This is a genomic window from Rathayibacter sp. VKM Ac-2879 (assembly GCF_015351245.1).
GTDB lineage: Bacteria > Actinomycetota > Actinomycetes > Actinomycetales > Microbacteriaceae > Rathayibacter.
On sequence record NZ_JADKSO010000001.1, the window covers coordinates 835691 to 890668 of the forward strand.

Here is a 54978-nt window from a genome sequence, read left to right on the forward strand (position 1 = left end):
CGCCGGGCTGGCTCGAGACGGTGACGTCCTCGGGACGGACACCGAGCGTGACCACTTTCTGCGAGGTCTTCGCGAGCGCCTCCCGGGCGATCGGGAGGACGGTGTCGCCGAACTTCACACCGCCGTCGGTGACATCGGCGGGGAACAGGTTCATCGCGGGCGAGCCGATGAAGCCGGCGACGAACACGTTGTTCGGGTTCTCGTAGAGGTCGCGCGGCGTACCGACCTGCTGGAGCAGGCCGTCCTTGAGCACCGCGATACGGTCGCCCATGGTGAGCGCCTCGGTCTGGTCGTGGGTGACATAGACCGTGGTGATGCCCAGACGACGCTGGAGCGTGCCGATCTGCGTGCGGGTCTGGACGCGGAGCTTGGCGTCGAGGTTCGAGAGCGGCTCGTCCATGAGGAACACCTGGGGCTTGCGGACGATGGCGCGACCCATCGCGACGCGCTGCCGCTGACCGCCGGAGAGGGCCTTCGGCTTGCGGTTGAGGTAGGGCTCGAGGTCGAGCATCTTCGCGGCCTCGAGGACCCGCGCGGCCCGCTCGTCCTTGTTGATGCCGGCGATCTTGAGCGCGAAGCCCATGTTCTCAGCCACGGACATGTGCGGGTACAGCGCGTAATTCTGGAAGACCATCGCGATGTCGCGGTCCTTCGGCGGCACATCGGTGACGTTGCGGTCGCCGATGAGGATGCGCCCCTCGTTGACCTCTTCAAGGCCGGCGAGCATACGCAGGGAGGTCGACTTGCCGCAGCCGGAGGGGCCGACGAGGACGAGGAACTCGCCGTCTCCGACCTCGAGGTTGAGCTTGTCGACGGAGGCACGCGTGGCCCCGGGGTAGACGCGGGATGCGTGATCGTAAGTGACGGACGCCATGGTTCTTTCTCCTTCACCGGCAGGTACGTGCCGGACGATCCGAGTGAATGGAAGTGATGGTCATCATCGTGTGGGCGACAGCGACCAACCGTCCCATTATGCCACGCACCTCCCTCCGGGCTCCGGCCGCGACCCGAGGGTGAGGAGCGGCCCGCCTGCGCCTAACCGTCGTTTGGAGGTTTCCCAGGGCTCGCGCGTAGGATTCCGGCGAGTCGCGCCCCGGCGACGCACACTTTCCCCCTCTCTTTATTCGGAGCGTCCTTGTCATGACCAACGGCGGAGCCAATGACCGTCTCTCCAAGAATCAGCGTCGAGAGGCCGCCCGAGAGAAGGCGCGGCGACTCCGCGAGCAGCAGAAGCGCCGCGATCGCGCGGGTCGCATCGCCCTCCAGGGCGGGCTCGCCCTGCTGGTGATCGCGGTCGTCGCGGTGATCGCCTTCGCCGTCACCTCGAGCATCCGCCCGGCGGGACCCGGTCCCGCGAACATGGCCAGCGACGGCGTCGTGATCGGCGAGAACATGGTCGCGCAGACCGCGCCCGCCGTGGCCGCCGACAGCACGCCGACCCCGAGCGCCCTCGACACCACGAAGGGGACGGTCGACATCCGCGTGTACCTCGACTACCTCTGCCCGTACTGCGGCGAGTTCGAGAAGACCAACGGCAACCAGATCAAGGAGTGGGTGACGAGCGGTGCGGCCACGGTCGAGATCCACCCGATCTCCATCCTCACGACCCGCTCGAACGGCACCAAGTACTCGGAGCGGTCGGCGAACGCCGCTGCGTGCGTGGCGGATTCCGCGCCGAACTCGTTCTTCGACTTCAATGCGCTGCTCTTCGCCAACCAGCCGGCAGAGGGGACCAACGGCCTCTTGGACGACCAGCTCAAGCAGTACGCGGCGCAGGCGGGCGTCCAGGACACGGCGAAGGTCGACAGCTGCATCAGCGACGGGTCCTTCGTGAGCTGGGTGCGCGCGGCCACGGAGCGCGCCACCACGGGACCGCTGCCCGGCACGGACGTCCCGGCGGTGACGGGAACGCCCACGGTCCTCGTGAACGGCAAGGCCTACTCCGGCTCGCTTACCGACGCCGACGCGTTCAGCTCGTTCGTGCTCTCGGCCGCCGCTGACACCTACTCCTCGGGCTCGCCGACGCCGACGCCCAGCAGCTGACCTCGTCAGGGGCTGCTCGATGCCGCCCCGAACGCAGAGAACGCCCCGGACTCCAGTGGTCCGGGGCGTTCGTCGTCGCGGCGGGGAGGTGCCGGCGCATCAGTCTGCGAAGAAGAGGGAGCCGACGACGGGACTTGAACCCGTAACCGCCCGATTACAAGTCGGGTGCGCTACCAATTGCGCCACGTCGGCCTGTGCGTCGCCGCACTCGGTCAGCCTATCGTGGGCGTCGGAACGGCTCCGCCCGTGGGCCGACCGAGCATCAGGGCTCGAGGACGCTCAGGTGCCGGTGGGCCGGCGTCGGGCGTTTCGGACCGCCGATCTTGCCGTCGGGACGACCGACGTACAGCCAACCGAGCAGCTCTTCGCCCTTCTCGAGCCGGTGCGCCTTACGCACGGCCTTGGCGCGCGTGTAGGACCCCGTGCGCCAGAAGACGCCCCAGCCCGCCTCGTCGAGGAGAAGACTCAGCAGGTGGGCCACCCCGGAGGCGACCGCCTCCTGCTCCCAGGCCGGCACGCTCGACTTCTTCACGCTCACCACGACAGCGAGCAGGAGGGAGGCGCGGTGCGTCTTCTCGATGTACTTGCGCGGGTCCTTCTTCGACCCGGAGGCGGCAGCGAAACTGCGTCCGATCCGGTCGCGAGCCGCGCCCCGGATCTCGATCACGCGCCAGGGCCGGAGGGAGCTGTGGTCGGCGAGACGCGAGGCGGCGGAGACGTAGTTCGCGATCTCTTCGTGGCTGGGCGCCTCCGCGGTGACTTTCGAGCGTGAACGGCGGGCGAGGACGGCTTCGAGGACGGGGGACGGCGAGGCCGCCGCGTGGGCGCTCACTCGCCGTCGGCCTGGAAGCTCAGGGCGATCGAGTTCATGCAGTAGCGGTCGCCCGTAGGCGTGCCGAAGCCGTCGGGGAAGACGTGACCCAGGTGCGAGCCGCAGTTGGCGCAGCGGACCTCGGTGCGCACCATGCCGAGGGTGCTGTCCTCGATGAGCTGGACGGCGTCGGGGTTCACCGACTCGTAGAAGCTCGGCCAGCCGCAGCCTGAGTCGAACTTGGTGCCGCTCTTGAACAGCTCGGCGTTGCAGGCCGCGCACGTGTAGAGGCCGGAGCGGTGCTCGTCGAGCAGCTCGCCGGTCCACGGTCGCTCAGTGGCGGCCTCGCGCAGGACCGCGTACTGCTCGCGGTCGAGCTCCTCGCGCCACTCGGCGTCTGTCTTGTTCACGGAATACGACGACATGGGTCTCCCTAGGAATCCTGGCCAGTTTACGGGGGAGCGGCCTCCCGCCTCTGTGTGCTTAAACTCCTCTCCGTGCAGCCACATTCCGTCCTCTCCCGGTCGTGGGGAGAACTCTCGACGGTCGACGTCTACTCCTTCGCTCGCCTGCGCTCCGAGGTGTTCCTCCGAGAACAGAAGGTCGACGACCTCGAGTTCGACGGCCGGGATCTGGAGCCGACGGCCCGACACTGGTGGGTCGCCGACGAGCAGGGCATGGCCGCCTACCTCCGCACACTGGTCGACGAGCGACCCGAGCACCTCGACGCCCGCCGTGTCGTGGGGAGGGTCGTCACCCGCGTCGATCGCCGCGGCGAAGGCTTGGCGCACCTGCTGCTGCAGGCGGTGCTCGCCCGGTACGGCGGCGAGGCCCTGTTGCTGCACGCGCAGGTCCGCGTGGCAGGGCTCTACGAGCGCTCGGGTTTCGTGGCATTCGGCGACGAGTACGTCGAGGCGGGAATCCCTCACGTGAGCATGTACCGGAGCGCCTCCACAGCCTCCGATGCCGCGCTGCCTACCCTCAGGGGATGAGCACGACGACCGACACCGAGCGGGGCAGCGACACACCTCTCTCCGAGCGGGACCGCCGCGTCCTCGACTTCGAGCGGGAGTGGACGGCGCGCAACAGAGACAAGGACGACGCCATCCGTGCCCAGTTCGGCCTGTCGACGGCCCGCTACTATCAGGTGCTCAGCGCAGTGCTCGCCTCACCGGCCGCCCTCGCGCACGATCCGATGCTCGTCTCACGCCTGCGGCGCATCCGCGACGGTCGCGCCGGCGCCCGCGCTGCGCGGCGCCTCGGGCGCCTCGACGAGACGACACCCTCGAGCCCCCCAACGGAAGGCCGGCCGCACCCGCGATGACGAACACGCACCCGAGAGACCGCTTCGACGAGCTTTCGGCGATCGAGGGTCGCGTCGGCGCCCATCGGCGCCCACCTGCCCGCTACTCCCGCCTCATCGCCTTCGCCTGGGCGGCGCTCGCGACGGGGGTGATCGTCCTCCTGGGCTTCATCGGGCTGCTGGTCATCGACGATCGGGTCGAGTTCAACGACGTGTTCACCCCTCCCTCGAGCGCGCCCGAGACGTCGCAGTCGGCCACGGTCGCGCCCACCGTCGACCCCGCGGCGAGCGTGGCCGTGCTCAACGGCACGGCAACCGTCGGGCTCGCGGCCCGTGCGGGCGACGTCCTCACCGCCGCGGGCTGGACGGTGCCCACCGTGACCAACGCCAACACCGAGGACGAGGCCGTCACCACGATCTACTACTCGGACTCGTCGCTCGAAGGGGCGGCGCGAGGACTCGCACAGACCCTCGGAGTCGGCACGCTCTCGCAGACGCAGGACTTCGTCGAGACGGGTCCGTTGGTCGTCGTTCTGGGAGCCGACTTCCCGACCGGATAGACGGCTCGTCGTCGTGGGGGTGGCCGAGAGGGGCCCTCTGTTTCGGCAAGGTTTCGTCCGTGTTGAATCCCGGGCAACTCTGCCCGCTGGAGGCCGTCCTGGCCGTTCTGGCGCCCGTCTGCTCGCATAGGATTCCGAACCAGGCACTAGCACATCGCTCGTGCCGCGGGCAGCACAGCACTGGGGAGTACAGACATGGCGAACGGAACCGTCAAGTGGTTCAACGCTGAGAAGGGCTACGGCTTCATCACGGTCGACGGCGGCGGGCAGGACGTGTTCGTCCACTACTCCGCCATCGACATGACGGGCTACAAGGTCCTCGAGGAGGGGCAGCAGGTCGCGTTCGAGGTCGGCACCGGTTCCAAGGGGCCGCAGGCCGAATCGGTGCGTCCGGTCTAGACCTCGACAGCCTTCGGGAGCCGTCGTCCGCCTCGTGCGGACGGCGGCTCCTTCTGTTGCGCGAGGGTCGTTCGTCGCTTGCACTCGTCACCGGTGAGTGCCAGAATCGCTCTTGGCACTCGCTCCAGTCGAGTGCCAGCACAGAAACTTCACGACGTCCGGGAGGGACGAGAAACACACATGGCCAAGATCATTGCTTTTGACGAAGAAGCCCGCCGCGGCCTCGAGCGTGGACTCAACACTCTGGCCGACGCGGTCAAGGTGACCCTCGGCCCGCGTGGCCGCAACGTCGTCCTCGAGAAGAAGTGGGGCGCCCCCACCATCACGAACGACGGCGTCTCGATCGCCAAGGAGATCGAGCTCGACGAGCCGTACGAGAAGATCGGCGCCGAGCTGGTCAAGGAGGTCGCCAAGAAGACCGACGACGTCGCCGGAGACGGCACCACCACCGCCACCGTCCTCGCCCAGGCACTCGTCCGCGAGGGCCTGCGCAACGTCGCGGCCGGCGCCGACCCGATCAGCCTCAAGAAGGGCATCGAGAAGGCCGTCAAGGCCGTCACCGCCGAGCTCATCGCCGGCGCGAAGGCCATCGAGACCAAGGAGGAGATCGCGGCGACCGCCTCCATCTCTGCCGCGGACCCCGAGATCGGCGCGATCATCGCCGAGGCCATCGACAAGGTCGGCAAGGAGGGTGTCGTCACCGTCGAGGAGTCGAACACCTTCGGCACTGAGCTCGAGCTCACTGAGGGCATGCGCTTCGACAAGGGCTACCTGTCGCAGTACTTCGTGACCGACCCCGACCGCCAGGAGGCGGTCTTCGAGGACCCCTACATCCTCATCGTCAACTCGAAGGTCTCGAACATCAAGGACCTCCTCCCCATCGTCGACAAGGTGATCCAGGCGGGCAAGCAGCTGCTCATCATCGCCGAGGACGTCGACGGCGAGGCTCTGGCGACCCTGGTCGTCAACAAGATCCGCGGCATCTTCAAGTCGGTCGCCGTCAAGGCCCCCGGCTTCGGCGACCGCCGCAAGGCGCAGCTCCAGGACATCGCGATCCTCACCGGCGGTCAGGTCATCTCTGAGGAGGTCGGTCTCAAGCTCGAGAACGTCACCCTCGACCTGCTCGGCTCGGCTCGCAAGGTCGTCATCACCAAGGACGAGACCACGATCGTCGACGGTGCCGGCGACGCCGAGGCCATCGCCGGTCGCGTTGCGCAGATCCGCGGCGAGATTGAGAACACCGACAGCGACTACGACCGCGAGAAGCTCCAGGAGCGCCTCGCGAAGCTCGCCGGTGGCGTCGCCGTCATCAAGGCGGGCGCGGCAACGGAGGTCGAGCTCAAGGAGCGCAAGCACCGCATCGAGGACGCCGTTCGCAACGCGAAGGCCGCCGTCGAGGAGGGCATCGTCGCCGGTGGTGGTGTCGCACTCATCCAGGCCGGCAAGCTCGCGTTCGAGAAGCTCCAGCTCACCGGTGACGAGGCGACCGGAGCGAACATCGTCAAGGTTGCGATCGACGCGCCGCTCAAGCAGATCGCGCTCAATGCCGGTCTCGAGCCCGGTGTCGTCGCTGCCAAGGTCCGCGAGCTCCCGACTGGCCACGGCCTGAACGCCGCGACCGGAGAGTACGTCGACCTTATTGCCGCGGGCATCATCGACCCCGTCAAGGTCACGCGCTCCGCTCTGCAGAACGCGGCGTCGATCGCCGGCCTCTTCCTCACGACCGAGGCCGTCGTCGCCGACAAGCCCGAGAAGAACCCGGTCGCCGGCGGTGGCGACCCCACGGGTGGCATGGACTTCTAAGTCCCGCTCCCCCAGACGGAAAGGCGGCTCCCCTGCGGGGAGCCGCCTTTCCGTCGTCTGGGGGGCGTGAGCACCGGTCGCGTCCCTTGCGAGCCGAAGCGCCGAGCGCCCGCGAGCCTCCCGGGGCGCGAAGAGGACTGTCAGACGGAGGCGGGAGACGTCTCGCCGTGGGGGCCGACTGTGAGCAGCGGGAGGGCGACGCGGAACGTCGCGCCGCCTCCAGGAGTTTCGACGACATCGACGCGGCCCTTGTGCGCGCTCACGATCGAGGAGACGATCGCGAGTCCGAGCCCGCTGCCTCCGGTCTCGCGCGTGCGAGACGTGTCGGCCCGCCAGAAGCGCTGGAAGATCTTCTCCCGGATCTGCGGCGGGATGCCGTCCCCGTGGTCGATCACTTCGAGCAGGGCGAGGCGACGCGAACGGTCGACCGCGACTCCGATCTCGATAGGGGTGTCGTCAGGTGTGTAGCGGACAGCGTTGCCGATCAGGTTCGTCAACACCTGGCGGATCTTGTTCTCCTCGGCCATGACCATCGCCGGCACGCCGGGCTCCTCAGGTGCGGAGGCGGCGGTGCCCGCTGCGATCTCCTCGGCCTTCACCCGACGCGGGCGTCGACGGAAACGCGACAAGCGGGCACCAGCCGCCGCGATCGGCCCGGTCAGACCGGGGGAGAGCTCCATGGTCTGGGTGGCGGAGCCGCCGGGCTCGTCGGCCTCGAGCGCCGGAGTCTCGAGGGGAGTGTCGTCGCGCGTCTCGACGCCGAAGTCACGGTCGGGCCAGGACGCCATGGCGTCCATCGCAGCGTCGCGCGCCAGCGGCATCAGGTCGACAGGAGCGAGAGCGAGCGGCTTGGTCTCGTCGAGACGGGCGAGCTCGAGGAGATCCTCGACGAGACCGCCCATGCGGATCGCCTCCTTCTCGATGCGCTCCATCGCTTGGCCGACCGCCTCCGGCGTCTGCAGCGCGCCCATCCGGTAGAGCTCTGCGTAGCCGCGCACCGAGACAAGCGGCGTGCGCAGCTCGTGGCTGGCGTCGCCGACGAACCGGCGCATCTGCTCGATCGTGCGCGCGCGGTCGCGGAACGCCGTGTCGATCCTCCCCAGCATCGCGTTGAGCGAGCGGTTCAGGCGGCCGACCTCGGTGTTCGGCGTGGTTCCGCCGAGGCGTTGGCTGAAGTCGCCGTCCGCGATAGCGGCGGCCGTCTGCTCGACCTCACGGAGCGGAGCGAAGGTGGTCGTCACGAGCAACCGCGTGAGCAGGGCGCCGATCACGACGATCGCGACACCGAAGCCGAGGAAGATCGTGAGATACAGCGTCATGAAGACGTCGACGCTGCGGGTGGATGTTGCGAGCAACAGTGTCCGGACGTCGCTGCCGCGCGAGTAGACCGTCGAGACCATGCGGTACTCGACCCGGCCGTTGACGCTCATGACCGTCGTCACGCTGTCGGAGCGGTCGAGAGCCTGCTCGATGGTGAACGTCGAGGGGAAGTCGGGATCGCTAGGGCCGGTCGCATTCTTCGCTGCGAGTATGTCGCTGGAGTCGTAGATGGCTCCGTAGTACACCTCGGAGCCGGACATCGTGGAGCCGGCGTCGACGGCAAGATCGCTCGCGACCTTCTGGACCTGGTCCTTCAGTGTCGAGTCGAGTTGCGCGACGAGCTGGGGCTTCAGCATCGTCATGGTGCCGATGCCGGATATGAGCAGGCCGAGGGTCAACAGGAGGACCGTGACGGCGGTGATCTTGGTACGCAGTGAGATGGAGTTCCACCGCTCGGCCAGACCCTGGTGCATGGCGGTGGAACTCCCTCGGGATCGGCGGCGTTGCCTCCTCTTGGAGGCGGAGGCTGACGTCGAGGCGGCGGGGGATGGCCCCGTCGGTCGCGGAGGTCAGGCCTTCGCGACCTTCAACATGTATCCGAATCCTCGCTTGGTCTGGATGAGCGATTCCTCCGAATGCGTGTCGAGCTTACGGCGCAGGTAGGAGATGTAGGACTCGACGATGCCGGCATCGCCGTTGAAGTCGTACTCCCACACGTGGTCGAGGATCTGCGCCTTGCTCAGCACGCGGTTGGGATTGAGCATGAGGTAGCGCAGCAGCTTGAACTCGGTCGGGCTGAGCTCGACGGGCTCGTCGCCGACCAGCACCTCGTGGGTGTCCTGGTCCATGGTGAGCTCGCCGGCGCGGATGACCGCATCCTCCTCGGCGTGCATCGTGCGACGGAGAATCGCTTTGATGCGTGCGACGATCTCGTCGAGGCTGAACGGCTTGGTCACGTAGTCGTCGCCGCCGACGGTCAGGCCGGTGATCTTGTCCTCGGTGTCGTCCTTCGCCGTGAGGAAGAGGATCGGCGAGGTGTACCCGGCCGAACGGAGGCGCTTGGTCACGCCGAAGCCGTTCATGTCGGGCAGCATCACATCGAGGATGATGAGGTCCGGCTCCTCCTCGAGGACCGCCGAGATCGCCTGCGCTCCGTTGCCGACCGCGCGCACGGCGAAGCCGGCAAAGCGGAGGCTGGTGGTGAGCAGGTCGCGGATGTTGGGCTCGTCGTCGACGATGAGAATGCGGGGTCCGTCCATGCAGGACAGTATCTGGCCGTTGACTGTACGTAATCTGGGAGCGAAGTGGCCGCCTCCAGAGCGCTTGTGCCCAGCGCCGAGCGATCACCTCAGGAGGCGCGGCGCCGTCGCACCCCGACGATCAGCATCGCGATCATCATCAGGAACGCGATCGGCAGGCCGACGAGCGGAAGCGCGAAGACGAACTGCCAGAGCGGGCCGCTGTACTGGTGGACGCCCACTGTGGGAGCGAGCAGGATCGCGAGGAACGCGAGCACCGTGACGATGATGATGGCGACGAACATAAAGGCGAGGGTGCGCTCCGCGCGTGAGATGCCCGCCGGCTCCTGTGGCTTCACGGGTCAAGGATAGGGCCGGGCCGGTCGTCTAAACTGATGGCTGCTTCATTTTCAGGAGGGGTCCGCATGCCTACCGGCAAGGTCAAGTTCTACGACGAGGAAAAAGGCTTCGGCTTCATCAGCACGGATGACGGCCAGGAGGTCTTCCTGCACGCGTCTGCGCTGCCCTCGGGGACCACGGTCAAGGCGGGCTCGCGACTCGAGTTCGGCATCGCCGACGGCAAGCGCGGTGCCCAGGCCCTCTCGGCTCGCGTGATCGACGCGCCTCCGAGCATGGTCAAGCTCAACCGCAAGTCGGCCGACGACATGTCGGTCATCGTGGAGGACACGGTGAAGCTGCTCGACGGCATCGGCACCGGGCTCAAGCGAGGCCGCTATCCCGACAAGGCGCACGGCAAGACGATCGCTGCGCTGTTGCGCCGGGTTGCGGACGAGCTGGATGCCTGACGCCGACGAGCCGATCGGGGGCGCGATCCCCGAGCCGATCGAGGCCGCTGCCGAGCCTGGCATCGATCCGGAAGAGACGGAAAGGCCGGATGGCGAGCCTTTGGCGGCCGGGCGCCCCGAAACGTCCGACCCCGAGCCGAGCTTCGAGCTCGACGCGGTGCTCGCGGCGTCCGAAGATCGGGCGCGGGCGGCGCTCGCGGAGATCACGCCTGTCGAGACGATCGGCGAGTTCGTCGGCGCCCTCGCCCAGGGGCAGCACGTGGCGTCGTTGCAGTTCGCCAATCGGATGCGGGGCTATCCCGGCTGGCTGTGGACGGCCACCCTCTCGAGGATCGACGAGTCCGAAGACGTGACCGTGCTCGAGGTCGAGCTGCTCCCGGGCGAAGGCTCTGTGCTCGCGCCGGACTGGGTGCCCTGGTCGGTGCGGCTCGCGGACTACCGTGCCGCACAGGACGACGGCGACGAGGACGACGACGCGATCGACGAGGACGACGACGATGCGGTCGACGAAGACGCGGTCGACGAGCTTGGCGACGAGCCCGACGACGAGGACGAGCCCGAGGACGAGCCCGAGGACGAGTTCGAGGACGACTCGGGCGACGAGGGTTCGGACGAGGACGAGTCGGACGAGCTCGACGACCCGGAGGATGACGAGTCCGACGACGAGCCGGCGCGCACCGCGCCTCCTCGCCGCGCACGACGCCGCCGACGCTGACACGCGAGGGCGACGACCCTCTACTTGCGGTTGCGGCTGTAAAAGAGGCCGATCGTGCCGAGCACGAGCCCGATGACGACGGTCGAGAGCACGACCGACGGCACCTCGACTCCCGTCGTCGTTGCCACGAGGGCGATGACGAGGGCGAGCGCCCACGCGATGCAGCCGACCAAGAGAGCGGCCGCATCGTCGCTCGGAAAGGGCGGCGGGCTCGGCCGCCGCTCGTCCTCGTTCAGCCAGAGCCGCACGGGGGATCTCAGACGGCCAGTCGCTCGACGATGTAGTCGATGCACGCGAGCAGCGAACGCACGTCATCGGGCTCGATCGCGACGAACGTCGCCACGCGCAACTGGTTGCGACCGAGCTTGCGGTACGGCTCCGTGTCGACGATGCCGTTCGCGCGGAGGATCTTCGCCACGAGTGCCGCATCGATCGACGCGTCGAAGTCGACGGTCACGACGACCTGGGAGCGGTGCTCAGGTGCCTCTACGAACGGCGTGGCGATCGAGGAGGCCTCAGCCCAGTCATAGATCGCGGAGGAGGACTCGGCGGTGCGCGCCGACGCCCACGCCAGGCCACCCGAGGTGTCCATCCACTCCAGCTGCGACTCCATCAGAAGGAGGGTCGACAGCGCCGGCGTGTTCAGCGTCTGCTCAAGGCGCGAATTGTCGACCGCGTTGGCAAGGCTCAGGAACTCGGGAATGTAGCGGCCACTGGCCGCGATCCGCTCGACGCGCTCGAGTGCCGCGGGGGAGAAGATGCCGAACCACAGGCCGCCGTCCGACGCGAAGTTCTTCTGCGGGGCGAAGTAGTAGACATCCGATTCCGAGACATCGACGTCGATGCCTCCTGCGGCGCTCGTCGCATCGATGACGGTCAGCGCGCCGTCGTCGCCGTGGACACGCGCAACAGGAGCCATCACTCCGGTCGAGGTCTCGTTGTGCGGCCAGGCGTAGACATCGATGCCCTCGAGGATCTCGACCTCGCTGCGCGAGCCCGCGGGCGCCGTGACGACGTGCGGCGGCTCGAGGAACGGAGCGGACGCGGCCTTCGCGAACTTCTGCCCGAACTCGCCGAAGGTCAGGTTCTCGGCGCGACGCTCGATGAGCGAGAAGGCGGCTGCGTCCCAGAACGCGGTGGAGCCTCCATTGCCCAGGACGACCTCGTAGCCCTCGGGGAGACGGAAGAGGGTCGCGAGCTGCTCGCGCACGCGGGCGACGAGGTTCTTGACCGGCGCTTGCCGGTGGGAGGTTCCCAGGAGGTGGGCGCCCGCGGTGGCGAGGTGGGCGAGCTGGTCGTGGCGCACCTTGGACGGGCCGCAGCCGAACCGCCCGTCGTGGGGGAGAAGCTCGCGAGGAATGGTGAGGTCCGGCATGCGTTAATACTAGGGTTCCCGGCCCGCACACTCCTCCGAGCATCGGAGGTCCTGCCTCGTGCCGTAGCGCCGGTGCTGCGGCATGACCCCCAGTAAAGTGAAGCGCGCCGAGATGGGAAGGCTGAGATGACGGATCTGATCGACACCACCGAGATGTACCTGCGCACGATCCTGGAGCTCGAGGAGGAGAACATCATCCCCCTCCGGGCGCGCATCTCGGAGCGGCTCAGTCATTCCGGCCCCACCGTCTCGCAAACCGTGGGGCGCATGGAGCGCGACGGGCTCGTCGTCGTCTCCGGCGATCGCCATCTGGAGCTGACCACGGAGGGCAGACGCAAGGCGATCCACGTGATGCGCAAGCACCGCCTCGCCGAGCGGCTTCTCTACGACGTCATCAAGCTCGACTGGGAGTTCGTGCACGAGGAAGCGTGCCGCTGGGAGCATGTGATGAGCGAGCAGGTGGAGCGCCGCCTCCTCGAGATGCTCGACCACCCCACGGAGTCGCCCTACGGCAACCCGATTCCCGGCCTCGACGAGCTGGGCGATAGCCCGGCGTCGCGCTTCGCGGACGGGGTGATCAGCTTGCCGCGCTTCGTGGCGGGCTCGACAGTGCCGCGACGGGGAGTCGTGCGCCGTCTGGGTGAGCCTGCGCAGGTCGATCCCGAGCTGCTCCTTCAGCTCAAGCAGGCCGGCGTCGTCCCCGGCGCAGAGGGCGAGTTCTCGGCGCTCAATGGTTACGTGCTCGTCCGCATCGACGGCGTGGAGGCGGGCATCGAGCTGCCGACCGAGGTCGCTGCGCACATCTTCCTCGTGGTGTGAGGTGGCGTGAGCCCGCGCTCATAGCGCCTCCCGGTGACGGGGAGACGTGCGTGGGATCACTTCTGCATCTCGAAATGGTGACAAATCGGTAACGGTCGCTTACGCTCTGTGAAGCCCTGCAGCCGATCCTCGGCCGTCGGGCGCGGAGTCCGACGCCCCCACGCCCGTCTCGGACACCGTGGACACCGATGCTTTGCGCATAAGACGGGACAGCTACCTGGGCTGATGGGACGTCGGAGGTACCGCCCCTTGCCCCACAACGATTCGACTTCCCCGAACGACTCGACCGGTTCCCCCACCCGGTTCCGCTCCACCCACCTCGACGGTTCCTTCGAAGGTCGGCCGCCGGTGATCCGCGCTCGGATCCACGGCGACGCCCCCGTCTCGCGTCGTGCCGTCCCGAAGGCACCTGCCCGTCGCGTCGACGTCACCGACTTCGTGCCCTCACCGGCTGGCACGCCGCGCAAGCGCCGCGGCCGCATCGTGGGCAAGATGGCGATCGTCGGCTTCGCCGGCGCTCTCGTCGCCACGATGGCCCTCCCCGCGTATGCGTTCTCGCCCGGCAGCCAGGACGACGGGCTCTTCGCCGCCTCCCGTGCCGATCTCCTCCGGCAGGGTCAGGCGCAGAGCGTCGCCGTCGCAGGAGGAGTCGTGCAGGCCGCGATCGCCCGCGACGGCTTCTCGGCGGAGGCGGCTCCGGCGCCCGAGCCGGTCGCCGCGGTCGCAGAGCCGGTCGCCGACACGAGCACGGTCGAGGAGGCGCGCGCCGCGACGGCCGAGCAGTTCACGTCCTACTCCGGCGCCTCCGCGAGCCAGATCGCCGCCGCCGCCCCGACCACGGGGTACAGCCTCTCGGCCGTGTACAACACGGCGCTGCAGTACCAGGGCGTGCCGTACGTCTTCGGCGGAGCCGACCCGAGCGGCTTTGACTGCTCCGGCTTCGTCATGTACGTGTTCGCGCAGTACGGCATCTCGATGCCGCACTCGGCCGCAGGCCAGGGCGCGATGGGGACGCCCGTCTCACTCGCGGACGCGCAGCCGGGCGACCTCGTCATCATGGACGGGCATGACGGCTTCTATGCGGGCAACGGTTCTATCCTCCACGCACCGTATGAGGGCGCGAGCGTGCGAGTGCAGCCGCTGTGGACCCCGGACTACACGATCGTGCGTATCCCCGGCTGAGCCGTCCGCCGCTGCCCCAAGGTGGTGAGGAGCCCGCACCCCGAGTCTCGGGGGAGCGGGCTCTTCGCGCTCTCGGGCGCCATGCCTCCCCGCCGGCTCTGTGTGAACTGCGGATGACGATTTCGGCCGATTCTCTGGTGATCTGAGCCCGAAGGGTTAATCTGAACCTCAGTCCGCCCGCGTGGCGAGCGGAGCGATTCGTCGAGGGACGGAGTGCCGGGATGGCCGAGCGGAACGGGCGCCACTGCGTGGGGCTGCGTTCCCGCGCGCGGCGGACCGACTCGAGACGCGCGAGGATCCTCTCCGCCGCTGTGCACTCCTCCGACACGCGGATACGTCACCACGTCATCACGCGGCGTTGCGCCGTGGCCTCGAAGGGCGCCGTCATTCCGACGGCGCCCTTCTTCGTGGTCGCGACGCCTTCGTGTGGCGGCGTGCCCCAGCACGGAGGTTCCTGATGCGTACTCTGGTTCTCAACGCCGGCTATGAACCGCTCGCGGTCGTGTCGTTCAAGCGGGCGCTGGTCCTGCTGATGACCGAGAAGGCGACGGTCATCGCCGCCGACGACGAGAATCCGGTGCACGGCGCGACCGGCGACTACGTCCGTCCGTCGGTCATCGTGCTCACGCGGTACGTGCGGATCCCGAACGGGCGGAAGGTCCCGGTGTCGCGCCGTGGGGTGTTACGGCGCGACAATCACCGCTGCGGCTACTGCGGGCAGCATGCGAACACCATCGATCACATCCAGCCGAAGTCGCGCGGCGGCCGTGACACCTGGGAGAACCTCGTCGCCTGCTGCCAGCGCTGCAATAACGTCAAGAGCGACCGAACCCCGCTCGAGATGGGTTGGAGACTGCGCACGGTGCCGCGGATGCCGCGGGCCGGATCCTGGCTTGTACGGGGAGCGGAGCGCACGCAGCCTGAGTGGGACGGGTACCTCGCGCCGGCCGCCTGACAGTGCTTGCCGCGAGACGCCTCTCGAGTGCGTCTCGGTCACCGGATCGCGTGCCTCAGCGGGGAGGAGTCACTCGTTGTCGTTGCCGGTGCTGTCACTGGCATTGCCGGAGCGCGCGCCGCTCCAACTCCAGTTCGCCACGTCGGGGATGTCCTCACCATGCTCACGCGTGTACTCGCGGGCGCGGATGCGTGCGTCCTGCATCTCTTGCCGCACCCCCGCCGCGCGGGCACCGAGGCCAGGGGTTCGATCGATCACGTCGATCACGAGCGAGTAGCGGTCGAGCTCGTTGAGCATCACCATGTCGAAAGGAGTGGTCGTCGTCCCGTTCTCCCTGTAACCGTGCACGTGCAGCTTGCCGTGTCCGCTGCGCTTGTAGGTGAGGCGGTGGATCAGCCACGGATAGCCGTGATAGGCGAAGACGATCGGCCGGTCGGGGGTGAAGATCGCGTCGAACTCCCGATCGGACAGGCCGTGTGGATGCTCCGACTCGGACATCAGCCGCATCAGGTCGACGACATTGACGGTGCGGATGGCGAGCTCCGGGAGCGCCTCGCGCAGGATGCTCACCGCCGCGAGCGTCTCGAGGGTCGGCACGTCACCCGCGCAGGCGAGGACGACATCTGGCGACTCGCCCCTGCGCTCAGTGCTCGCCCACTCCAGGATGCCGAGGCCGCGCGTGCAGTGGGCGATAGCCTCCGGCATGGAGAGCCACTGTGGGGAGGGCTGCTTGCCCGCGACCACGACATTGACGTAGTCGACGCTGCGCAAGCAGTGGTCGTAGGTCGAGAGCAGCGTGTTCGCGTCGAAGGGCAGGTAGACGCGGACCACCTCGGGCTTCTTGTTGAGGACGTGGTCGATGAAACCGGGATCCTGATGGCTGAAGCCGTTGTGATCCTGGCGCCAGACGTGGCTCGAGAGCAGGTAGTTGAGGCTCGCGATCGGACGACGCCACTCGATGTCACGTGAGCCGTCGAGCCACTTGGCGTGCTGGTTGAACATCGAGTCGATGATGTGGATGAACGCCTCATAGCAGGTGAAGATTCCGTGGCGGCCCGTGAGGAGGTACCCCTCGAGCCAGCCCTGGCACTGGTGCTCCGAGAGCATTTCCATCACGCGTCCTGCGTGGGCGAGGTGGTCGTCGAGCGGGCTCACCTCCGCGTTCCACTGCTTGTCGGTCGCGGAGTAGAGGGATTGCAGGCGATTGCTCGCGACCTCGTCGGGGCCGAAGAGGCGGAAGGTGCTCGGATTGGCCCGGATGACGTCCGCGAGCCAGTCGCCGAGCACCTTCGTCGCCTCCGCGACCGAGCCACCCGGCTGCGCGACCTCGACTCCGTAGCGGCGGAAGTCGGGGAGGTCGAGAGTCTGACGCAGCAGCCCACCGTTCGCGTGCGGCGTGGCGCTCATCCGCAATGCGCCCTCGGGAGCGAGGGAGCGCACGCGATCCGCGACTCCGCCGCTCTCGGTGAAAAGCTCCTCGGGCCGGTAGGACCGCAGCCACTCCTCCAGGAGGCGGGTGTGCGCCTCCGTGTCGCGCGCGTTGGGCAGCGGGACCTGATGGGCGCGGTAGGTGCCCTCCACGTGGACGCCATCGATCTCGGCCGGGCACGTCCAGCCTTTCGGGGTCTTGAGGACGATCATCGGCCAAGCGGGACGACTGAGATCACCCTCGGCCGCGCGCTGCTTGATCGCGGCGATGCGGTCGAGGACCGTGTCGAGGACGTCGGCGAAGCGCTCGTGCACGCGCATCGGATCTTCGCCGTCGAAGCCGCCCTCGACGAAGAAGGGCTCGTGGCCGTAGCCGCGGAGGAGGCTCTCGAGCTCGTGCTGCGGGATGCGCGCCAGGACCGTCGGGTTGGCGATCTTGTAGCCGTTGAGGTGGAGGATCGGCAGGACGACGCCGTCGGTCGCGGGATTCACGAACTTGTTCGAGTGCCAGCTGGTGGCGAGCGGTCCGGTCTCGGCCTCGCCGTCGCCGACAACCGCGGCCACGAGCAGATCGGGGTTGTCGAATGCCGCTCCGTAGGCGTGGCTCAGCGCGTAGCCGAGCTCGCCGCCCTCGTGGATGCTGCCCGGAGTCTCGGGGGCGGCATGGCTGGGGATGCCTCCCGGGAAGCTGAACTGGCGGAACAGGCGGCGCAGCCCCTCCTCCGACTCGTCGATGTGGGAGTAGATCTCGCTGTAGGTGCCGTCGAGGTAGGCGTTGGCGACCATGCCGGGGCCGCCGTGGCCGGGCCCGGTGACGTAGAGGGTGGGCTGATGGCGCTCGCGGATCGTCCGGTTGAGGTGCGCGTAGATGAGGTTCAGCCCGGGAGTGGTGCCCCAGTGCCCGAGCAGCCGAGGCTTGATGTCGTCGCGGCTCAACGGGGTCGTGAGCAGCGGGTTGGCCAGCAGGTAGATCTGCCCGACCGCGAGGTAGTTGGCGGCGCGCCACCACGCATCGACGGTGTCGAGCGTGTCCCGGGTGAGTGCGGCATCCGCCGGCCGGGGGAGCCAGACGTGCTCGGGAGCGGGACGGAGCGAAGACGAGGAGGCCATATGCCCACGCTTGCAGGCCGGTGGAGGGGGTGAAAGGGCCTTGCGGCACGAGCGGGCCGCTGGGCCGGGTGGATGCGGGCGTTCGCCGGTCGCCGCTCAAGCGCGGGCCTCGAGGCCCGGCAGGTAGACTGTCTTGGCCAGCCTCTGTAGCTCAATGGAAGAGCGACTCCGTCCTAAGGAGCAGGTTGGGGGTTCGAGTCCCTCCAGGGGCACCAAAGTGTCGTTACTAAAACCCTTGCCAGAGAAAAATGCCGGATCGGCGCCGATCTCGGCCTCCAGGAAGCTGGTGAGGGTCCGAGCACCACTCCTACGAGTGGTGCTTTTTTCGTGTGCGGCGGGCTGCACGGCGGACGAGGTGATCGTGGCAAACGGTTCATTCAGTTCTGCGGTGATGGTCCCGTCGGCATGGACGAGAACGCGCGCGAGGAAGACCTGATTCAAGAGCCGTTTCAGGTGGTCGGGCGCCTCACCGTAGGCGTTGGCGCACTCCTCGGTCACGTCGAGAGCTAGCCGGATGGCGTGCTCGACATCGGCCACGTCCTGGGTAAGTCTCGTTTCGTCTCGTTCGGCAATCGTCCGCTCTCCGCGGATGCGATCCTGCTCCTTCTTGAACAGGTCGAGGGGGATCGCGTCTGCGTAGTGAGCTTGAAGAAGACGGAGCTGCTCGCGTTCGAGCCGCTCCCGGTCGGTCCTGATCTGTGCGCGCTGCCGCTCGGCGTCGCCGCGAGTGGCCACGAGCTCGTCGTGGAACAGTCGCTCGAGGTCTTGTCGGGCTATTCGGTCGAGCCGGAGACTCTTCTTGTACTCCTGGACGATATTCTCCTCCACGACGTGAATAAGGACCGCCTTCTGCGTGCAGTCGTTCCGTTTCGCCTGACGTGCTGAGCAGTAGAAGTAGGGGTAGATCTCCCCGGACTTCGACCGCGTCATCTGCACGATCAGGCGGTTGTGGCAGTTCCCGCAGTACACCGTGCTCTTGAGGTAGTGATCGTGTCGACGTCGGCGCTCGCCGGAGCGGCGCGCTTGCAGTGCGTCCTGCACCTTGTCCCACGTCTCCTGATCGATCAGGGGCTCGTGCTTGCCTGCGTAGGTCGCTCCGGCGAACGAGACGAGGCCGAGGTAGTACGGGTTGGTCAGAATCTTGTGGAGATCGGTATCGGTGAGGGCCCGCGAGGGAACTTGCGGGGTCCGACGCGTGGTGAGCCCGCGCTGAGCGAGTTCGAGCGCGAGCTGGGACAGGCTGACGTTGGGCTCCGTGTAGCGGTGGAAGGCCCAGGAGATGAGCGGAGCGCGGTCGGCGTCAGGGCGCACCGTGCGGCTCTCACGGCCGTCGCTGTCGAACTCGCGGACGTTAAGGTATCCGAGAGGTGCCCGTCCGGGTGTTCCGCCCTTCTGAACTTTCTGAGTCATTCCTTTGGTCACCTCGTGAGCGAGGTTGCGCGAGTAGAACTCGGCAATCGAGGACATGATGCCGTGGAGGAGCGCACCGGACGGGGACTGATCGATGCTCTCCGTGGCAGAGATCAGCGCCACGTTCGCAGCGGTCAGCTGCTTCATGATCTCGACGTCGTCCTCGCGATTGCGGGCGAGGCGATCGACCTTCGGCGGTGGATGTTGAGCGTGCTCCTCGTCCTCGCTGTCGGTGCAGCTCACGTGGCCGTGATGCGACTGAGCGTGGCTCTCTATCCGTCCTGGTCGCTTCCCGAAGATGAGCTGCGGATGCCGACGGTGGCGACGCGGGTGTCTCGCTTACTCTCGCGGATCAATCAGAAGAGGGCGCGGAGGGTTTTCGTCGATGTCGGCGAAGACCCTCCCGTGTTCTTCACCCCGCCTGGTCTGCAGTGCTGTTGCGGTTCACGAGTGCTGAGCGCGGTGTGGCGCTGGTTAGTCCAGGTCTTGTCGGGCACTGGAGAAGCGCCGCTCGAGCACGGCGCCGCTTTCTGTTCCGTCCAGGTAGGTGCGGAGCGCGCTGACGAGTCCGGTCATCTCGCTCGTGGTGAACATCGCCCTCGCACCGTCGTCCATACCTCGGTCGATGGCGCGGAGGCGAGGGACGAGGGTGGTTCCGTCTGTTGTGAGTTGGAGGGCGACGGCGCGACGGTCGTTAGCGTGGATGGAGCGTTCCACGAGGTCTCGTCTCACGAGGGTGTCGACGATCCGGCTCGGACTCGCGGTCTCGCAGACGATGAGCTCGCCGAGTTCCTTCAGGGTGATGGGACCGTACTCCGCGAGGACGAGGATGATCTCGAACTGGGAGGCGGTCAAGCCGATCTCAGCCAGTTGCCGGTTGAGGGCGCGGTTGCCTTCGCGCTGGGCGGCGAGCACCAGGTAACGCAGCTCGAACGGCGCGAGCGACGGCGCCGTGAGGGAGTGCGCTGGTGCTGGTGTGGTCATGTGCGATCCAGTCGTGACAGGGGCGGGGACGGACAGCTCCGCCTCATTTTGGCAGGTTCTCGCCGAGGGGCCAGCTTTCCTTTCGGCGGGCCCCGGAGTTGGCTGAAGGTCAGGTGCTGACGAGTTCGCTGTCGGACTGTCCGGATCTCGTCGGCGGCACGAGCGGGGGAGTGCTCTTGGTCGTGCCGGGCTGTCTGCCGAAGGCTCGTGGTCCGATGGCGCGGAGGATGCTGGGCATCACGATCATGCGGATGACGATCGCGTCGAGCGCGACGGCGATGGCGAGGCCGATCCCGATCTCGCGGACGATGCTGATCTGCGCGGTCATGAAGGAGAGGAAGACGGCGATCATGATCAGGGCAGCACTGTTGATCATGCTCCGGGTCCGGCGGGCGCCGCCGATCACGGCGTGCTCGTAGGGGGTGCCGGCCCGGTACATCTCGCGCATGCGGGACATGATGATGACCATGTAGTCCATGCTCAGCCCGAACATCACGGCGAACAGCAGAATCGGAGTGACGGAGTTCAGCGGGACATCCGAGATCGCCCCCTGGATCAGCGTGAGCGCTCCGACGCTTGCTCCTACGACGAGCAGGTTGAAGAGCAGTGCGAGGCCGGGGAGGAGCGCCGACCGCCAGGCGAACGCGAGTAGGGCGAACGTCAGAAGGAGCACGAGCGTTGCCACCAGCGGGATGCTGTCGATGATGGTGGCGTCGAAGTCCACACCTTGGGCTGTGGCACCGGTTACGGCCACTCGCGAGGCGGGGGCGAGTTCGGCGGGGAGATCCTGCCGGATGTCGTTCACGAGGTGGTGTGCGCTGACGGAGTCGGGGCCTTCCGTCGTTGTCGTCAGCAGGCGCGTGGTGATGACGCCATCGCGCTCGTTCCAGAGCTGCTCGAGGTCGGCGGGGGCATTCCCCTGTTCGAGGAGCGCGGTGAGCTGCTCGGTCGGCAGGCCGAGGTCGGTGACGGACGTGACAGCGTCCGCTCCAGGGCGGTCGGCGATCCAGCCGCTGGCGTCCTGGATCTGGGTCAGGGCCTCGGCCGTCTGTACTCCCGCGGGGAAGGTCAGGACGACGTCGACGGGGAAGAGCCCCTCTTGGCCGATCTGCTCGTCGAGCGTCTCGAGCCCTTGTCGTGCGGGGTCATCGGCGGGGAGGACGGTTGCGCTCGCGACGGGCGACTGCAATGACAGGCCGCTGACCGGGAGTGCACACGCGCCGAGGGCGAGGATTCCGATCGCGCCGACGAGTGCGGGACGCCGGATGACGGTCGTTCTCTCCGCCCGGTCGATCGTGGGTGCTTCATGGCGAAGGAAGGGTACGCGGAAGCGATCGATGCCGGGCCCGATGAGCGTGAGGGCGGCGGGCAGGACGAGCATCGTGACGAAGAGGGCGACGGCCGAGACGACGATGCCGCCGAGCGCGATGCTCGTGAGGGCCATCACCTGAGGGATCAGCAGCGCCGCGAGAGCCAGGATCACGGCGATCCCGCTGAACAGTACGGAGTGACCGGCGGTCGCCATCGTCGCCCGTACTGCGGCAGGGGTCGTCCTTCCAGCGGCGAGTTCCTCTCGGAATCGTTTGATGATGAAGAGGGAGTAGTCGACGGCGACTGCTAGTCCGATCATCGAGATGATGTTGGTGTAAAGGTTCGACACCTCCGTCACGCGCGTCAGCAGGTAGCCGATGCCCATCGCCATCACGAGTGATGATCCCGCGACGAGCAGGGGGAGGAACGTCGCAACGAGAGACCGGAAGACGAACAGGAGGACGACGATCAGGAGCGGGAACACGATGAGCTCTGCGCGCATCGCGTCAGCCTTCGAGTGCGCATTGAGTTGGAAGTCGAGAGCAGGCTGCCCGGTGACGTAGACGTCATCGGCGAGGGCAGCGCCGTCCAATTGCTCCTGCAGTCCGGGGACCAGGTTCTGAACGGATGTTCCACTTCCGCCGAAGCCGGCGATGACTGCCGCCGTCCGCCCGTCTGCGGACATCAAGCTCGGAGTGGAATCCGGTGTCGTCACAGTGCTCGCCCCTTCCGCATCGAGGACTCGGACCGTGTCCGAGAGCTGCTCCTCGCTCAGAGGCGAGTTGCTGTCGAGCACGACCACCAACTGATTCGGGGACTCCCCGAACCGTTCCTCGACGAGCTCCTGGGTGACGAGCGCTTCCGCTCGGGGATTCGTGAACCCGCCGCCGGAGAGCGCAGCGTCAAGACGAAGCGCCAGGATCCCGCCGATCACGAAGAGAACCAACCAGATTCCGATCACCACCCGCGGAAAGCGGATGGGCAGTTCGAGCAGCCGGCTCATGGGATCTCCTAGTCACTCGTCAACAGATAGATGATGTAACACGCATGCTACATCATGTGTACACCTGGTAACAAGAGGCGCTCGCCGGCCCTGCGGTCTTGACCGCTCGGCGCCGTGGTCATACTTTCAATGCGACAGCAGTAGATGCTGTCGCATGTATTGCGATAGCACACATTGGGGGGCCGGTTCTTGACCGGTTCACATCACGGGGAGTGGACGCCATGACTTTGAACATCGACACAACAGACTCGGTTCGCGAGCAGCTGCTCGAGTCGGCCGAGACTGCGATCGCAGCGATCGCGCGAGGGGAGATCGTCGTCGTCGTCGACGATGAGGACCGCGAGAACGAGGGTGATCTCGTGATGGCCGCGGACCACGTCACGCCGCAGGCGATCAACTTCATGATCACCCACGGTCGGGGGCTCGTCTGCCTCGCGGTGACGAAGGAACGCGCAGAGCAGCTCTCCCTGCCGCCGATGATCCTCCGTAATGAAGATCACATGGGAACCGCCTTCACGGTCAGCATCGATGCGACGCTGGCCCATGGGGTCACGACCGGTATCTCCGCGGCCGAGCGCGCGAAGACCATCACTGTCGCCATGTCGGGAGAGGCCGGAGATCTGCAGCGACCCGGACACATCTTCCCGTTGATCGCGCGGGAAGGTGGCGTCCTGGCCCGAGTAGGCCACACAGAGGCATCAGTCGACCTTGCCCGCGCTGCCGGATGCCGTCCTGCGGGAGTGATCGTCGAGATCATCGGACCGGACGGCGAGATGCTCCGACGCGACGGCCTGCAGGTGTTCGCCGCGCAGCACCAGCTAGTGATGACCAGCATCGAGCTCCTCCGTGAGCACCTCGCCGCGAAGGCCGCCTGAGATGCGAGGTGAGACGGCCGTCCGGAGGATCTCGCAGGCCTTCGTCGCAGGACGAGTGAAACGACACCTCGCGTCAGTCGAAGGTCTCGAATACCTCCCCATCGGACGCCCCTTCGTGCTGGCACCGAACCACCGCAGCTACTTCGATCACTTCGTGATGGAGATCCTCGTCGGCGCCGCGACCGGCCGTCCCGTCTGGTTCCTCACCAAACGCGAGAGCTTCGAGAAGACGCTGTCGCGACTCTGGACACTCGCCTGGTACGGGATCCCCGTCGACCGGGACACCCCGTCGCCGGACACCCTTCGAACCGTGCAGCGGATCCTCACCAGCGGCGACATCCTCTGCGTCTATCCCGAGGGCACGCGGAACGTCGACGCGGAGCTGCTGCCCTTCAAGAGCGGAGCGTTCCGATTCGCGCTCGCCGCTGACGTCCCCGTGATCCCGGTCGGAATGACCGGAACGGACGCCGTCCTGCCCAAGGGTCAGAAGCGGTTCCGCGCTGGTGGCAAGGTCCATCTCGCGTTCGGGCCACCCCTCGCCGTCGACAGGACCGTCGGGAAGCAGCGAGCGGCAGAAGCGATGTCCCTCCAAGCGCGCCAGTCGATCACCGACCTCATTCGGCAGGCCGAAGCGGACGCGATGTACGGTGCCCTCGCGTCCGCTCAGGCGGCCGCGGGCCGACTACTCGATCGACAGATCACCGATTCTCTCGACGAGCGCGGGCGTCTGGGGACCACAGATGGGAAGCGACTGCGGCTGCTCGCTTCCCTGCTCTCAGCCATGGAGACGCGACCGCATCACGTGAGAGTCCAGCAGGCGCGCCTGCTCGGGATCCGCCTCCTCACCCTCCCCAAAGCGGTACGCCCTCTCCCCGCGCGCGCCGTCCGCAACACCGTCGAGGCCGTCCTGCAGCACGACCCTCACCATCGAGACGCCAACTACCTCCTCGGGCGATGGCACCTCAGCATGCCCGCCGTCCTGGGAGGAAGCGCCTTGCAAGCGGCAGACGCGTTCCGGCGCAGCGCCGACAGTTCGCCCACGGTCGACACCCGCGCCCTCGCCGGCCTTGCGGAGGCATACTCCGCCCTCGGCCGCACTGAGGACATGATCCGTACGCTGCGCACCATCAGCGCGGCCAGCGCCGCCCCGCACTCCCGAGAACACGCGCGAATCGTCCGCGCACAGGGCCGCCTCGCCGCTCTCAGCGCGACCGGTGAGCCTCGGTCCGAGACGGTCGCGAGAAGCCGGCCATGAGCGCGAGAATCGCAGGCGACGGCCTTCTCGTGATCGAGGAGGTCATGGTGGCGTTCGATGACGTCACACGAATCCGTTGGCGCCGCGCCCCCACAGGATGGATGCTGCGCGACCCCTGGCCAGACGCCGACGAGCGACGAGCGGTGCAGACCCATCTCGACAGTGGAGGCACCCTGCTCGTCCTCACGAACGACGATCCCATTCGCGCCGAGGCGCTCGTAGACGAGCTGCCCACGAAGCACCGTGACCAGCAACCGACCTACGAACTCATCGAGGTGAGCGTGGATCACTTCGACTGGCTGCCCGACGACGTGCGAGCTCGGGGAGAAAAGTTCGTCGCCGAGCAGAAGCGTTACTGGGCAACCCGGCCCTCCCTGCTACGCCCTCCGATCGCGCTGGACAGCGTTGACCCGTTCTGGGACATCCGACTCCCCGGACACACCTTCTTCGCAGTCCTCGCACCTGGCACCACCAGCGGGCGCGTTCAGCGAGAGCTGCACCCGTTCCTCACGTACTTGCGCTCCTACGAGAGCGCCGAGGAGAGAGGACCCAGATGACCTTCGCTGCCACCCGCATCATCCCCGGATCGATCCCGACCGTGCTCGCGGTCCTTCGCGACGCGCGGACTCTCGCGACCTGGAACCCCGCCCTCGGCCCCCTCCGCCCAGCCGACCAGACCGTCGTGACAGGAAGACCGTACAAGACCGTCATCCGCGGCATCCTTCCCGCCGTCGTCGTCTTCACTCACGCCGACGATGCACTCGTCGAATACCGCATGCGCGGCGCCGGCGCCGAAGAGCGAGGCCGATGGCTCCTGGAACGCATCACAGACCAGGAGTCTCGAGTCACGCACACCTTCGAGCACACCGGTCCGTTGCTGTCGATGCTCCGACGCTCCTTCACACCCGTGGCCAACTGGCGCCTGGAGCGTTTAGAGGACGAGGTCCGCGCACTCGCCTACCGCTGACACCCCGCTCGTCCAAGGAACCACTCGATCCGGCGGCATTTACTCTTCACATTTAGAGCGTTATTCATAAGGTTGTTTACCGGCCGGTTCGGTAGAGTTCGAGTGTGGTGCCTATGTGGCCGGGGTCGGCGATCCAGTCTGTGTCGTTGAGGATCGGCTCCCAGCCGCACAGTGTGAGTGCGGCGCGGTCGTGTCTGGCGCCTGTGACGGGTTCGGATACGGCGAGTGAGCCGCCGGCGAGGTCGGCCGCGGTGTGCACGTTCACGCCTTGACGGTGTCGCTTCCCGGAGTGGTTCGATCGACCGGTCGGCGCGGTTCCGTGTCGGCACGTCGGTGCCGTCGACCAGGATCACGCGACGCTTCACTGCCTCGGCGAGCGAAACCCCGGAGAAGCAGCAGGCCTGTTCGATCAGCGGAACGATCCGTTTTCATTGCGCTCCTGGGAGAGCGCAATGCCGCCAGGGGCGGTTCATCCACGCGCCGACGTCATCGTCAAGCAATAGCAGAAAACCAGGTCGCCTCGAGGGTGGTGGGCAGCTGTGGCGCCGTGGTCTTCGACTGGTTCGAGCACGTCCTGCGGGGAGCCGCCGGCGTCGCTATGGGATGCCCCGCCTTGTGGGTGACTTGTACACGCAACGGCAAAGATGCGGAACGAAGGTGCCCATCAGTCTGTCGTTGACGAGCCGATGCTGGACTGCTGGTCGGCAACGACTATGGCGGCAGGCGAGCGAGCGGGGGCATAGGGCCGGGTACCCTGGGCGTATGACGACACCCACCGGCCCGCTCCCAAGCGATGGCACCTCTCGAGCAGTTCTGCCGGGTATGACCGAGTCGCAGGAGCGCTCGAACCGGGTGTTGACTATTGTCGGCTTCATTTTGGCGTTCATTGGCTTCTTAAACGTCGCGGGGTTGGTACTGTGCATGATCGCGCTCTTTCGCTCTCGGCGGGCAGGCCGAAGGAACGGTCTTGCTCTAGCCGGGATCGTCATCGCCTTGGTCGGAATCGCACTCATCGCGATGTTCCTGAGTGTCCTGGTGCCGGTACTGGTGGACGCCGCACAGACGTGTTCGCGCCTGGGGCAGGGTATCCACATCGTGGGTGACTCGACCTACACATGCACGCCGACATCGTTCTCGGTGAACACGAGGCATTAAAAGCAAGTCCGCTGCTGCTGTGGCTCAGCCTGACGCCGCACGAGGTCCGCGCGGGCTGGAAGCTCCCCACCCCACGGGCGGTGCTTCGTTAGGTGCTTCCTACTCGCCCAATTCGTACGGAGGGCGCCTGTTGTCGGCGTCGGCATCGGGAAAGATCTTCGACGGATCGCCTTTCGCGAGTTTGAACCCGGGGGTGCCGGTGAAGGGCTACCAGGATCTCAGCGTCGGCGACTACGTGTGCACCCAGGGCGCAAACACCTGACCGCACTGCGACATCAGGATTCAATCACTGACGCTTTCATGGAGCGACCAGACAGGGAACCCAAACCTCGGCGCGCTGTGGGGTGTCCAGGTGAAGGGCCAGATTGCGGCTGGCGCGGGCGATAGTGGTGGACCGGTAATTACTCTTGACGGCAACGGATTCCGTGCGGCGGGCATGATCCAGGGAACGCGGGGAAGCTCGGCAGCAGGCAACTGGTAGCTCGGTGGACAGTACTGCTACAACTACTCCCGGACCGGCTCGCAGACGTGCTCGTGCGATGTCGTCTTCACCTCGGTGCGCTCGGTTGCCGGCGTCTGGGGCGCCACGCTCCTGACCAGTAGCTAGGGAAGCTCCGACAGGTCAGTCTCCGGCAATGACGCAGTCGGGTTCCGATGCCGCCGCATCGGGCTCGGCTGTGTCGTTTGCTGACCTCACGCATCGCTCAGCGGTGATGTTAGTGCCATCCGCCGTTACCTGCAGCGCGGAGTCAACGGCGATAATGGTGGTGCTCTCTTGACCCATTAGGTCAGTCAGCCATTTCTCGTGCTCTTCCCTCTCGTCTAAGCAGGCCACATAGGTCATAGCTGGCCCGTATGCAATTGACCATGAATTTGCCGATGATGGCTCGACTGAGTAACTAAAAAAGTTGCAGGGTCCATTGATGGTGAATCGAACCTCACCGCCCACTTCCTCCATACCGAATTCAACCGGTTGTGAGATCATCCAGTCGAGAGAATCACCATTTTCGGATGCTTCTACCGCGCTGTATTTTCCTGCGATCTCGGATATCGCGAGGGTGCGAGCGCGAGCTGGTGTCTCGGTGGGTGTAGCAGTTTCTACCGCCGACTCTGCGTCGGAGCGAGAGGCGCAACTGGTCATCAACAACATTGCAGAAGTGACGCAGAGTACGGCCGCGCCCTGCATTGTTCTCTCGCGACACCGAGGCAATTTCATTTTCAATCTCCCGGTTCGTCTTGTGTGCATTCGTTTATGCCGTTCGGGTCGAGGTATATGCGCACGGTACTTTCGTCCTCGCAAATCAATGGAACAACATCAGAATAGACGGTGCCTGGCTCTTTGGGTTGCGCCAAGCTCTTGCATGCCAATACCAGATCGCTGGCAGTCGAGTCGGCGGCCGATATTTCCGCGAAGATTTCTGCGCCCGGCTCCGCTGAGAGCCAGCACGATGCAGTCGGCGTAGCGGTGTCGCCTCGGCCTAGATTGACAGCTAACAATGCGACGCCGCCCACCGCAAGGATCAGGCCGGAAACTAGCGCGACCCTGGACACTCGGCGTGCTCTCGAGGTGAGGCGAGTGGAGAGAGCGATAAGCATCGAATCGATTTGCTCGTCGGTTGGTTCCGAATACGTCACCTTGGGCCTTCCTCGCTCGTGTTCTTGCGGATCAGGACGCGCATTCGCGACAGCCGATTTCGAGCAGTGCCGTGAGTGAACCCCAGGCGACTGGCCGCCTCGTCGTAACTCAAGTCGAGGGTTACGCATGCTCTCCAGATTGCCTTATCCGTCGGACCGAGTTTCTCAATAGCCCTGTCAATATCTATAAAGCGATCACGCTCGACGGGTGGGAGGACCGGGACATTTTCCTCTTCGAGGGCGAGATGTGTTCTACGCCTCTCTCGTCGATTAGTTGTTGAGCTGATGTTCTTCGCGGTGACTAGGAGCCAGGGAAGCACTGATTCCCCTACGATGTTCATGCGGGTTCTCTGCTCCCAGAGAGCCAAAAAGACATCTTGTACAACATCCTCTACGTGATTCGGGTTCGCTAGATATGCGAAGCTGGCCCGATGAACAGCCTTAACGTGCATGCGAAAAAAAATCGCGAGTGCGGCGGAGTCACCCGACGCGAGCCGTTTCGCAAGGTCCGCTTCGGTGTGGTTCGCCATCTACACTCCCTCCTCTGTAAGAGAGTGTCCCAGCGACACCGGATCGTCTCAGACAACTTTGGTTGCCCGTTCCGTCGTCGCCCCCGCCTCAGCATCGACGTCATCTCGCGGACTGATCTGCGTCGCGCCCGTTCCTGGCGCGGCCCTTCGGCCACAGCGTGACCCGCCTCGCCATCGCCCCGAACTAGCCTTGTCGGTGTGTCACAGCGGGAGGGGCTCGGGGTCGCGGCCCGGCGCCAGCACCACCTATTTCACAACTAGCTCGCGCTTCCCCGTGATGGGCCTCCGATCCGAAGCCCTGCCCGGCGCACGGGCCAACGTGACTCGGCTACCGCGCAGAGGCTGCTGCGTCTTCCGTGAATCGTACGTCGAGGCCTTCGTGTCGTCGCACGAGAGATGGGTCACCGGCTCACCTGATGATGGTATTCATGATGCCGCTCTGACTGTCCACATGCTTGAAACGCCGGTATGCCCTGGCTGTCGCCGTGCACCCGCGAGCAATCTCGCGATAAGTTTGACGGAAATCACCAATAGGAACAGACCCGCTGCACGCCTGGTCTCGAGTCCGGGGGCCCCAGACATATAGACACAAGGCGGCACCGCCGTGGGGATGCTAGCTGAACCGTCTTCGGTTTGATGCGCCCTTCTTTCGAGTTTGGAAGGAAGATGTTGATCATGTCGACGAGAGTTCCGGAGGGGGGCTAAGGAGCGGGCTGTTAGGCTGGTTGTGGATCACCTTGACGGGTGTCCGATGCTCACTGCTGCATGGGAGTCCGTGTCCGGGTGGCTGGGCTTCGGGGCCGAGTCGTTGCGTCGGTGGGTGCGGCAGGCGCAGATCGATGGCGGCCGGCGCGACGGCGCCACGACTGTCGACGTGGATGAAGTGAAGCGGCTGCGGCGAGGGAACCGTGAGTTCCGTGAGGCGAACGCGTTCCTGAAGGACGCGGCGGTTTTCTTCGCCGGGGAACTCGACCCCCTACGGCGTTGATCGTCGCGTTCATCGACGAGCAACGAGCCAAGCATTGTGTGGTCGAGTCGATCTGTCGGGTCCTGCGGGAGCAGGGGTTGGAGGTCGCCGCGCGAACCTATCGGGCCTGGAGAAGATCCGAGGCCTCGACCAGCGACAGGGCTGATGCGATGATCATCGACGCACTGTTGGCGACGGCCGCGACGCCGGAGAGCAGGTAGGGGCGACGGAAGATGACTTACGACAATGGCCTCCCCGAGTCCACGATCGGGCTGTTCACCACCGAAGCGATCCGCGACGACAGCCCGTTCCGGAACAGCCCACCGCGGACAATCGACGACGTCGAACGGGTCACCACGGGCTGGGTCGACTGGTTCACCAGCAGCAGCCTCCACACCGCTCCTGGAGACGCCCCACCCGACGAGTTCAAGGCCAGCAACCACCCTCCCCTCAACAGCCCACCCCGACCCGTCATGGCACCCACATAAAAGCGGCAGAAAACCGAAAACGGTTCACGGCTCGGTGTAGCGGTGAAAGCCCGGGAGATGAGCGGAGCGCGGTCGGCGTCCGGGCGGACCGTGCGGCTTTCGCGGCCGTCGCTGTCGAACTCGCGAACGTTGAGGTATCCGAGCGGAGCCCGACCTGGAGTCCCGCGCTTCTGCACCTTCTGTGTCATGCCCTTGGTGACCTCGTGTGCGAGGTTGCGTGAGTAGAACTCTGCTATCGAGGACATGATGCCGTGAAGGAGCGCGCCCGACGGTGACTGGTCGATGCTCTCCGTGGCGGAGATCAGCGCCACGTTCGCGGCGGTTAGCTGTTTCATGATCTCGACGTCGTCCTCGCGGTTGCGGGCGAGGCGGTCGACCTTGTGGACGACGACGTAGTCGACGGAGTGCTCGCGGATGTACTCGAGCATCTCTTGGACCGCTGGACGGTTCGCTGTCTTCGCGGGCTCTCTGCGGTCGACGAACTCCTTGGCGACCATGGCGCCCATGGACTGCGCCTTCTTCCGATTCGCCTCCCGCTGCGCAGGGATCGAGAACCCCTCCCTCTCGTCACCGCGATGCGGGCACGCTGGTCGATATGCGCTCTCTTGTAGACTTCGCGGAGACGTGGTTGATGAAATGTCGAGATCTACGTGATTGGAGGGTCCCGCGCTTCTGGCGGAATGCTCGACCGTGGTGACAGATGTTCGAAGGAGTGTGAGGGATTCGATGAAAATTGAGCTGATGCCGATGGACGACTCCGCGCTGGTCCGATTCGAGAGAGCGGTCCTTTCCCCAGCTGGCACGGGTGAGTTCCAGTGGTTCGGGTTCACGGATTTGTCGCAGGTCCGCGCCCGTTTCAAGTCGGATGGATTACTTGGCGATCAGGGGGGGGGGGGGCATGCTGGCAGTTCAACTTGATACTCAACAAGTCGGAAGAGTCGAATGGTTCTCGAGCAGATGGGGGCGCTCATCGTCGACCTGCTGGACCATCGCGGTCGGGATAGATGAGGGCCACCGGGGCTTGGGGATTGGCACGGCTGCGCATCAACTGTTAGTCGACTATCTATTTCGTCATACCCGGGTTGAAAGAATTCAAGCATACACGGATGAGCGGAATGTGCATGAGAGGAAGGCGCTGACATCGGCTGGCTTCAGCCAGGAAGGGATTCTTCGGCGCGCGCAGTGGCGTGACGGTGGGTGGCGCGATATGGCCCTCTATTCTCGCCTTAGAGAGGCGTCGTGAGCGCTGTTTCAGACGCGAAGAGCTTCGTTGGGCCTGGTGAACTTCGCGTAATTCTGCGGAAGGTTACGGGAACTTCGGCCATAGCGACCTGTCTGCATCTCCCGGTGGGATGCTCTCCGGCATTGCACATTGAGCTGAGCACCTGCTTGGCAGCCCAGTCTCGCTCGGCCAGGATTCGACAATAGCCGTGTTTGCGATGGGAGGGCGAGCTAACGCGCGCACTTCGCTTCACATTCTGCCGCGCAGGGGACTCGGGTTAGCAGTAGAAAGGGAGCGTGACCGCGTCGCTCTACACGACTTTACCTCCCAGCGTATTGAGGCTGAGACCGACATCGTCGCCGCAGAAATCGATCGCAACATCACTCAGCGCCCCCATGGTGGTCTAGTTATGCCCAAGCCGCCAGAGCTGATGTATTAGACTTTCACGAACTCGCATAACGGCTATGGTAATGCGGGCTCTATTGGTGCCATTGGCCGTCCCGTGATAGAGAATTTCCTTCGGAGCGCCTATGATGCCAGCGTCTGTGACGCTCACGATTGTAGGAGATGTAGATTGTGATAATCTCGCCTCGCTTATGCCAATTGAGTTAGGCGATCTTCACGTCGGTTGACCGGTTCTTGCTGAGGCAGAACCGCCACTAGTGTCGCGCACGGGCTCGCGCTTCGACCCGGTCGCCAATGCAGATCGGCTGGCAATCGGTTTCGAGGTGCCTGGTGCAATGGGGTACGGCTGCGGTGCGGACTCGAGTCGGTAGTCGTTGGGCGCAGGTCAGTGGAGAGCGTTGGCCGCGGCGGCGCGCTCCACCGCGGTGAAGGCGGACCGTCCAGTCCCCGTTGTCGTAGTTCACCGTGACGCTCCGAGAGCCCTTCTCGTCGGTGGAGGAGAGCCCGAGCGGAGGAAGTCCGCATGGCAGGGGCGAGCCATGGGGCACCTGCATGCCCGGTTGTGGCCGCCGCGAAGGGAAGAGCAACGGGCTCGCTCACCGCGTCGGGGCCGACCCGGTAATGTGTTCGGCCGCCTGGTCGCGCTATGCCGTGATGGCCACCGGACGCGACGAACTCCTGGCGATGCCGCCGTCACTTTTCCCTCCTGCTGCATGGTCACGATGAGGCTGCTCCTTCTCTGCCTGAGCTTCGACGACTTATTTACCGTCCTTGAAGACACTATGTGTGATAGTGTCCTAGAGGACGGTTTCGGAGCCGCCGGGGTCCCGTTCAGCGGATGCCTCGCCGCGTGCACGACAGGGATCTCTCATCGGAGAAGGGAACACACAATGAGCAACAAGCTGGAAGACAATGAGCTGCCGGCCGCGGTGCGCGGTTTCGTCGACGGATGGCAAGGGGGCGACGCGGACAAGGTCGGAGCGCTGTTCGCCGAGAACGCGGTGGTCTCGGACCAGGGCGAGACGCATCGTGGTCTGGACGAGATCCGCGGCTGGATCAACAAGGACATCAACCTCTTCACCACGACCCTCTCGTTCCTGCGGGCGCGCGAGGTCGACGGCATGGTGGGAGCGTCGTACCGCCTCGAGGGCGACTTCCCCGGCGGGGTCGCGGACCTGGAATACCAGTTCCACCTCAACGACGACGGGCAGATCGTCCAGCTTGACTTCGCGCCGGCGCAGGCCGTCTAGCTGACGAACACGAGAAGAGGCCGCCCCAGCCAGGGCGGCCTCTTCTCGTTGCCAGGATGGCTCAGACTCGGCCGCAGCATCCAGCAGGGAGACGGCACCAGTGCTGGCAGGCTTGTCAGTATGGTGTGACCTTTGCGGCTGACGACAACGCGCCGGCCAGCCGAGGTGCAGCTGACCGGCGCGTGAGCTGACGTGTCGTCAGGCCGTGCGGACAGTCCCGCCGTCAATCACGACCTCGGCACCCACGATCGCTGATGCCCGATCGGACACGAGGAAGCCCACGAGGTCCGCCACCTCCTCCGTCTCGGCGAAGCGGCCCAGGGGCACGCCTCCGAGCGAATCGAGGACGAGCTGTGCGGCCTCCTCGCGACTGATCCCGTTGCCCTCGGCGATCCGGTCGTAGAACACCTTCGTGCCCTCCGTGCTGATGCCGCCGGGGCTGATCGTGTTGACGCGCACGCCCTTCGGTGCGACCTCGGTAGCGAGTCCCTTGCTGTAGGTGCGGAGCGCGCCCTTCGCTGCCGCGTAGGGGAGTGTGGACTCCCACTGCGGCACCTGGCGCTGGATCGAGGTGAAGTGCAGGACGACCCCCGAACCATTGGTGATCATGGTGGGAATGAGTGCGGCGTCCAGGCGCACCGCGCCCAAAAGGTTGAGCTGGAGCTCGGCGATCCACTGCTCGTCGGAGATGACCGCGAAGCCGCCCGTCGGCGTCGATGATCCCCCGACAACGTGCACGAGGATGTCGACGCCACCGGCCTTCAGCATCTCCGCGGCGACGATCTCGGTGCCCTCCTTCGTGGAGGTGTCGGCGGCGATGAAGCGGTCGGGGCGGTCGTAGCCCTCCGGCATCGACCGAGCCGACACGTAGACGTCCGCCCCGAGTTCGCGCAGCCTCTTCACGACCGCTACGCCGGTGCCCTTCGTTCCTCCGGTGACCAACGTGCGGCGACCGTCCAGGCGATCGCGATCCGTGCTTGCCATGTGTGTGTCCCATCACTCGATGAAGTCGTCAAGCGCTGACATGAAGCCGCGCTCCAAATCCTGTCCTGTGGGACAGTAGCACAAGTGTTGTCTTGGAGGACATGAATGGGAGGCGTCACTCCTTGGGCGGGAGGAGGCCTCGTTCGAGCATCTTCTCGGCCGAGGTGATCGCGTCTTTGACGAACCTCACCGTGAGGTCGGTGTAGGTCTCGATGTCGCTCTCGGACCAGCCGTCGAGGACCTCCGCGATCATGCGGTCGCCGAGGGTGTACACGCCGTGGGCGGCGGTCTGACCGGCTTCCGTGAGGCTGATGAGGGTTGCCCGACGGTCGGAGGGATCGGTGCTGCGCCGCACCAAGCCGTCGGCTTCAAGCCGGCGCACGATCTTGCTCACATGCGAGGCCCCGGTGGACAGCACCTCCGACAGGGCGGAGGGCCGCATTGGACCCCAGGCGAGCAGATGCCGGAGGGTCGAGTGCGACTGCTGGTCGATGCTCTCCCCGCTCTTCGCGAGAATCTCGCCCTGAAAGGCGGGAGAGTCCCACAGCAGAATCAGCGCACTGAGGTTGGCCAGCAGCTCGGAGCGGTACGGGAAGTCGCTCGCGCGGCGCGGTCGCGCCGCCTCGGAGTCTGCACTGTCGCTCATCCCGAAACTCTACTGAGCGCGAGCGCGAATCAATGTCGCGCGAGACACCAGTGACAGACCGAGGAGCTGTCCAGTGCAGAGCCGCGGCAGAACGTCATCGCGGCGCCCGCGGGTGTGCGGGTGCCGCAGCAATCCACTTTAATGTCTTTTAGGACAGTAAGTGCTACTGTTGACCCATGGGTTCGAGCGGCGCAATCGAGTTTGGAGGCGGCGACGCGGCGCTGGGCCGGCCTCAAGATCGATGGCGAGGCACCGGGAGCACTTCCTCGAGCAAGTCGGCGTTCTGGTGCAATCGGTGCGGTCTTCCAGGGAGTCACCTTCTCTGAGGTGCTCCCAAAGAACGCTCTCAGTCACGTACCCGCCAGCTCGAGAATGCTCCCCGACGAATGGACCATTAAACCCGTGCCGGGGATGCACCCACGCTTGCGCGTCCTGCTCTGCGAGGCGGACACATAGGCACCACATCCCGCTGCTCGTCGCCGCGAACGAGCCTGACCGGAGCCGTGACCGAACCCAGCCCCGGTCTTCGAGGAAAGAGGCTTCATGGGAACAATGGACGAGCTGATCAACTCGACCGTGGTTGACCATCTGCGATCATCGCTGCATGCCGTGCAACCCACGCTCGACCTTTCGACGCTGACCGAGACGCGCACGGCCCTCGGCGAGATGCGGTTGCGGGACAGGGTCGACCTGGTACGGGACGCGCTCCTGACCGACCTCCCATCTCATTTCGCGTCATCGGAACGCATCGTGCAAGAGGTGCTCTCGGTGCCGGAGTTCGCGGGATGGATGATCTGGCCGACAACGGAGTTCGTCGCCGCACGAGCACTAGAAGACGGGTCGACGGGTGCATTCGACGCGGCCATGATGCTCCTCGCGCGGCTGACTGTCGGACTCAGCAGCGAGTTCGCCATCCGCGACATGCTCATCGCTCGACCCGAGCGCGCGCTCGGCATCATCCGCACCTGGACCGAGCACGAGAACGAGCACGTACGCCGGCTCACCAGCGAAGGCACACGCGCCTACCTGCCGTGGGCGAAACGCGTGCCCTGGCTGATAGAGAACCCCGATGCCACCCGAGGGATCCTGGACACGCTGTACCGCGATGCTGCCGAGTACGTGCGGCGGTCGGTCGCCAACCACCTCAACGACCTCAGCCGCGTCGATCCCGCTCTGGTCACGCGCACAGCTCAGGGCTGGACCGAGCGAGCCGACGCGCACACGCCCTGGGTCATCCGCCGCGGTCTGCGCACCCTGGTCAAGAACGCCGACCCGGAAGCGCTCACGCTGCTCGGCTACTCCGGTACGCGCCTGCGCGTCGGGCTCCCGCAACTCTCGAGCACCACCGTCCGCTTCGAGGAGGCACTGACCTTCACTGCGGTCATCACCAACGACGGCGACACGGATGCGACTGTCGCGATCGACTACTCCATCGGGTTCCTGCGCTCCAACGGGACCATCAGCCCCAAGACGTTCAAGCTGACCTCCCGCACGATCGCACCAGGCGAAAGCGTCACCGTCGCGAAGATCCACTCCTTCCGCCGCATCACCACCCGCACCTACTACCCCGGAACGCACTTCGTCACCGTGCAGGCCAATGGCACTCGCTCGCCCCGAGCCGACTTCACGGTGCACGAGGCGAGCGGCGACCCCTCCGCATCCCGAGGAGACAGCGCATAACCGAGCCGACGGCCCGGCCGCGGTTCAGCCGCAGCGCAGCGCTGGGTAGGCGGTCGTCGACGTGGACGTCGCCTTCACGCCATTCACCGTCCCGCTCGCGGCGATCGAGACCTGGCCTGCCTGGATCGATGCGGCACGAGTGGTGAACGCCGCGGAGACGGTCTTGCCGGGTTGGACGGCGGTCACGCTCTTGACACCCCAGGGCGTGGTGGTAACCAGATCGACCGGCACAGCGTTGGCATTCGTGCTGGAGACCGTGACCACGACCCGCCCCACTACGCACCGCGCGGCGGTCGTGCTGGCGAGAGACAACGCCGGCGCCGGGCGGACGTCAAGGGCGGACTTCGCCCACTTCTGGTTGGGCTGACCGTTGCAGTCCCACAGCAGCAGTCCGGTGCCGGCCGCCGTCAAACCGCGGTCGACGTCGAGGCATTTGCCAGCCAGGACGCTCCGGAGGGAACCATCGGTGCCGATCGTCCACTTCTGGTTCTGCTGGCTGTTGCACTCCCAGAAGAGGACCGCCGTACCGTTGGCCGTGAGGCTGCGGTCGACGTCGAGGCACTTGCCGCCGACCATGAGCTGCTGGTCGCGCTCGACGAGGCGCTGCGAGAGCGAGTTCGCGGAGCAGTCGGCGATGATCGCGCGATCGCCGTCGTTGAGCGCTCCGCCGGCGGCGTCGACGCAGCGCTGCGCGAGCTCGGACTTCAGGGCGAACGTCGTGCTATCGACGCTGCCGGGCGTGATGCGCAGGAGGGCGAGGCCGTGCCGGGGAACGGACGCTGCGATCGATCCGGTGCTGTTCGAGGTTCCGCCCGTGTAGAGGTCCTCGACCGAGTAGCCGGTCGTTGTGGTCAGTCCGATCTCGGCCGCGGTGGTGCGGATCGCCGTGCTCGACCCGCCGCGGTTGAGGAGCCCCACCGTGACGCTGCCGTCGGACATGGGCTTGGCCCAGACCTCGACGTCGCCGTCGTCCCGGACGCGTGCCGCCTGCTTGCCGTTCGGGTCCTGGTTGACGGCGATGATGCGCTTGTTCGTCAGGATCGTCCGGGTGTCGGCCGACATCGTGGTGATGTCGTTGCCGGCGATCAGCGGTGAGCCCATCAGCGCCCACATGCCGAAGTGCGCCCGATTCTCGGTGGGGGAGAGGACGTTGTTCTTGCCGACCTCGAGCATGTCGGGGTCGTTCCAGTGGCCGGGTCCGTTCCAGGCGGTCAGGCCCGCCTGCACGTCGAGGATCTCGGTGACCCCCATGAAGCAGTCGGCTGTGCAGCCGGAGGACCACGTTGCGGTGATGTCCTCGGTGGTCCGCCACATGTCGGCGATGTCGCCCCAGTAGTACTCTGCGCCGCGGTTGGGCTGGGCGCTGTTGGGGTTGATCGAGTAGACGATCGGGCGCCCCGTGCCGCGCAGGGCGTCCCGCATCAGGGTGAACGCGTCGATCTGCTCCTGCAGCGTGCCTTCCTGCGAGCACCAGTCGTACTTGAGGAAGTCGACGCCCCATGATGCGAACGTGTTCGCGTCCTGGACCTCGTGTCCGCGCGCTCCGGTCGCCCCGGGCGTGGCGCCGAACAGCTGCGCGCAGGTCTTGTCGCGGGGTGCCTGGTAGATGCCGAACTTCAGCCCCTTCGAGTGGATGTAGTCGCCCAGCGCCTTCATTCCCGACGGGAAGCGGACGGGGTCTGCTTGGAGGCTGCCGTCGGCGGCGCGGTTCGGCGACTGCCAGCAGTCGTCCACGACGACGTACTCGTACCCGGCGTCCTTCATTCCGGAGGACACCATTGCGTCGGCGGCGCCACGGATTTTGGCCTCGTCGATCCCGCAGTAGAAGGTGTTCCAGCTGTTCCAGCCGAGTGGTGGAGTGAGTGCCGGGCTGTTCGTCGCGGCCTCGCTCGGTGCAGGCGGAGTGACACTCAGCAGTGCTGCAGCGGCCAGGACGACCGCCGTCAGCATCGCCCAGGGTCGCCGTCGCGTGTGTCTCGTCATTGAGAGTCCTCGTGTTCGATCTGTATGTGGGGGAAGTATCGTCGACCTCTGCGTCGTGGACGCGCAGGCCAGCGGGGGAGGCGCCATCCGGAGGTCTCGGATACGACGACCCGGGCCTCATCGGTGCGGCCATGGGTCGGCCGTTCAGCGGAGGTGCTGAGCGTTCGTTCTGATGTTAGCGTCAACATCCGTATCCCCGTGGCGCATCTTCACGCGGTACCAGGTTACTCGTGCCGTCGTCGATCGCCCCAGCGTCGTGGCGAGAGTTGCGGCAGTAGTCGCGGACAACGGCGCCTCGGTGGAGACCCTCGCTCACACCTCGCCGCGCAGACCGGGCGTCGGATCGTGATCCCACTACGAGCCTTCTCATCGGAACTCGCTCGGCACCGGAACGCGAACGTCGAAAGGCCGTCGCCGCGCTCGATCGACACGAAGACGTCCGGGCAGTGGCATCGATACTCCGCCTCGAACAACCGACGCAATCGGACACATCACGCGAGAACACCTCGAGCCACTCCGGAATAAGGTCTCCTTGTTTTCAGAGAAACCATCTGCCGTGTCGACGCCCAGTTCACCCTCGGTTCGGACGCGTTCGCCGCAGAGCCCCGGCGAGAGGGCCGGGGCTCTGCGGCGCCGGGCGTCGTCCCGGCGAAGGGTTTCGAGCGGGGTTAGCGGTGCTGATCCTTGCTGAGGAGGGCGACCGCGGCTCCGGCCACGGCGATGCCGGCGGCGCTGAGGAACAGCCAGGAGAAGCCTCCCGTCAGGGCCTCCGGCGCGGCGACTCCCGTGCGGACCAGGGACTCCGTGCGGATGGCGGCGACGGTGGACAGCACCGCCAGCCCGAGCGCACCGCCGATCTGCTGGCTGGTGTTGACCAAGCCGCCGGCCAGGCCCGATTCGCCACCCTCGACACCGTCGACCGAGAGTTGGGTCGTGGTCACGAAGGCGCCACCCAGGCCGATCCCGATGAGGACGGTCGGGCCGAGCAGCTGGCCGACGAACCCGGCGTCCGCCGGCGCGAACGACAGCCACACCAGTCCGGCGGCCAGCGCCAGGAGTGAGCCGACGAGAGTGACCTTCGTTCCGACCCGGGTGATCAGCGCGGGAGCCACTCCGGCGACGACGACGAGCGCCCCGGCGAGCGGCAGCTGCGTCAGACCGGTGGTCAGCGCGTCGTAGCCCAGGATGGCCTGCATGTAGACGGAGAGGGCGAAGAACAGGGCAACCATCGCGGCGCCGATGAGGAGCATCACGATGTTGCCGACGGTCAGGTTGCGGTTGGCGAAGATGCTGAGTGGCACGAGGGGATCGGCGGCGCGGCGCTCGATGAGGATGAACGCGGCGCCGAGGACGAGCGCAGCCGCAGCCAAGCCCAGGGTGAGCGGGTGCACGAATCCGAGCTGCTCGACCGCGCTCAGGGCCCCGACCGCTGCGACGAGAGCGCCCGTGACTGTCGCGGCTCCGGCCATGTCCAGCTTGCTGGTGGCACCTACGGTGTCGCGCGTCACGAGGAATGGAACGGAGGCGAGCACAAGCAGCCCGATCGGGACATTGACGAAGAAGACCGACTGCCAGCCGAGGGCTGAGGTCAGGACACCGCCGAGCAGGACGCCCGCGGCGGAGCCGATGCCGGCCACGCCGCCCCACACGCCGAGCGCCTTCGACCGCTCTGCGCTGCCGGGAAACAGATGCGTGAGCAGGGCGAGTGCGGCGGGAGCAAGCAACGCGGCAGAGGCGCCCTGGAGGGAGCGGGCCGCGAGTAGCATCCCGCTGCTTGTCGAAAGCCCGGCCAGTGCGGAGGCGCCGATGAAGCCGGCGACGCCGATCAGGAAGACTCGGCGGTGACCGTAGCGGTCGGCGAGCCGTCCACCGAGGAGGAGGAGACCGCCGAAGGCGAGCACGTAGGCGGTGATGACCCAGGCCAGGGCAGCGGTGTCCAGGTGAAGCTGCTCGCCGAGGATCGGCAGCGCGATGTTGACGATGGACGCGTCGAGAACGACGAGGAACTGCGCGAGGGCGAGCACCGTGAGTGCTAGCCACCGATGCGAGCTCCGCGGGCCGGTACCCCCGGCGGAGGTGGGGACCAAGAGTGCAGTCGACATGAAGGGCTAACCTTTCATTAGGAGAGTGAATAGTCACTCACTTGGAGGGAAATGAACTGGTCGGAGGGACGCGAGTTGATCGGAGGAGCGGGCGCGGCGGTCGGGGGCCGCGTGACCGATCACTCAGGGTGACGGATGCCGTGCGAGAGGATGCGCGCCCAGTCCTCACTGAGGGTGTTGATCTGGGCGGTGACCAGCAGATGGCAGAGCTGCCCGTAGGCGACGAAGCGCTGCACGTCGTCGTCGCCTGCGCCCGAGCGTCGTTTGGCGAACTCGGTGACGGAGGCGAGACCCGCCCGCAAAGCTCTGCCGACCTCCGGGACGTCGGCCACCGACTGTGCATGCACCTGCAGCATCAGCAGGGTGCGGTCGCTGATGAGCTCGGCATACGCCTCGCCCATCGCGTCGAGCACGCCAGCCGGGCTCTGATCGGAGGCGTTGTCAGCGCCGGCTGCGAGTGCCGCGAGGATTTGCTCGAAGCACGCCTCCAGCGCGACCACGAACAACGACTCCTTCCCGGAGAAGAGCTTGAAGACGTACGCGGGGGAGATCCTCGCCTCGCGAGCCACGTCGGCGATGGTCGTGCCGTGGAAGCCGCCCAGTGCGAACCGGCGCAACGCCGCCTCCGTCACGAGCGGGCGGCGAGACTCGGCGGTGGAGAGTGTGCTCGAACTGGCCATGAGAGTGACTGTACACTCACTCATTGCCGTCCGCAACGGTGCGCGTCGATCAGTGACCCCATCGGAGCGAACAGGGCCGCCGACGGCCGGCACCGGTCGCCGCTGGCGGTCCGTCGGGAGCTCAGAGTCAGGACCGATTCTCCGGTCGTGAGTCTCGCCGGCGTCAGCGGAACGTCTCGGCGGCGAGGAGTGACGCAACGAACCCGCCGCGCATCGGGCGAGCGGCGGGTTCGCGAGCGGCAGGTCAGGCGCAGTACCAGGAGTAGGCGTTGCTCTGGTTGCTGAAGTACGCGTTCTGGCCGTACTGGCGCGAGCACCAGTTCTGAACGCTGAGGTTCTTGCGCTCGTTGCGGTCCTTTGCCCACGGCGCATTGTTGTAGAAGCACCGCCAGCCGTAGACGCCCTGGTCGGGGTAGTACAGGTATGCCTCCCAGCCGGCCGTCTGATATTGCAGCCGGCACGCTTGCGTCATCTCGCCGGAAGACAATGCGGACGCGGGAGCGGCGAACCCGAGGACGCCTCCGACTGCGAGCAGACCGCCGACGGCGGCAGCGAGGATCTTGCGTCTGAACATCTTTGCCTCGATTCGTGCCCCGATAGTCCGGGGATGACGCCGGGCGACGCGCCCGATAGCGCACTGTCTACCGGCACGGCTAGGTTGAGGGCGAACAGCCCCCTACCCCGTGAGGAGTCCGAGGTTGCCCCGCCCTCGTAAGCCGCCCGCCGTTCCCGAAACCGCTCTGCATGAACTCGGCCTCGAAATCCGGCACTGGCGGGAACAGCGGGGACTGACGATCTCCGAGCTGGCGACTCTGGTGGGAAAAGACAGACGCACGATACTCGGCGCGGAAGACGGTCGAGATCGTCCGTCGGAGGCGACGGTGAATCTCATCGAACGGCAGCTGTCCTCGGGCGGTCTGATCGCCGCGCGATATGAGGCCGTCCTGGCGGAACGGCGCCAGTGGCGCTTAGAGCGAGGGATTCACTTCACCCCGGCTCCCGACGCCCGGGACGATGATGCCTCGAGCTTCCTCGACGAAACGATCGCCGATGGAACGATGATGGAGCCCGGTCACCGGTTCGAGAAGACGTGGACGATCCGCAACGTCGGGACCGTCACGTGGGAGAACAGATTCCTGGTCCGGATCGGGATGTCGGCTGGTCCCGGCCTCATCACCACTCCCGAACGCGTCGCCGTCACGGCCACAGCTCCGGGCGAGACCTTCACGGCCCGGGTGTCGTGTGTCGCGCCGTATGAGGAGGGGATCAGTCGCGCGAACTTCAAGATGGCCGATGACGAAGGCCGACTCTTCTTCCCTGACCGATACACCGTAGGGCTTCAGATGCAGGTGATCGTGCGACCCGAGAGGAAGCGGACCACTGCGGCGGATCGCGAATGAGCGGCCGGAACGGGAGGTCGCCGCTCACCCACGGAACCGGACGGTCGGCTAGCGTCGCCGCATGACGTCCCCCGAATTCCGTGCCGAGCTCGCGGCCTTTGTCGCGGAGCGGGACTGGGAACAATTCCACACGCCGGAGAACCTGGCGAAGAGCATCGCGATCGAAGCGGGCGAGCTGCTGGAGTGCTTCCAGTGGAGCGCGGAAGGCGAGACGGAATCCGTCCGTTCCGAGCTCGCGGACGTGCTCACCTACTGCCTTCTCCTGGCCGAGCGCATCGGCGCAGATCCTGAAGAGCTCGTGCGCGCCAAGCTCGAGGTGACGAAGGGGAAGTACCCGATCGACAGATCCCGAGGGAGCAGCGCGCGCTATGACGCGATGTGAGATCGAGCGGGTCGTCCTCGACGGCGCGTCCATCGCCGTCTGGTCCCTCGCCGATGATCGGCACTCGAATTGGCCCGTCGTCTATGTGCTCCACGAATCGCGAAGACGCGGTAGGCCGTTGCCGAGGGTCTACGTGGGGGAGACGCGGAGCGCGTCGTCCCGGCTGAGGCAACACCTCGGCTCTCCCGACAAGGCGGGCCTCGACTCCGCACGCATCATCGTCGACTCGACGTTCAACAAATCGGCGTGCCTCGATCTCGAGTCGTTCCTCATCCGCCTGTTCGCCGGCGACGGTCAGCTGGCGGTGCTCAATCGGAACGAGGGCATCGTCGACTCCGACTACTACGAACGCGCGTCGTATCGGGAGCGTTTCGAGGAGATTTTCGAGCGTCTGCGGAGCGAAGGGCTCTTCGCGCGCAGCATTCCGGAGATCGAGAACGATGATCTCTTCAAGCTGTCTCCCTTCAAGGCTCTGACCCAGGAGCAGGCGGTCACGGTCGTCGAACTCATGGAAGGCCTGGTCGAAGACAGGCGAACGGGCACACGGTCGACGTCGATCCTCCAGGGCGAGCCGGGCACGGGCAAAACCATCGTGGCCCTCTACCTGCTCAAACTCCTGGTCGACATCCGCGCCGTCGCAAAGAGGTCCGACCTCGCCGAGGAGGCACACGGTGACGACTCCGTCGGAGGCGACTCGGTCTTCTCGGACTTCTTCCTCCCGGGCATGCGGGAGGTCGTGCGCGACCTTAGGATCGGTATCGTCGTGCCTCAGCAGTCCTTGCGGAAGTCGATAGCGAACGTTTTCTCGAAGACGCCGGGGCTGAGCCCGACGATGGTGCTGACTCCCTTCCAGGTCGGCGAGGACCCCGGCCACTGGGATCTGCTGGTCGTGGACGAGTCGCACCGCCTCACCCAGAGAGCGAACCAGTCGTCGGGATCACTGAACAAGAAGTTCACGCAAATCACAACGATGCTTTTCGGGCGTGACGATCACGACAAGACCCAGCTGGACTGGATCCGAGCGAAGAGCGACCATCAGATCCTCTTGCTCGACGCAGCGCAGACGGTTCGGCCGGCCGACCTGCCGCGCTCTGTCATCGACCCGGTGATGCGGAGAGCCGCTGAGGAGCATCGCCTGCACCGTCTGTCGACGCAGATGCGGGTTCACGCGGGCACGGACTTCGTCGCGTACATCAGAAAGATCTTGGATCCCGCCACAGCCGTCCTCCCTGCCCGGCCCGACTTCGGGGAGTACGACTTGCGGTTCTTCACCGACCTCGCTGCCCTTCGCTCCCGACTGCGTGAACGAGAGAAAGAGGGAGGACTCGCGCGCCTCCTCGCGGGCTATGCCTGGCCGTGGACCTCTCGTCATTCGCGCGGCGCGCACGACTTCGAGATCGACGGGGAGGCGTTGCGATGGAACAGCACGCAGACCGACTGGATCGCCGCGCCCGGGTTGAGCGAGGAGGTCGGATCGATCCACACCGTGCAGGGCTATGACCTCAACTATGCGGGCGTGATCATCGGTCCGGATCTGCGCTGGGATGAGCGTGAAGCCAGGCTCGCGGTGTCGCGGAAGGACTATCACGACAAAAAGGGCAAAGAAAACAACCGTCGTCGGATGGGGCGCGACTACACGGACGACGAACTCCTCCAGTTCGTCGTGAACATCTATGCCGTGCTCCTCACCCGGGGCATGCTCGGCACCTACGTCTACGTGTGCGATCCGGCGTTGAGGGAGCGACTACGAGCCGCTTTCGAGCGACGTGCTCACGGGCTCCTGACGGGCGCCGGCGAGGTGTCGCCCAGCCTGGCTGGCGATGATCGAGGCTGATACCCGACGGAAGGTTCTCTGTGAGCATGTTCAAGCGCGTCCTCGGCATGGCGTCGAAAGCCCTCGATTCGACGAGCGGGTCCTCCTCGGCGGGGACGACCGACTGGCGGGGGCTGGTGCGGACCGTCGCCGACAAGGTGGCCGCGCCGCAGCACGCTCCAGCCCGGCCAGCCGCCCCCGTTCGCCCGCAGGACGCCGTTCGCCCGCAGGACGCCCGACCTGGGCAGGTCAGCCAGGAGGATCGCGCGGCGATCGCGCGCTACGACTACCTCCTCCGCACCGCCGAGCCCGAGCAGCTGGAGCAGGTGCACCGTGAGTCCTTCGCGAGGCTGACGCCCGCGCAGCGTGCGCAGGTCGAGGCGCGCCTCCGGGAGGAGCTGCCCGCGAACGAGCGGCCGCAGTCGTCGGCGCCGGAGGACCTCGCGCGCGCGGCGACCCGGGGCGAGGCGCACAGCCCTGGATTCCTGAAGCGGATGTTCTCCAAGCCCGGCGCGCTGGCGGGAGCCGGGGTCGGAGCGGCGGCGGGCGTCGGGCTGGGCGCGGCGGGCGGACTCCTTGCGGCCGTCGCGGGCGGCGCAGTCCTCAGCACAGTGGCGGGTCCGCTCTTGGCGCACGCGTCAGAACTCGGGGTCGATGTCGAGAACCTCGCGGGAGGTCTCGGCGACTTCGGCGAGGTGACCGGCGGCGTGGGCGACATCGCGTCGGGCGCCGGCGAGCACTTGTCGGGGTGGGGCGAGCAGGTCTCGGACTTCCCTGTGCCGGGCCTCGGAGACCTCTTCGACCGCTGAGCGCGGAAGTCGTCGGGCGACGCGGCGCCTCGATCTCCGTCGTGCGCGCCGGACGAGATCGCCGATTCACGCGCGCGCCGTCGTACCCTCGACTGCATGGGGTTCGTTTTCTCGCTGGTGATCGTCGTGCTCATGGTGCTCGCACTGGTCGACGTGGTGCGGCAGCCGGACAATGTGATCCGCAATCTGCCGAAGATCGTCTGGGTTCTGCTGATCGTGTTCCTTCCGATTATCGGAGTCTCGCTCTGGTTCCTGCTCGGGCACGAGTGGAAGCGGGGCGACGGCGGCGCATTCGTGCCCGGCGGATTCGCATCGCGCCGACGTCCGCAGGGGCCGGTCGTGCTGCGTCCGCCGGCCAAGAGCACCGAGGAGCAGCTCGCCGACCTCGAGCGGGAAGAGGCGCACTACGCGCGGCTCGCCGAGGAGCAGCGTCGTCGCCGAGAGGGCGAGCGCCCGCAGGACGCGTGAGCGCAGGACGACGGCCCGCCGCCTCCTAGCCGCCGGTCGAGAAGTTCGACGCAGCCCACTGCACCGAGGCGATCTTTGCCTGGCCGGCGATGCTGGGATGGAAGTAATCGGTCGTGCCGATCAGCGCCTTGGTGATCGGAGTGGCCGTCAGGGCGCCCCCGTCCCAGTCGCAGCGGGTGCCCGAGGCCGCGCACGCGTTCTGCAGCGCGGTGTTGTACTGCGCCGTCCTCGTCTTCGCGGCAGCGGCGGAGGCGGTGGCCGCCGCGGTCCCGAGGCGAGCGCCGGTCGCGCTCACGCCGCGCGTGGTGCGGCAGAGGTTGCCGGAGGACCAGATGACCGAGCCGAAGCCGCTCTTGACGACAGCCCATTCCGCTGCGACGTTTGGCATCGACGAGAGGACGATCGTGGCGGAAGGCCAGGCGGAACGGATCTTGGTGAGGGCGGCCGTGGCTCCGCTCGTGAAGGCCGCCGCAGTGGTCATGGTGTAGCCGTCGGCGGCGACCGGGTTGGCGGCCGCGCAGAGGTCGTTGCCTCCGATCAGGAGGGTCACGACATCGGGATGCACGCCGGCGGCGACCGCGGCGTCGACCCGTGCGGGGACTCCGGCGATGAGGTCCCCGGTCTTGGCGAAGTTCGCGGTCGTCACGGTCGTGCCCGGCTTGGAGGCGCGCAGACGGCTGGCGAAGGAGTTGACGGCGGTCGCGGTGCCGGTCGACCAGTTGTTGCGCGGGCAGTCCGCGAACTGGCCGCAAGTGCCGTATGCCTGGGTGATGGAGTCGCCCAGGCTCAGCACCGACAGGGTCGGCGTGGCGGCGGAGGCGGTGCCAGCCGGGACGAGGGCTGCTGCGGCGGCGAGGACGGCGCCGATGGCGAGCGCGCGCAGGCGCCGGCGCCCGGCGCGCGGCGGACGAGGGGTGGACAGGAGGCGCATGGGGGACCGATCTCGGTGAGGGATGACGGGACGGCCCGTCGCTGCTGACGCTAGAGGACCCCCGGCCTGGCCCAGCTCGAACGGTTGACCCCAGAACGGGCCGTACAGCGGATTTGCGCTGCGCACGGACGCGGCGCATGCGGGAAACGCTGCGTGCTGCGGGATCGCGCCTCGCCCGCTCGCGGGACTCGCCGGAACTCAGGCGGGAATCGTGCCTCCGAGGGATCGCGCGGCGATCTCGGCGGCACGCTCTGCCTCCTCGACCGTCGAGAACGGGCCGGTCGAGACGAGCACGGCACGGCTGGTGAGGAGGGGGTCGATCTCGAGTCGGAATCGGGGCAGCTCTGCTCCAGGGACGACGACGATCCTGACCCCGTTCCGGCTCCATCGCGCGGGTTGGATGGTGGGAATCTGTGTCATGGTGCTCTCCGCTTTCGCGTTCGTCGGCACGGGTGGCTGACGCCTCCGCCGTGCACGCCCCACGGTATGTCGCTCGACCCGGATCCCGAATGGGCTTGACCTTTCGGCGACGGCGGAGTGCAACGTGTCGCCGTCAGTCCAGTTCGTCGAGCGTGTCGCTGATGGTGCGCAGACACTCGATGAGCACCGAGACCTGGCGCGGGTCGAGGCCGCCGAGCACCTCGCCCTCGGCGGCGACCAGGTGCCGCATCGCCTCGTCGACCCGCTTGGTGCCCCGCGGGGTCAGCGAGACGATCTTGCTGCGGGAGTCGGCGGCGTTCTGCTCCCGCACGACCAGCCCGCGTGCCGCGAGACGATCGACCCGGTTGGCGAGGGTGCCGCTCGAGAGCGCGAGTCTGAGCGAGAGGGCGGAGGGGGTCATCCCGCTCGCCCCGTTCTGGCGGAGCAGGGAGAGCAGCTCGAACTCCCACGGGGCCAGGTCGCTGACCGCGAACGAGCGGCGACGCACCTCCTGCACGCGAGGGCTCAGTCGGCGCAAGCGCGAGACGACATCGAGAGGCGCGAAGTCGAGGTCGGGCAGCGCCTCGGCCCACGCGTCGATCACCAGATCGACATCGTCGTCTTCTCGCATTCCCCCGATTATCCTCGGCCCACGAGGTGTTCGGCGACGCCTACCGGGCCGTGCGCTCGAGCGGCTCCGAGACGGGGGAGTCGTACGCGCTGGGATCGACGCGTGCGAGCCGCTCGCGGAAGGCGAAGGCGAAGTCGGGCCAGATCAGGGTCAGACGCCGACTCTCGGCGTCGAGATACCAGCTCTCGCAGCCTCCGTTCGTCCAGACGGTGTCGGCGCTGAGCGCGTCGACTCGGGCGACGGAGGCGGCCTCGGCCTCGGCGCTCACCTCGAGGACCGTGCCCCTTGCGTCGGCGAGGTGGTCGAGGGCCGCGAGCACGTACTCGATCTGCGACTCGATCATGTGCACCGCCGAGTTGTGGCCGAGGCTCGCGTTCGGGCCGTTGACGACGAAGAGGTTCGGGAAGCCGTGGACGGCGAGGGAATCGTAGGCGGTCATCCCTCCCGACCAGCGCTCGGCGAGCAAGAGACCGTCGCGTCCGCGAATCCGCCGGGCGAAAGGTGGGCGCGTGGAGTGGAACCCGGTCGCGAAGACGAGCACGTCGACCTTGTGCGGCTCGCCGTCGTCTCCGATCGCCGCCGTCGCCGTGACACGGCGCAGTGGACTCGGCACCACCCGCACATGCGGCTGCGTGAGGGCGGGATAGTAGTCATCCGAGAGCAGCACGCGCTTGCAGCCGATCTCGTAGTCGGGAGTGAGCATCGCGCGCAGCTGCGGATCGGCGACGTGCGCGGCGAGGTGGCCGAGCGCCTCCGACCGCAGCCCTTCGACGGCGGCGGGAACACCGACCCGCCCGGCGAAGCCCAGCTCGGCCCGCCAGAACAGCTCGTCACGCAGACGCTGGAGGGCGCCCGGCGCGCGGGCCAGAGTGCGCCGCTCCTGGAGCGTGTAGTCGCGATTGCGACGCGGCACCACGTACGGCGCCGATCGCTGGAACAGCACGACCTCGGCCGCCCGCTCGGCGAGGTGGGGGAGGATCTGCACGGCCGAAGCGCCGGAGCCCACGATGCCGACGCGCGCACCGTCGAGCTCGACATCGTGCCGCCAGCGGGCGGAATGGAAGACAGGACCACCGAACCCGTCGAGGCCGGGGAGGCTCGGCAGCCGCGGCTCCGAGAGCCGACCCGCGCAGACCACGAGCACGGCGGCCGACACGTCGCCCGTCGAGGTGCGCACATGCCAACGCTGCCGGCTCTCGTCGAAGGCCGCCTCGAGCATCTCGGTGCCGAGCCGTAGCCGCGGCCCGAGACCTTCACGGTCGACGACACGCTCGAGGTAGGCCTGGATCTCGGCCCCCGGCGCGTACAGGGCCGACCAGTCGGGCTCGGGCGCGAACGAGAAGGAATAGAGATGCGAGGGGATGTCGCAGGAGACGTGGGGATAGGTGTTGTCTCGCCACGTCCCGCCCACCTGCTCCGCTCTCTCGAGCACCACGAAGGAGATGTCCTCGCGGCGGCCGAGGCGCGTCGCGGCTCCGATCCCGGCGAATCCGGCGCCGACGATGACGACGTCGACCTCGGTGGCCATCAGATGGCCATCCGGGGCAGGAGGGAGCCGGCCGGGTCGCGGTGCGGGTCGGCGAGGAAGCGCTCGAGCAGGGCGAGCAGCTCGGCAGGGCGCTCGGCCAGCACGGAGTGGCCGCTGTCGAGGAGGGCGTAGCGCGCGTCGTCGATCGCACCGAGGAGCGCCTCCGAACCCTCGACGCCGACGACCGCGTCGGCCGCGCAGCCGACGACGAGTGCGGGAATCCTCACCGCGGCGGCCTCCGCGGTGACGTCGGCCCGGGTGGCGGCGGCGAGGAGCGCCGAGGCGGAGGCGTTCCACGGTGCTGCGTCGAGCGTGTCGGGCGAGCGGGCGGTGAGGAGCCGGGCGAGCTCGGCGCGTGCCACCGGCTCATCTGCCAGCCGCTCCCACAGCCGGGCGACGGCGAGGAGTCTTGCGGTCGGGCGAAGCCAGCCTGCGATGAGCGCGAGGGCTCGGACTCTCGGGTCGGCTGCGGCCGCGACGGCGACGGAGGCGCCCAAGGCGTGTCCGATCACTGTCGCCTCCTGCGCGTCGAGCGCGTCGAGCGCTGCGGCGACGGCGTCTGCGCCGTCGGGCCACGGCCGGGCGAGGTCGGCGAGCTCGAGGGCCGCCACCCGATGGCGCCGGGCCAGCAGCGGCAGGAGGAGAGCGCCGTCCTCTGCCGCGCCGCGCCCCGGCGCGGTCACGAGCATGACCACAGAGCCGCTCGCCTCCCCGGCCGTGAACAGCCGCACCCGTGACCCTGCGACGCGGATCTGCGATTCGCGGACGAGCCCCGCCTGCCTGCGCAGGAACTCCTCCCGTCGATTCACGAGTTCGCTCGGATCGGGAGCCGCACCCGCCGCGGCCTGCTCGGCGGTGTCTCGTCGACGCGAAGCAGCCGCTCGGGAGCGACCACACCGTAGTCGGTCGTGCGTTGACGCCATCCGCGTCCGATCTCGCCGGTCAGTCGAGCGACGGTCGCGAGGTCGAGCGAGCGGTACGCCTCCGCCCCGGCCTCGGGATGCAGCGAGCCGTCGAGCAGGAGGCCGCCGAGGTCGTCCGCGCCCCCGCGCAGGAGCAGCTGCGCGGCATGCCCCCCGAGCTTGGTCCACGCGGTCTGAAGGTGCGAGATCCGTCCGTGCAGGACCAGGCGTGCCACCGCGTGCAGCGCCCGGGTCTCGCGCAGGCTCGGGCCTCGGCGCGTCCGAGCGACCACGGCGGCCGGCGCTTCGGCGGGGACGAACGGCATCGCGATGAACTCGGTGAACCCGTGCGTCTCGTCCTGGATCGCGGTGATCGTGCGCAGATGGGCCAGCTGCTGCGCCGCTGACTCCACATGGCCGTAGACCATCGTCGCCGTGGAGGGCAGGCCGGCACGGTGGGCGGCCGTGATCGTCTCGCGCCAGTCGGCGACGCTCGGGTCGGTGCCCTCGCTCAGCACGGCGCGCACGTCGTCGTCGAGGATGCGTGCGCCGGTGCCGGGGACCGAGCCGACTCCCGCTTCGCGCAGCGCCTCGAGCATCTCGGCCAGAGTGCGCCCCGAGCGGCGGGCGGCACCGAGGATCTCGGCTGGACGGAAGGCGTGCAGGTGCAGCGAGGGCTGCCTGCTCGCAAGGGTGCGCACGATCAGCAGCAGGTCGTCGGCCCCGTGGGGCGGTGCGCCCTGGAGGCAGAGCTCGGTGGCGCCGAGCGCGACCGCCTCATCGGCGAGCTCCTCCAGCCGCTGCACGGTGAGGCCGCGCCCTCCCCACAGGGAGGTGTCGATGTTGCGGTTGACGACGACGGTTACCGAGTCGCCGACCGTCCCGCGGCGGAGGTCGTCGGCGAGCGCGGCGAGTGCCTCCAGGTCGTCGCCGTCGGCATCGAGCAGGGCGAGGTAATCGGAGTCGTCGAGCCCCGCCGGGTCGGCGGCGGCCCGGCCCAGCACCGCGCCGAGGGTCGGCGCGGCGACTCGCGGAGGCGCGTCGAGCATGTCGCGGTACCGTCGCGGCCGGACCGGAGCCGACTCATCGGCGAGCCAGGTCTCGGGGTCGGCGAGAGCGGTGACATAAGGCGCGACGCGGGGGTCGATCCAGGTGTCCGCCTCCCGCAGATAGCGCGGATGGGCGGTGAGGCGTTCGTGGAGGCGGAATCCGGCCGTGGCGGTGAGCTGCGCGAGGTCGTCGATGTGAGGCCAGGGCCGCTCGGGGTTCACGTGGTCGGCGGTGAGCGGGCTCACGCCACCCCAGTCGTCGATGCCCGCGCGCAGGAGCAGAGCGAGCTCATGGGCGTCGGTCAGGTTCGGCGGTGCCTGGATCGTCATGTCCGCGCCGAGGACGAGGCGCGCGACGGCGACGTTGGCCACGTACTCGTCGAGGTCGAGATCGACCTCGTTCTGCATCGCAGTGCGCGGCTTCGCACGGAAGTTCTGCACGATGCACTCCTGCACGTGGCCCCAGCGCTCGTGCGACTCTCGGATGGCGAAGAGGGCGTCGGCGCGCTCTGCCGCGTTCTCACCGATGCCCAGCAGCACGCCCGTCGTGAACGGGATGCGGCTGCGCCCAGCGTCTTCGAGCACGCGGAGCCGGAGGGCAGGCTCCTTGTCCGGCGAGCCGTAGTGCACCCCTCCCTTCTCGGACCACAGGCGCTCCGCCGTGGTCTCGAGCATCATGCCCATCGAGGGCGCGACCGGACGCAGCCGCTGCAGTTCTGCCCACGACATGACGCCGGGATTGAGGTGAGTGACCATTCCCGTCTCGTTCATCACGAGCACCGCCATGGCCCGGACGTAGTCGAGGGTGGAGGCGTAGCCGTGCTCGGCGAGCCAGGCGCGCGCGGTCGGCCAGCGATCCTCCGGGCGGTCGCCGAGAGTGAAGAGCGCCTCCTTGCATCCCAGAGCCGCTCCGGCGCGCACGATCTCGAGGACCTCCTCAGGTTCGAGGAAGGTGGACTCGCGCGTGGCCGCGAGACCTCCCGGCGTCTCGACGAAGACGCAGTAGTGGCAGCGGTCGCGGCACAGCTTGGTCAACGGCACGAAGACCTTGCGGGAATAGGTGATCACGCCGGGGCGGCCGCGACGCGCGAGTCCCTCGTCGCGCACGCGACCCGCCGCCTCGAGGAGTGCATCGAGCTCGTCGCCGCGCGCGCCGAGCAGGACCTCGGCGCTCGCGCGGCTGAGGGGCTCGCCCTGGTCGAGGCGGGCGAGGAGGCTAGCCGTGCTCATCCCGGCGTTCAGAGTGCTCGGAGGCGCGGCGCCAGGTCGCGCTCGAAGCTCTCGAAGAAACGCTGCTGGTCGTCTCCCGGCGCATGGAACACCAGATGGGTGAAGCCCGCCTCGACGTAGGGTGCGATCTGGGCGACCGTCTCGTCGGGGTCGGAGCCGACGATCCAGCGCCGGGCGACCTGCTCGATCGGCAGCTCGTCGGCGGCGCGCTCCATGTCGACGGGGTCGGTGAGCGAGTGCTTCTGCTCGGGCGTGAGCGAGAGGGGAGCCCAGAACCGCGTGTTCTCGAGGGCGAGCGCGGGATCGGGATCGTACGACAGCTTGATCTCGATCATCCGGTCGAGCGCCGCGGAGTCGCGCCCGGCCGCTGCCGCCCCCTCCTCGACCGCGGGCAGCAGCTTCTCGGTGTAGAGCTCCATGCCCTTGCCCGAGGTGCAGATGAAGCCGTCGCCCGCGCGGCCGGCGTACTTCGCGACGACCGGGCCTCCGGCGGCGATGTAGACCGGCACTCCGCCCTCTGGCTTGTCGTAGATCGACGCCTCATGGGTGGAGTAGTACTCGCCGTCGAAGGTCACCCGATCGCCGGCCCACAGCGCGCGCATGAGTCGGACGGCCTCGCGGAGTCGGGCGAAGCGCTCCTTGAACTCGGGCCAGGTCTGCTCGCCCGCTCCCTGGTACCCGGTCGCGATCTCGTTCAGGGCCTCTCCTGTGCCGACACCGAGCATGATCCGCTCGGGGTAGAGCACTCCGAGGGTGCCGAACGCCTGCGCGATCACCGCAGGGTTGTAGCGATAGTGCGGGGTCATGACGGAGGTGCCGAGGCGGATCGTCGAGGTGCGCTCTCCGGCCGCGGCGAGCCATGCCAGCGAGAAGGGCGCATGGCCGCCGGTGTGCCGCCACGGCTGGAAGTGGTCCGAGACCACGGCGCTCTCGAAGCCGTGGCGTTCGGCGGCGACGGCGAGCTCGACGAGCTCGCGGGCGCCGAACTGTTCCGCCGATGCCTTGTATCCGAGCGTGATCGTCATCTGCAGCCTTCGAGAAGAGGGAGGGGGACGTCGAGGAACGTCGTCCTCGTGCGGTCCCTCCATTCTGCGCCCGCGTGGACGCGGCAGGGGACAGATCACCCGAACGGTGAACGGGCGCGAGAATCCTCCCCTGTGGAGGAGGAGTCGACCCCCGCAGACGCGATCAGGCGGGCGTCGCCGAGATGTTCACCATCCATGCCACGCTGAAGCGATCGACGAGCATGCCGAAGTGGTCGCCCCACGGCGAGGCGTCCAGCGGCATCGTCACCGTGCCGCCGTCGGCCAGCGCCTCCCAGTAGCCGGTGAGTTCGGCGTGGTCGTCGCCGAAGAGCGCCACCGAGATCCGGCTTCCGGTGTCGGCGGGCATCGAGGACGGCGTGTCGGACCCCATGAGGATCAAGCCGTTGGGCGTAACGAGCTGGGCGTGCATGATCCGGTCTTGATCGGCCGGGTCCTCGCTCGCCTGGAAGTCGGCGAACGTGCTCGACATCAGCTCGCCGCCGAAGACGCCCCGGTAGTACTCCATCGCCTCCTTCGCCTGGCCGTCGAATCCGATGTAGGGGCTGAGCGAGCTGGACATGGCCGGCCTTCCGTCGAGTGGTGCGCTCAGTATCGACGTGTGACGCCTCCGGCGCTACACGTTCGGGCGTGTCGGCCGTCGAGAAGTCGTGCCGGACGGCCGAGATCCCCGGTTGCGGCAGGCCGTCTCGTCCGTTCGCTCCCTCCCGCTCGAATACGGGGGGCTCAGAGCTCGGCGCGGGTCGGCGGATTGGCGCCCGAGCGGGAGGTGGTGATGCCGGCGACGTGAGCGGCGTGGTGGCCGACGGCGCGGAGAGCGGGCTCGTCGAGGAGCATGCCGTTCGGCGCGCCGAGACCCTGACGGAATGACTCGTCGAGGATCGCGCCCATCGCGGAGTCGCCCGCGCCGATCGTGTCGGCCACGACGATCCGCGCCGCGGGCACGGTGGCGCGGGCGACGGCGGAGGCGAGC

General features: G+C 67.2%; 57 protein-coding genes, 2 tRNA genes and 1 pseudogene (2 of these 60 only partly in view). 27 read left to right on the forward strand and 33 right to left on the reverse strand.

Features of this window, described 5'->3' with window-relative positions; all coding sequences use genetic code 11:
- Positions 1–874 carry the 5' portion of an ABC transporter ATP-binding protein gene (locus tag ITJ45_RS04115; protein ID WP_194607525.1) on the reverse strand. It extends 203 nt beyond the left edge of the window, so 874 of the gene's 1077 nt are visible here — the first part of the coding sequence; the start codon lies at positions 872–874; its stop codon lies beyond the left edge, outside the window.
- 266 nt (positions 875–1140) lie between these two features.
- On the opposite strand from ITJ45_RS04115, the gene ITJ45_RS04120 reads away from it, so the two are divergent.
- On the forward strand, positions 1141–2043 hold the full coding sequence (locus tag ITJ45_RS04120) for a DsbA family protein (RefSeq protein WP_194607526.1): 903 nt from the start codon (positions 1141–1143) through the stop codon (positions 2041–2043).
- 119 nt (positions 2044–2162) lie between these two features.
- Here the strand turns inward: ITJ45_RS04120 and ITJ45_RS04125 are convergent.
- From ITJ45_RS04125 to msrB, 3 genes are all read right to left on the reverse strand, one after another.
- A tRNA-Thr gene (locus ITJ45_RS04125) sits at positions 2163–2235 on the reverse strand.
- Between the two features lie 70 nt (positions 2236–2305).
- Positions 2306–2875 (reverse strand): nitroreductase family protein, encoded by a 570-nt coding sequence (locus ITJ45_RS04130; protein ID WP_194607527.1) that lies wholly within the window; start codon positions 2873–2875, stop codon positions 2306–2308.
- Positions 2872–3279, reverse strand: a complete 408-nt coding sequence (gene msrB, locus ITJ45_RS04135; RefSeq protein ID WP_194607528.1) for a peptide-methionine (R)-S-oxide reductase MsrB — start codon at positions 3277–3279, stop codon at positions 2872–2874. The genes ITJ45_RS04130 and msrB overlap by 4 nt, the downstream gene beginning before the upstream one ends.
- Before the next feature lie 72 nt (positions 3280–3351).
- Between msrB and ITJ45_RS04140 the strand changes: the two genes are divergently transcribed.
- The 5 genes from ITJ45_RS04140 to groL all read left to right on the forward strand — a co-directional run bounded on the left by ITJ45_RS04140 (position 3352) and on the right by groL (position 6919).
- A complete protein-coding gene (locus tag ITJ45_RS04140) occupies positions 3352–3846 on the forward strand; it encodes a GNAT family N-acetyltransferase (RefSeq protein WP_194607529.1) in 495 nt (164 codons plus the stop codon).
- Positions 3843–4178, forward strand: coding sequence for a DUF3263 domain-containing protein (locus tag ITJ45_RS04145; protein WP_194607530.1), 336 nt, complete (start codon positions 3843–3845; stop codon positions 4176–4178). The genes ITJ45_RS04140 and ITJ45_RS04145 overlap by 4 nt, the downstream gene beginning before the upstream one ends.
- Positions 4175–4717 (forward strand): LytR C-terminal domain-containing protein, encoded by a 543-nt coding sequence (locus ITJ45_RS04150; RefSeq protein WP_194607531.1) that lies wholly within the window; start codon positions 4175–4177, stop codon positions 4715–4717. Before ITJ45_RS04145 ends, ITJ45_RS04150 begins: the two co-directional genes overlap by 4 nt.
- A 195-nt stretch (positions 4718–4912) precedes the next feature.
- Positions 4913–5116 carry a cold-shock protein gene (locus ITJ45_RS04155; RefSeq protein WP_194607532.1) on the forward strand — a complete coding sequence of 68 codons (204 nt, stop codon included), beginning with the start codon at positions 4913–4915 and terminating at the stop codon, positions 5114–5116.
- A gap of 180 nt (positions 5117–5296) precedes the next feature.
- On the forward strand, positions 5297–6919 hold the full coding sequence (gene groL / locus ITJ45_RS04160; protein WP_194607533.1) for a chaperonin GroEL: 1623 nt from the start codon (positions 5297–5299) through the stop codon (positions 6917–6919).
- A gap of 140 nt (positions 6920–7059) precedes the next feature.
- Here groL and ITJ45_RS04165 read toward each other — a convergent pair whose 3' ends face one another.
- From ITJ45_RS04165 to ITJ45_RS04175, 3 genes are all read right to left on the reverse strand, one after another.
- Positions 7060–8712 carry a sensor histidine kinase gene (locus tag ITJ45_RS04165; RefSeq protein WP_194607534.1) on the reverse strand — a complete coding sequence of 551 codons (1653 nt, stop codon included), beginning with the start codon at positions 8710–8712 and terminating at the stop codon, positions 7060–7062.
- Positions 8713–8808: 96 nt separating this feature from the next.
- Positions 8809–9498 carry a response regulator transcription factor gene (locus tag ITJ45_RS04170; RefSeq protein ID WP_055787731.1) on the reverse strand — a complete coding sequence of 230 codons (690 nt, stop codon included), beginning with the start codon at positions 9496–9498 and terminating at the stop codon, positions 8809–8811.
- Positions 9499–9587: 89 nt separating this feature from the next.
- A complete protein-coding gene (locus ITJ45_RS04175) occupies positions 9588–9836 on the reverse strand; it encodes a hypothetical protein (RefSeq protein ID WP_323742847.1) in 249 nt (82 codons plus the stop codon).
- A 66-nt stretch (positions 9837–9902) separates the two neighbouring features.
- Here ITJ45_RS04175 and ITJ45_RS04180 point away from each other — a divergent pair, with 66 nt between their 5' ends.
- Together ITJ45_RS04180 and ITJ45_RS04185 are read left to right on the forward strand one after the other, a co-directional pair.
- Positions 9903–10283 carry a cold-shock protein gene (locus ITJ45_RS04180; protein ID WP_194607535.1) on the forward strand — a complete coding sequence of 127 codons (381 nt, stop codon included), beginning with the start codon at positions 9903–9905 and terminating at the stop codon, positions 10281–10283.
- Positions 10276–10998 carry a DUF3027 domain-containing protein gene (locus tag ITJ45_RS04185; RefSeq protein ID WP_194607536.1) on the forward strand — a complete coding sequence of 241 codons (723 nt, stop codon included), beginning with the start codon at positions 10276–10278 and terminating at the stop codon, positions 10996–10998. The genes ITJ45_RS04180 and ITJ45_RS04185 overlap by 8 nt, the downstream gene beginning before the upstream one ends.
- Before the next feature lie 20 nt (positions 10999–11018).
- Here ITJ45_RS04185 and ITJ45_RS04190 read toward each other — a convergent pair whose 3' ends face one another.
- Both ITJ45_RS04190 and serC read right to left on the reverse strand, forming a co-directional pair.
- Complete coding sequence (locus tag ITJ45_RS04190) at positions 11019–11246, reverse strand: DUF2530 domain-containing protein (RefSeq protein WP_194607537.1); 228 nt, start codon at positions 11244–11246, stop codon at positions 11019–11021.
- Positions 11247–11254: 8 nt separating this feature from the next.
- Entirely contained in the window at positions 11255–12373 is a 1119-nt protein-coding gene (gene serC, locus ITJ45_RS04195) for a phosphoserine transaminase (protein ID WP_194607538.1), read from the reverse strand.
- A gap of 126 nt (positions 12374–12499) precedes the next feature.
- Between serC and ITJ45_RS04200 the strand changes: the two genes are divergently transcribed.
- The 3 genes from ITJ45_RS04200 to ITJ45_RS04210 all read left to right on the forward strand — a co-directional run bounded on the left by ITJ45_RS04200 (position 12500) and on the right by ITJ45_RS04210 (position 15329).
- Complete coding sequence (locus ITJ45_RS04200; protein ID WP_194607539.1) at positions 12500–13192, forward strand: metal-dependent transcriptional regulator; 693 nt, start codon at positions 12500–12502, stop codon at positions 13190–13192.
- A gap of 249 nt (positions 13193–13441) precedes the next feature.
- Entirely contained in the window at positions 13442–14374 is a 933-nt protein-coding gene (locus tag ITJ45_RS04205) for a C40 family peptidase (RefSeq protein ID WP_228493420.1), read from the forward strand.
- A gap of 457 nt (positions 14375–14831) precedes the next feature.
- Positions 14832–15329: an HNH endonuclease gene (locus ITJ45_RS04210; protein WP_194607540.1), complete on the forward strand. Its 498-nt coding sequence runs from the start codon at positions 14832–14834 to the stop codon at positions 15327–15329.
- A gap of 69 nt (positions 15330–15398) precedes the next feature.
- Here the strand turns inward: ITJ45_RS04210 and ITJ45_RS04215 are convergent, their stop codons facing one another.
- Positions 15399–17867: a phosphoketolase gene (locus ITJ45_RS04215; RefSeq protein WP_194607541.1), complete on the reverse strand. Its 2469-nt coding sequence runs from the start codon at positions 17865–17867 to the stop codon at positions 15399–15401.
- 140 nt (positions 17868–18007) lie between these two features.
- Between ITJ45_RS04215 and ITJ45_RS04220 the strand changes: the two genes are divergently transcribed.
- Together ITJ45_RS04220 and ITJ45_RS04225 are read left to right on the forward strand one after the other, a co-directional pair.
- A tRNA-Arg gene (locus ITJ45_RS04220) sits at positions 18008–18082 on the forward strand.
- Positions 18083–18386: 304 nt separating this feature from the next.
- Positions 18387–18752 carry a hypothetical protein gene (locus ITJ45_RS04225; protein WP_194607542.1) on the forward strand — a complete coding sequence of 122 codons (366 nt, stop codon included), beginning with the start codon at positions 18387–18389 and terminating at the stop codon, positions 18750–18752.
- Here ITJ45_RS04225 and ITJ45_RS14415 read toward each other — a convergent pair.
- The 3 genes and pseudogenes from ITJ45_RS14415 to ITJ45_RS04245 all read right to left on the reverse strand — a co-directional run.
- Positions 18729–19520: pseudogene (locus ITJ45_RS14415) on the reverse strand (recombinase family protein); the annotation flags it as partial. The gene ITJ45_RS04225 and the pseudogene ITJ45_RS14415 sit on opposite strands and share 24 nt — an antisense overlap.
- A 231-nt stretch (positions 19521–19751) precedes the next feature.
- Entirely contained in the window at positions 19752–20261 is a 510-nt protein-coding gene (locus ITJ45_RS04240; RefSeq protein ID WP_194607543.1) for a MarR family winged helix-turn-helix transcriptional regulator, read from the reverse strand.
- A 109-nt stretch (positions 20262–20370) separates the two neighbouring features.
- On the reverse strand, positions 20371–22575 hold the full coding sequence (locus ITJ45_RS04245) for an MMPL family transporter (RefSeq protein WP_194607544.1): 2205 nt from the start codon (positions 22573–22575) through the stop codon (positions 20371–20373).
- A 221-nt stretch (positions 22576–22796) separates the two neighbouring features.
- Between ITJ45_RS04245 and ribB the strand changes: the two genes are divergently transcribed.
- The 4 genes from ribB to ITJ45_RS04265 are packed head-to-tail and all read left to right on the forward strand — an operon-like array spanning position 22797 to position 25672.
- The gene (gene ribB, locus ITJ45_RS04250) at positions 22797–23450 is read left to right on the forward strand and encodes a 3,4-dihydroxy-2-butanone-4-phosphate synthase (RefSeq protein WP_194607545.1); all 654 of its coding nucleotides are present in this window, start codon (positions 22797–22799) and stop codon (positions 23448–23450) included.
- Position 23451: 1 nt separating this feature from the next.
- On the forward strand, positions 23452–24705 hold the full coding sequence (locus tag ITJ45_RS04255) for a lysophospholipid acyltransferase family protein (RefSeq protein ID WP_194607546.1): 1254 nt from the start codon (positions 23452–23454) through the stop codon (positions 24703–24705).
- Positions 24702–25262, forward strand: a complete 561-nt coding sequence (locus ITJ45_RS04260) for a hypothetical protein (protein WP_194607547.1) — start codon at positions 24702–24704, stop codon at positions 25260–25262. Before ITJ45_RS04255 ends, ITJ45_RS04260 begins: the two co-directional genes overlap by 4 nt.
- Positions 25259–25672: a hypothetical protein gene (locus tag ITJ45_RS04265; RefSeq protein WP_194607548.1), complete on the forward strand. Its 414-nt coding sequence runs from the start codon at positions 25259–25261 to the stop codon at positions 25670–25672. The genes ITJ45_RS04260 and ITJ45_RS04265 overlap by 4 nt, the downstream gene beginning before the upstream one ends.
- Positions 25673–25748: 76 nt before the next feature.
- Here the strand turns inward: ITJ45_RS04265 and ITJ45_RS04270 are convergent, their stop codons facing one another.
- A complete protein-coding gene (locus tag ITJ45_RS04270) occupies positions 25749–25937 on the reverse strand; it encodes a hypothetical protein (protein WP_194607549.1) in 189 nt (62 codons plus the stop codon).
- Positions 25938–26434: 497 nt separating this feature from the next.
- On the opposite strand from ITJ45_RS04270, the gene ITJ45_RS04275 reads away from it, so the two are divergent.
- Entirely contained in the window at positions 26435–26827 is a 393-nt protein-coding gene (locus tag ITJ45_RS04275) for a hypothetical protein (protein ID WP_194607550.1), read from the forward strand.
- 622 nt (positions 26828–27449) lie between these two features.
- Here ITJ45_RS04275 and ITJ45_RS04280 read toward each other — a convergent pair.
- The 3 genes from ITJ45_RS04280 to ITJ45_RS04285 form a co-directional block, all read right to left on the reverse strand.
- Positions 27450–27977 carry a hypothetical protein gene (locus ITJ45_RS04280; protein WP_194607551.1) on the reverse strand — a complete coding sequence of 176 codons (528 nt, stop codon included), beginning with the start codon at positions 27975–27977 and terminating at the stop codon, positions 27450–27452.
- A 68-nt stretch (positions 27978–28045) separates the two neighbouring features.
- Complete coding sequence (locus ITJ45_RS13980; protein WP_194607552.1) at positions 28046–28378, reverse strand: hypothetical protein; 333 nt, start codon at positions 28376–28378, stop codon at positions 28046–28048.
- An 80-nt stretch (positions 28379–28458) separates the two neighbouring features.
- On the reverse strand, positions 28459–28992 hold the full coding sequence (locus ITJ45_RS04285; protein WP_194607553.1) for an RNA polymerase sigma factor: 534 nt from the start codon (positions 28990–28992) through the stop codon (positions 28459–28461).
- Between the two features lie 820 nt (positions 28993–29812).
- On the opposite strand from ITJ45_RS04285, the gene ITJ45_RS04290 reads away from it, so the two are divergent.
- On the forward strand, positions 29813–29980 hold the full coding sequence (locus ITJ45_RS04290) for a hypothetical protein (protein ID WP_194607554.1): 168 nt from the start codon (positions 29813–29815) through the stop codon (positions 29978–29980).
- Positions 29981–30197: 217 nt separating this feature from the next.
- Here the strand turns inward: ITJ45_RS04290 and ITJ45_RS04295 are convergent, their stop codons facing one another.
- Positions 30198–31277: a recombinase family protein gene (locus tag ITJ45_RS04295; protein WP_323742848.1), complete on the reverse strand. Its 1080-nt coding sequence runs from the start codon at positions 31275–31277 to the stop codon at positions 30198–30200.
- A 35-nt stretch (positions 31278–31312) separates the two neighbouring features.
- Here ITJ45_RS04295 and ITJ45_RS14420 point away from each other — a divergent pair, with 35 nt between their 5' ends.
- Both ITJ45_RS14420 and ITJ45_RS04305 read left to right on the forward strand, forming a co-directional pair.
- Positions 31313–31690 (forward strand): GNAT family N-acetyltransferase, encoded by a 378-nt coding sequence (locus ITJ45_RS14420; protein ID WP_416365263.1) that lies wholly within the window; start codon positions 31313–31315, stop codon positions 31688–31690.
- A gap of 1274 nt (positions 31691–32964) precedes the next feature.
- Positions 32965–33324 carry a nuclear transport factor 2 family protein gene (locus ITJ45_RS04305; protein ID WP_194607556.1) on the forward strand — a complete coding sequence of 120 codons (360 nt, stop codon included), beginning with the start codon at positions 32965–32967 and terminating at the stop codon, positions 33322–33324.
- Between the two features lie 198 nt (positions 33325–33522).
- Here the strand turns inward: ITJ45_RS04305 and ITJ45_RS04310 are convergent, their stop codons facing one another.
- The gene (locus ITJ45_RS04310; protein ID WP_194607557.1) at positions 33523–34308 is read right to left on the reverse strand and encodes an SDR family oxidoreductase; all 786 of its coding nucleotides are present in this window, start codon (positions 34306–34308) and stop codon (positions 33523–33525) included.
- 115 nt (positions 34309–34423) lie between these two features.
- Positions 34424–34954: a MarR family winged helix-turn-helix transcriptional regulator gene (locus ITJ45_RS04315; protein ID WP_194607558.1), complete on the reverse strand. Its 531-nt coding sequence runs from the start codon at positions 34952–34954 to the stop codon at positions 34424–34426.
- A 543-nt stretch (positions 34955–35497) separates the two neighbouring features.
- Between ITJ45_RS04315 and ITJ45_RS04320 the strand changes: the two genes are divergently transcribed.
- Positions 35498–36634: a DNA alkylation repair protein gene (locus ITJ45_RS04320; RefSeq protein ID WP_194607559.1), complete on the forward strand. Its 1137-nt coding sequence runs from the start codon at positions 35498–35500 to the stop codon at positions 36632–36634.
- A 24-nt stretch (positions 36635–36658) separates the two neighbouring features.
- Here ITJ45_RS04320 and ITJ45_RS04325 read toward each other — a convergent pair whose 3' ends face one another.
- The 4 genes from ITJ45_RS04325 to ITJ45_RS04340 all read right to left on the reverse strand — a co-directional run bounded on the left by ITJ45_RS04325 (position 36659) and on the right by ITJ45_RS04340 (position 41973).
- Positions 36659–38617 (reverse strand): ricin-type beta-trefoil lectin domain protein, encoded by a 1959-nt coding sequence (locus ITJ45_RS04325; RefSeq protein WP_194607560.1) that lies wholly within the window; start codon positions 38615–38617, stop codon positions 36659–36661.
- A gap of 668 nt (positions 38618–39285) precedes the next feature.
- Complete coding sequence (locus tag ITJ45_RS04330) at positions 39286–40719, reverse strand: MFS transporter (RefSeq protein ID WP_194607561.1); 1434 nt, start codon at positions 40717–40719, stop codon at positions 39286–39288.
- A 119-nt stretch (positions 40720–40838) separates the two neighbouring features.
- Complete coding sequence (locus ITJ45_RS04335; RefSeq protein WP_194607562.1) at positions 40839–41399, reverse strand: TetR/AcrR family transcriptional regulator; 561 nt, start codon at positions 41397–41399, stop codon at positions 40839–40841.
- Between the two features lie 244 nt (positions 41400–41643).
- On the reverse strand, positions 41644–41973 hold the full coding sequence (locus ITJ45_RS04340) for a hypothetical protein (protein ID WP_194607563.1): 330 nt from the start codon (positions 41971–41973) through the stop codon (positions 41644–41646).
- Positions 41974–42097: 124 nt separating this feature from the next.
- On the opposite strand from ITJ45_RS04340, the gene ITJ45_RS04345 reads away from it, so the two are divergent.
- From ITJ45_RS04345 to ITJ45_RS04365, 5 genes are all read left to right on the forward strand, one after another.
- On the forward strand, positions 42098–42799 hold the full coding sequence (locus ITJ45_RS04345; protein WP_194607564.1) for an NBR1-Ig-like domain-containing protein: 702 nt from the start codon (positions 42098–42100) through the stop codon (positions 42797–42799).
- A 61-nt stretch (positions 42800–42860) separates the two neighbouring features.
- Positions 42861–43181, forward strand: coding sequence for a nucleotide pyrophosphohydrolase (locus ITJ45_RS04350; RefSeq protein ID WP_194607565.1), 321 nt, complete (start codon positions 42861–42863; stop codon positions 43179–43181).
- Between the two features lie 133 nt (positions 43182–43314).
- Positions 43315–45015 carry a DNA/RNA helicase domain-containing protein gene (locus tag ITJ45_RS04355; RefSeq protein ID WP_323742849.1) on the forward strand — a complete coding sequence of 567 codons (1701 nt, stop codon included), beginning with the start codon at positions 43315–43317 and terminating at the stop codon, positions 45013–45015.
- A 26-nt stretch (positions 45016–45041) separates the two neighbouring features.
- Positions 45042–45803 carry a cation-transporting ATPase gene (locus tag ITJ45_RS04360; RefSeq protein WP_228493572.1) on the forward strand — a complete coding sequence of 254 codons (762 nt, stop codon included), beginning with the start codon at positions 45042–45044 and terminating at the stop codon, positions 45801–45803.
- 96 nt (positions 45804–45899) lie between these two features.
- A complete protein-coding gene (locus ITJ45_RS04365) occupies positions 45900–46271 on the forward strand; it encodes a PLD nuclease N-terminal domain-containing protein (protein ID WP_194607568.1) in 372 nt (123 codons plus the stop codon).
- Positions 46272–46296: 25 nt separating this feature from the next.
- On the opposite strand, the gene ITJ45_RS04370 is transcribed toward ITJ45_RS04365, so the two are convergent.
- The 9 genes from ITJ45_RS04370 to ITJ45_RS04410 all read right to left on the reverse strand — a co-directional run.
- Positions 46297–47202, reverse strand: a complete 906-nt coding sequence (locus tag ITJ45_RS04370) for an SGNH/GDSL hydrolase family protein (protein ID WP_194607569.1) — start codon at positions 47200–47202, stop codon at positions 46297–46299.
- Between the two features lie 198 nt (positions 47203–47400).
- The gene (locus tag ITJ45_RS04375; RefSeq protein WP_194607570.1) at positions 47401–47622 is read right to left on the reverse strand and encodes a hypothetical protein; all 222 of its coding nucleotides are present in this window, start codon (positions 47620–47622) and stop codon (positions 47401–47403) included.
- A 133-nt stretch (positions 47623–47755) separates the two neighbouring features.
- Positions 47756–48253, reverse strand: coding sequence for a MarR family winged helix-turn-helix transcriptional regulator (locus ITJ45_RS04380; RefSeq protein WP_194607571.1), 498 nt, complete (start codon positions 48251–48253; stop codon positions 47756–47758).
- A 40-nt stretch (positions 48254–48293) separates the two neighbouring features.
- The gene (locus tag ITJ45_RS04385; RefSeq protein ID WP_194607572.1) at positions 48294–49781 is read right to left on the reverse strand and encodes a flavin-containing monooxygenase; all 1488 of its coding nucleotides are present in this window, start codon (positions 49779–49781) and stop codon (positions 48294–48296) included.
- Complete coding sequence (locus ITJ45_RS04390) at positions 49781–50590, reverse strand: alpha/beta fold hydrolase (protein ID WP_194607573.1); 810 nt, start codon at positions 50588–50590, stop codon at positions 49781–49783. The genes ITJ45_RS04385 and ITJ45_RS04390 overlap by 1 nt, the downstream gene beginning before the upstream one ends.
- The gene (gene cofG, locus ITJ45_RS04395) at positions 50587–52962 is read right to left on the reverse strand and encodes a 7,8-didemethyl-8-hydroxy-5-deazariboflavin synthase CofG (protein WP_194607574.1); all 2376 of its coding nucleotides are present in this window, start codon (positions 52960–52962) and stop codon (positions 50587–50589) included. The genes ITJ45_RS04390 and cofG overlap by 4 nt, the downstream gene beginning before the upstream one ends.
- 8 nt (positions 52963–52970) lie before the next feature.
- A complete protein-coding gene (gene fgd / locus ITJ45_RS04400) occupies positions 52971–53987 on the reverse strand; it encodes a glucose-6-phosphate dehydrogenase (coenzyme-F420) (protein WP_228493422.1) in 1017 nt (338 codons plus the stop codon).
- Between the two features lie 163 nt (positions 53988–54150).
- A complete protein-coding gene (locus ITJ45_RS04405) occupies positions 54151–54567 on the reverse strand; it encodes a VOC family protein (RefSeq protein ID WP_194607575.1) in 417 nt (138 codons plus the stop codon).
- Between the two features lie 164 nt (positions 54568–54731).
- Positions 54732–54978, reverse strand: partial view of a carbohydrate kinase family protein gene (locus ITJ45_RS04410; RefSeq protein WP_194607576.1) — the 3' portion only. It continues 665 nt past the right edge of the window; only the last 247 of its 912 coding nucleotides appear in the window; the start codon falls outside the window, past its right edge — the gene reads right to left on this strand; its stop codon occupies positions 54732–54734.

Excerpts from the sequence above, each read along its gene's own strand:
- ITJ45_RS04150 (WP_194607531.1), top strand. The coding sequence starts at position 4,175 with ATGACGAACACGCACCCGAGAGACCGCTTCGACGAGCTTTCGGCGATC.
- ITJ45_RS04155 (WP_194607532.1), top strand. The coding sequence starts at position 4,913 with ATGGCGAACGGAACCGTCAAGTGGTTCAACGCTGAGAAGGGCTACGGC.
- ITJ45_RS04315 (WP_194607558.1), bottom strand. The coding sequence starts at position 34,954 with ATGAGCGACAGTGCAGACTCCGAGGCGGCGCGACCGCGCCGCGCGAGC.
- ITJ45_RS04330 (WP_194607561.1), bottom strand. The coding sequence starts at position 40,719 with ATGTCGACTGCACTCTTGGTCCCCACCTCCGCCGGGGGTACCGGCCCG.
- cofG (WP_194607574.1), bottom strand. The coding sequence starts at position 52,962 with ATGAGCACGGCTAGCCTCCTCGCCCGCCTCGACCAGGGCGAGCCCCTC.
- ITJ45_RS04215 (WP_194607541.1), bottom strand. The coding sequence starts at position 17,867 with ATGGCCTCCTCGTCTTCGCTCCGTCCCGCTCCCGAGCACGTCTGGCTC.
- ITJ45_RS04325 (WP_194607560.1), bottom strand. The coding sequence starts at position 38,617 with ATGACGAGACACACGCGACGGCGACCCTGGGCGATGCTGACGGCGGTC.
- ITJ45_RS04405 (WP_194607575.1), bottom strand. The coding sequence starts at position 54,567 with ATGTCCAGCTCGCTCAGCCCCTACATCGGATTCGACGGCCAGGCGAAG.
- ITJ45_RS04280 (WP_194607551.1), bottom strand. The coding sequence starts at position 27,977 with ATGTTGTTGATGACCAGTTGCGCCTCTCGCTCCGACGCAGAGTCGGCG.
- ITJ45_RS04340 (WP_194607563.1), bottom strand. The coding sequence starts at position 41,973 with ATGTTCAGACGCAAGATCCTCGCTGCCGCCGTCGGCGGTCTGCTCGCA.
- ITJ45_RS04305 (WP_194607556.1), top strand. The coding sequence starts at position 32,965 with ATGAGCAACAAGCTGGAAGACAATGAGCTGCCGGCCGCGGTGCGCGGT.
- ITJ45_RS04380 (WP_194607571.1), bottom strand. The coding sequence starts at position 48,253 with ATGCGAGAAGACGACGATGTCGATCTGGTGATCGACGCGTGGGCCGAG.
- ITJ45_RS04145 (WP_194607530.1), top strand. The coding sequence starts at position 3,843 with ATGAGCACGACGACCGACACCGAGCGGGGCAGCGACACACCTCTCTCC.
- groL (WP_194607533.1), top strand. The coding sequence starts at position 5,297 with ATGGCCAAGATCATTGCTTTTGACGAAGAAGCCCGCCGCGGCCTCGAG.
- ITJ45_RS04350 (WP_194607565.1), top strand. The coding sequence starts at position 42,861 with ATGACGTCCCCCGAATTCCGTGCCGAGCTCGCGGCCTTTGTCGCGGAG.
- ITJ45_RS04370 (WP_194607569.1), bottom strand. The coding sequence starts at position 47,202 with ATGCGCCTCCTGTCCACCCCTCGTCCGCCGCGCGCCGGGCGCCGGCGC.
- ITJ45_RS04185 (WP_194607536.1), top strand. The coding sequence starts at position 10,276 with ATGCCTGACGCCGACGAGCCGATCGGGGGCGCGATCCCCGAGCCGATC.
- ITJ45_RS04375 (WP_194607570.1), bottom strand. The coding sequence starts at position 47,622 with ATGACACAGATTCCCACCATCCAACCCGCGCGATGGAGCCGGAACGGG.
- ITJ45_RS04285 (WP_194607553.1), bottom strand. The coding sequence starts at position 28,992 with ATGGCGAACCACACCGAAGCGGACCTTGCGAAACGGCTCGCGTCGGGT.
- ITJ45_RS04240 (WP_194607543.1), bottom strand. The coding sequence starts at position 20,261 with ATGACCACACCAGCACCAGCGCACTCCCTCACGGCGCCGTCGCTCGCG.
- ITJ45_RS04165 (WP_194607534.1), bottom strand. The coding sequence starts at position 8,712 with ATGCACCAGGGTCTGGCCGAGCGGTGGAACTCCATCTCACTGCGTACC.
- ITJ45_RS04265 (WP_194607548.1), top strand. The coding sequence starts at position 25,259 with ATGACCTTCGCTGCCACCCGCATCATCCCCGGATCGATCCCGACCGTG.
- ITJ45_RS04210 (WP_194607540.1), top strand. The coding sequence starts at position 14,832 with ATGCGTACTCTGGTTCTCAACGCCGGCTATGAACCGCTCGCGGTCGTG.
- ITJ45_RS04310 (WP_194607557.1), bottom strand. The coding sequence starts at position 34,308 with ATGGCAAGCACGGATCGCGATCGCCTGGACGGTCGCCGCACGTTGGTC.
- ITJ45_RS04255 (WP_194607546.1), top strand. The coding sequence starts at position 23,452 with ATGCGAGGTGAGACGGCCGTCCGGAGGATCTCGCAGGCCTTCGTCGCA.
- ITJ45_RS04385 (WP_194607572.1), bottom strand. The coding sequence starts at position 49,781 with ATGGCCACCGAGGTCGACGTCGTCATCGTCGGCGCCGGATTCGCCGGG.
- ribB (WP_194607545.1), top strand. The coding sequence starts at position 22,797 with ATGACTTTGAACATCGACACAACAGACTCGGTTCGCGAGCAGCTGCTC.
- ITJ45_RS04120 (WP_194607526.1), top strand. The coding sequence starts at position 1,141 with ATGACCAACGGCGGAGCCAATGACCGTCTCTCCAAGAATCAGCGTCGA.
- ITJ45_RS04180 (WP_194607535.1), top strand. The coding sequence starts at position 9,903 with ATGCCTACCGGCAAGGTCAAGTTCTACGACGAGGAAAAAGGCTTCGGC.
- ITJ45_RS04365 (WP_194607568.1), top strand. The coding sequence starts at position 45,900 with ATGGGGTTCGTTTTCTCGCTGGTGATCGTCGTGCTCATGGTGCTCGCA.
- ITJ45_RS04260 (WP_194607547.1), top strand. The coding sequence starts at position 24,702 with ATGAGCGCGAGAATCGCAGGCGACGGCCTTCTCGTGATCGAGGAGGTC.
- ITJ45_RS04275 (WP_194607550.1), top strand. The coding sequence starts at position 26,435 with ATGACGACACCCACCGGCCCGCTCCCAAGCGATGGCACCTCTCGAGCA.
- ITJ45_RS04170 (WP_055787731.1), bottom strand. The coding sequence starts at position 9,498 with ATGGACGGACCCCGCATTCTCATCGTCGACGACGAGCCCAACATCCGC.
- ITJ45_RS14420 (WP_416365263.1), top strand. The coding sequence starts at position 31,313 with ATGGATTACTTGGCGATCAGGGGGGGGGGGGGCATGCTGGCAGTTCAA.
- msrB (WP_194607528.1), bottom strand. The coding sequence starts at position 3,279 with ATGTCGTCGTATTCCGTGAACAAGACAGACGCCGAGTGGCGCGAGGAG.
- serC (WP_194607538.1), bottom strand. The coding sequence starts at position 12,373 with ATGCCGGACCTCACCATTCCTCGCGAGCTTCTCCCCCACGACGGGCGG.
- ITJ45_RS04245 (WP_194607544.1), bottom strand. The coding sequence starts at position 22,575 with ATGAGCCGGCTGCTCGAACTGCCCATCCGCTTTCCGCGGGTGGTGATC.
- fgd (WP_228493422.1), bottom strand. The coding sequence starts at position 53,987 with ATGACGATCACGCTCGGATACAAGGCATCGGCGGAACAGTTCGGCGCC.
- ITJ45_RS04335 (WP_194607562.1), bottom strand. The coding sequence starts at position 41,399 with ATGGCCAGTTCGAGCACACTCTCCACCGCCGAGTCTCGCCGCCCGCTC.
- ITJ45_RS04320 (WP_194607559.1), top strand. The coding sequence starts at position 35,498 with ATGGGAACAATGGACGAGCTGATCAACTCGACCGTGGTTGACCATCTG.
- ITJ45_RS04360 (WP_228493572.1), top strand. The coding sequence starts at position 45,042 with ATGTTCAAGCGCGTCCTCGGCATGGCGTCGAAAGCCCTCGATTCGACG.
- ITJ45_RS04200 (WP_194607539.1), top strand. The coding sequence starts at position 12,500 with ATGACGGATCTGATCGACACCACCGAGATGTACCTGCGCACGATCCTG.